Below are 42193 nucleotides of genomic sequence, written 5' to 3' on the forward strand. Positions count from 1 at the left end.
GGGGCTGGATTCGGCTCCGCCCCGCCCCCGCGCCTCAAACGCCGACGGGGCTGGAAGATCCGGCCCCGCCGGTGTTCGAGGCGCGGGGAGGGGCCTGCAGACGGCAGTGGCCCGGCCCCCCCGGAGGGGAAGGGCCGGGCCACCGGTCGGGACGGTTACGCCTTGCGGAGGCGGAACGTCAGGGACAGGGACTCGTCCGTGAAGGGGTCGCCGTACGCCGCGTCGGCCTCGCCGGCCGCGAAGTCCGTCGCCAGGACCTCGTCCGCGATCAGGGCCGCGTGGTCCGTCAGGGCCGTCTCGACCTCCGGTGACGTGGAGGACCAGCGCAGGGCGATGCGGTCCGCGACGTCGAGGCCGGAGTTCTTCCGGGCCTCCTGGATCAGGCGGATCGCGTCACGCGCGAGGCCCGCCAGCCGCAGCTCCGGGGTGATCTCCAGGTCCAGGGCGACCGTCGCACCGGAGTCCGAGGCCACCGACCAGCCCTCGCGCGGGGTCTCCGTGATGATGACCTCCTCCGGGGTGAGGGCGACCGTCTCGCCGTTCACCTCCACGGCGGCCTCGCCCGAGCGCAGCGCCAGCGACAGCGCCGCCGCGTCGGCCGCGGCCACGGCCTTCGCGACGTCCTGCACGCCCTTGCCGAAGCGCTTGCCCAGCGCCCGGAAGTTGGCCTTGGCCGTGGTGTCCACCAGCGACCCGCCGACCTCGGACAGGGAGGCCAGGGAGGAGACGTTCAGCTCCTCCGTGATCTGCGCCTGGAGCTCGGCGGACAGGGCGTCGAAGCCCGCGGCACCGACCAGGGCCCGGGAGAGCGGCTGGCGGGTCTTCACACCCGACTCGGCACGCGTGGCGCGGCCCAGCTCCACGAGGCGGCGGACCAGCAGCATCTGCTGCGAGAGGGTCGCGTCGATCGCCGAGGTGTCGGCCACCGGCCAGGTGGAGAGGTGCACCGACTCCGGCGCGTCCGGGGTGACCGGGACGATCATGTCCTGCCAGACCCGCTCCGTGATGAAGGGGGTCAGGGGGGCCATGAGACGGGTGACCGTCTCCACCACGTCGTGCAGCGTGCGCAGGGCCGCCTTGTCGCCCTGCCAGAACCGGCGGCGCGAGCGGCGCACGTACCAGTTCGACAGGTCGTCCACGAACGCGGACAGCAGCTTGCCGGCGCGCTGGGTGTCGTACGCCTCCATGGCGTCCGTGACCTCGGCCACCAGGGTGTGCAGCTCGGACAGCAGCCAGCGGTCCAGCACCGTGCGGTCCGCCGGCGCCGGGTCGGCGGCGGACGGGGCCCACTGCGACGTACGGGCGTACAGGGCCTGGAAGGCGACCGTGTTCCAGTACGTGAGGAGCGTCTTGCGGACGACCTCCTGGATCGTGCCGTGGCCGACGCGCCGCGCCGCCCACGGGGAACCGCCCGCCGCCATGAACCAGCGGACGGCGTCGGCGCCGTGCTGGTCCATGAGCGGGATCGGCTGGAGGATGTTGCCCAGGTGCTTGGACATCTTGCGGCCGTCCTCGGCGAGGATGTGGCCGAGGCAGACCACGTTCTCGTACGAGGACTTGTCGAAGACGAGCGTGCCGACCGCCATGAGGGTGTAGAACCACCCGCGCGTCTGGTCGATGGCCTCCGAGATGAACTGCGCCGGGTAGCGCTTCTCGAAGATCTCCTTGTTCTTGTACGGGTAGCCCCACTGCGCGAACGGCATCGAGCCCGAGTCGTACCAGGCGTCGATCACCTCGGGCACGCGGACCGCTTCGAGGGAGCAGCCCTCGGCGGTGCAGGTGAAGGTCACGTCGTCGATGTACGGGCGGTGCGGGTCCAGGGCGGAGTGGTCCTGCCCGGACAGCTCGCTCAGCTCGGCGCGGGAGCCGACGCAGGTGAGGTGGTTCTCCTCGCAGCGCCAGATCGGCAGCGGGGTGCCCCAGTAGCGGTTGCGGGAGAGCGCCCAGTCGATGTTGTTGTTCAGCCAGTCGCCGAAGCGGCCCTGCTTGACCGACTCCGGGAACCAGTTGGTCTTCTCGTTCTCCCGCAGCATCGCGTCCTTGACGGCGGTGGTGCGGACGTACCAGGACGGCTGCGCGTAGTAGAGCAGGGCGGTGTGGCAGCGCCAGCAGTGCGGGTAGCTGTGCTCGTAGGCGATGTGCTTGAAGAGCAGGCCGCGCGCGTCGAGGTCGGCGGTCAGGCGCTCGTCGGCCTTCTTGAAGAACACGCCGCCGACCAGCGGGACGTCCTCCTCGAAGGTGCCGTCGGCCCGGACCGGGTTCACGACCGGCATGCCGTACGAGCGGCAGACCGCGAGGTCGTCGGCGCCGAAGGCGGGGGCCTGGTGGACGAGGCCGGTGCCGTCCTCGGTCGTCACGTACTCGGCGTTGACGACGTAGTGGGCCGGCTCCGGGAACTCCACGAGGGCGAACGGGCGCTCGTACGTCCAGCGCTCCATGTCCTTGCCGGTGAAGGTCAGGCCGGTGGCCTCCCAGCCCTCGCCGAGCGCCTTCTCCAGCAGCGGCTGGGCGACGACCAGCTTCTCCTCGCCGTTGGTGGCGACCACGTACGTGACGTCCGGGTGCGCGGCGACCGCCGTGTTGGAGACCAGGGTCCAGGGGGTGGTGGTCCACACGACCAGCGCCGCCTCGCCGGCGAGCGGGCCGGAGGTCAGCGGGAAGCGGACGTAGACGGAGGGGTCGACGACCGTCTCGTAGCCCTGTGCCAGCTCGTGGTCCGAGAGGCCGGTGCCGCAGCGCGGGCACCAGGGGGCCACCCGGTGGTCCTGGGTGAGCAGGCCCTTGTTGAAGATCTCCTTCAGCGACCACCACACGGACTCGACGTACTCGGGGTCCATGGTCCGGTACGCGTCGTCCAGGTCGACCCAGTAGCCCATGCGGGTCGTGAGCTCGGCGAACGCGTCGGTGTGACGGGTCACGGACTCGCGGCACTTGGCGTTGAACTCGGCGATGCCGTACGCCTCGATGTCCTGCTTGCCGCTGAAGCCGAGCTCCTTCTCGACGGCCAGCTCGACGGGCAGGCCGTGGCAGTCCCAGCCGGCCTTGCGGGCCACGTGGTAGCCGCGCATGGTGCGGAAGCGGGGGAAGACGTCCTTGAAGACGCGGGCCTCGATGTGGTGCGCGCCGGGCATGCCGTTCGCGGTGGGCGGGCCCTCGTAGAAGACCCACTCGGGGCGGCCCTCGGACTGCTCGAGCGTCTTGGCGAAGGTCTTGTTCTCGCGCCAGAAGTCGAGGACGGCGTGCTCGAGGGCGGGCAGGTCGACCTGGGCGGGTACCGGGCGGTACTGCGGCGGTGTGGTCATGAGGCTGAACTCTTCCTCCGGCGGTGTGTCACTTCCGTCCGGAGGGACGAGAGCCGTCTGCTGCTCCCGCGGTACCACCCTCCTTGGCCTCCGGACAGGTCCGGCGGCCCCCTCATTGGGGTGCGAAGCCGGTTCTACTCGCCGTACGGGGGTCCGTGCGGGCTTTCTTCCGGCGGCTCCGGGGTGATCCTTCACGTCGCGCTCGCCCCCGGGCTCTCACCGTCCCCGGGTCGCTCCTGGCTGCGTCCGACGCTACTCGTCCCCATCCATGCCTTTCGCTGCGCCCAGTGTACGGGCCGGGGGGCGGGTCGGCAGACCGGTTTTGCGGGGGCCGGGGGCGCGGCGCGGGGCGGGTGGCGGGATGACCCGGATGGGCTGACGGGCCGGTCCGGGCTCCACCGGGGCCGGTGCGGCGGATTACGGGGCCTCCCGCTGGGCACAACGGATGCAGGTTGACCTTGAGGGACGCGTGCCCCGTTGCCGTGGGGTCGGAGGCGATTTATCGTTCCGGCACGATCTGCGAACAAGATCACAGTATGTGAAAAGGGGCCGCGGGCATGGTGGCGAAGAAGACGGTGACACGGGAGGTGGCTGCTGTGCCAGGCTCCACGCCGTCGCCTCCGGCGGCCGCTCCGGCCCGTCCCGGCCGTACGAAACCGGCCCCGGCCAGAACGGCCTCGGCCGGGACCGCCTCGGCGAAGAAGGCTCCGTCCCGCACGACTGCCGCCGACCGGGCTACGGCCGCCAAGGCCCCGGCCAAGCGGGCGTCTCCGGCCAAGGCCGAGGCCGTGAAGGCCACGACCAAACGGGTTCCGGCCGAGGAGGTCGCGGGGAAGAAGGCTTCTGCCGCGAAAGCGGCGGGCAAGGAGCCCGCGGAGAAGAAGGCCTCCGGCACGAAGGCTGCTGCCAAGGCTCCGGCCAAGGGGGCCGGGGTGAGTGCAGCCGGCGGCAAGGAGGCTCCGGCCAAGCGGGCCTCGGCCAAAAAGGCCGCGGCCGAACGGGCTCCGGCCCCGGAAGCGGCGGCGAAGAAGGCCCCGGCCAAGAAGGTCGTGGCCGAGAAGAAGCAAGCGCCGCCTACCAAGGAGGCTGCGGTCAAGAAGACCGCTGCCCAGAAGGCTTCGACCAAGACGGCTCCGGTCGACAAGGCTTCGGCCGAGTCGGCCTTGGCCGACAAGGCCAGCGCGAAGCCGGCCCGGGCCGACAAGGCCATGACCAAGCCGGCGAAGGCCGACAAGGCCACCGCCGTGCCGGCGAAGGCCAAGCAGGCCATCGCCGAGGCGGCTTCGGACAGGCAGGTCACCGGCAAGGCGGCGTCGGCCGAGACGGCTTCGGCCGGGATCGGTGCGGCCCGTACGGCGGTAGCCGAGCGCACGAGCAAGGCCGCGGCCAAATCGGCCGGGTCCGAGGGGGCGGCCCCGGCCGCGCGGAAGACGGGAGCTCGGAAAGTGGTAGCCAAGAAGACTGCGGGTACGGCCAGGAAGACGGCCGGGACCGCCACCAGCGGGCTCCCCAAGGTGAAGGCCGCCCCGGCCGCGGCCGCTCCCGGCGAGCTCGCCGTACGGGCGGGCGAGGACCCCTGGACCCCCGAGGAGGTCGGTGAGGCGCGCGCTGAGCTGGAGAGCGAGGTGCTGCGGCTGCGCGCCGAGCTGGACGCCTCCGAGGTGGCCATCTCCGGCCTGATGCGCGACTCCGGCGACGGCGCCGGCGACGACCAGGCCGACACCGGGACCAAGAACATCACCCGGGAGTCGGAGCTGGCGCTCGCCGCCAACGCCACCTCGATGCTGGAGCAGACCGAGCGGGCCCTGGAGCGGCTGGAGGCGGGCACCTACGGACTCTGCGAGAACTGCGGCCGGCCCATCGGAAAGGCGCGCATGCAGGCCTTCCCGCGGGCGACGCTGTGCGTGGACTGCAAGCAGAAGCAGGAGCGAAGGCACTAGGCAGGACCTACGCGCACTGACGTACTCTCGTGTCTCGTCGGGATCCAGTTACCCGTACCTGGTTCGAGCTAGTTCGAGGGACTCACGTGGCAGAGGCGGAGCGCACCATCGGTATGCCGGAAGTCGGGGACGACGCCGAGCCGCAGTCGGAGCCCGCCGCGCCCCGGGGGCGCCGGCGGATCGCGGCGCTGCTGGTCGTGGCGGTGCTCGCGTACCTGCTCGACCTCGGCAGCAAGATGCTGGTGGTGGCCAAACTGGAACACCAGCCGCCGATCGAGATCATCGGTGACCTGCTGAAGTTCTCCGCCATCCGCAACCCCGGCGCCGCGTTCGGCTTCGGCGAGGCCTTCACGATCATCTTCACCGGCATCGCGGCGACCGTGATCGTGGTGATCGTCCGGCTGGCGCGCAAGCTGTACAGCCTGCCGTGGGCGATCGCCCTCGGCCTGCTGCTGGGCGGTGCGCTGGGCAACCTCACCGACCGGATCTTCCGCTCGCCGGGCGTGTTCCGCGGTGCGGTCGTCGACTTCATCGCGCCGGCCCACTTCGCGGTCTTCAACCTCGCGGACTCGGCGATCGTGTGCGGCGGGATCCTGATCGTCCTGCTGTCGTTCAAGGGGCTGGACCCGGACGGCACCGTCCACAAGGACTGATCGCGGAGCTCGCGCGGGAAAGCTCCGCTGCCGAGTCCTGCATACTCGACAGGTGAGTACGATTCCCGAGATCCGCACCCTGCCCGTTCCCGATGGCCTCGAAGGCGAGCGTGTCGACGCCGCGATCGCCCGTATGTTCGGTTTTTCCCGGACGAAGGCGGCCGAGCTGGCGGCGGAGGGGAAGGTCTCGGTCGACGGCAGTGTCGTCGGCAAGTCCGAGCGCGTCCACGGCGGCGCCTGGCTCGAGGTGGAGATGCCCGCCCCGCCGCGGCCCGTCGAGCTCGTGGCCGAGCCCGTGCCCGGCATGGAGATCGTCCACGACGACGACGACATCGTGGTCGTCATGAAGCCGGTCGGCGTCGCCGCCCACCCCAGCCCCGGCTGGACCGGCACCACCGTGATCGGCGGCCTCGCCGCCGCCGGCTACCGGATCTCGACCTCCGGCGCCTCCGAGCGCCAGGGCGTCGTGCACCGCCTCGACGTCGGCACCTCCGGCCTGATGGCCGTGGCCAAGTCCGAGCGCGCGTACACCTCCCTGAAGAACCAGTTCCGCGAGCGCGTCGTGGACAAGCGCTACCACGCGCTGGTGCAGGGCCACCCGGATCCGATGAGCGGCACGATCGACGCGCCGATCGGGCGCCACCCGAACGCCGACTACAAGTGGGCGGTGACCCAGGACGGCAAGGCCTCCGTCACCCACTACGACCTCATCGAGGCCTTCCGCGCAGCCTCGCTGCTGGACATCAAGCTGGAGACGGGGCGCACGCACCAGATCCGCGTGCACATGTCCGCGCACCGCCACCCCTGTGTCGGCGACCTGACGTACGGGGCGGACCCGACCGTCGCCAAGCGGCTGGGGCTGACCCGGCAGTGGCTGCACGCGGTGCGGCTCGGCTTCGAGCACCCGGCCGACGGCCAGTGGGTGGAGTTCGAGAGCGGCTACCCGGCGGACCTCCAGCACGCCCTGGACGTGATCCGGGCCGAGAGCCAGTGACCTCGCTCCCGCCCGCTCCGGTCTCGGTGAGGGTCGCGGAGTCCGAGGCCGACCGGGCGGCGTGCAACGCTGTGCGGACCGAGGTCTTCGTGGTCGAGCAGTCGGTACCGGAGTCCATCGAGTACGACGCGTACGACGCGGTCGCGGTGCACGTCCTGGCCGCCGGCCCGGACGGCGAGCCGCTGGGCACCGGCCGGCTGCTGCACGGGCCCGAGGCCCTGGGCAAGACGGGCTCCCCGGAGGTCGGCTCCCTGGGCCGGCTGGCCGTACGCAAGTCCGCGCGCGGGCTGGGCGTCGGAGTGGCGCTGGTGCGCGCGATCGAGGCGGAGGCCGGGCGGCTGGGGCTGGCCGCGGTGCACCTCGGGGCGCAGACCCACGCGCTGGGCTTCTACGAGCGGCTGGGGTACGAGGCGTACGGGCCGGAGTTCGAGGACGCCGGCATCCCGCACCGGTCGATGCGGCGCCGGCTGCCGTAGCCGGCACCTTCCCGACCGGGGGCCGGTTCGCGCGGGTGCCGGTCGGTGCGCGTTGTCCCGCCGCGCGGGAGATCCCGCCTCGGCGGCGCGGTTGAGGCGCGGGGGACGGTTGGGGGCGGAGTTCCGGGGAACGGGCGGAGGCAGGGCGGGGAGTGGCTCCGTCCGGCCGCCGCGCGGCGGCGACCGCGCCTGAGGGCGGAGCACCGGCGGATACGGCAGGGTGGGGGAGTGGATCAGCTCGCTCTGCTCTTCGTACTGCTGCTCGGGGCCGTCGTCACCGTACCGCTCGGGGACCGGCTCGGGCTGCCCGCGCCCGTCCTCATGACCATCGGGGGAGTCGTGCTGGCGCTGGTGCCGGCCGTCCCCAACGTCGACATCCCGCCCGAGTACATCCTCCCGCTGGTGCTGCCGCCGCTGCTGTACGCCTCCGCGCAGCGCACCTCCTGGCGGCAGTTCGCCGCGAACGTCCGGCCGATCCTGCTGCTGGCCGTGGCCCTGGTGTTCGTGACGACCGCCGCCGTGGCCGGCGTCGCCTACGCCGTCGTGCCCGGACTGCCGCTGGCCGCCGCCGTCGCGCTCGGCGCGCTGGTCGCGCCGCCGGACCCGGTCGCCGCCACCGCCGTGGCCGGGGCGCTCGGGCTGCCGCGCCGGATGGTGTCGATCCTGGAGGGCGAGGGCCTGTTCAACGACGTCACCGCCATCGTGCTCTACCACGTGGCGGTGGCCGCCGTCGTGAGCGGCACTTTCTCGTGGCCGGACGCGCTCGGGGAGTTCGTCCTGTCCGCCGTGGTGGCGGTCGCCGTCGGGCTGGCGCTGGGCTGGGCCACGAACCGGCTGATGGGCGGGCTCGGGGACGCCACCCTGAAGATCGGCCTGACGCTGCTCGTGCCGTTCGTCGCGTACGTGGCGGCGGAGGAGTTCCAGGGCTCGGGCGTGCTGGCCGTGCTGACGACGGCCCTGTTCCTCGCCGAGTACGCGGGCGACGCCGACGACGTGCTGGGCCGCCTCGCCGGGCACACGTTCTGGGAGATCGTCGACACGCTCGTCACCGGGGTGGCGTTCGGGCTGATCGGGCTGGAGCTGCACAACGTCTTCGGCGTCGCGAAGGGCCGCGAGGGGGACATGGCCGGCTGGGCGGCCGTGGTGGTCGCGGTGGTGGTCGGCGTACGGCTGCTGTGGCTGCTGCCGGCGGGCTGGCTGGCGAAGAAGCTGCACCGGCGCCGCGACTACCAGGAGGAGATCCCGCTGAGCTGGCGGGAGAGCCTGGTGATGTGGTGGGCCGGGATGCGGGGGGTGGCCTCGGTGGCGCTGGCCCTGGCCCTGCCCCTCCGTACGGACGCGGGCGACGCCTTCCCGGCGCGGGACGAGATCATCTTCATCGCGTTCGCGGTGATCATGGCCACCCTGGTGTGCCAGGGCCTGACCCTGCCGTGGCTGGTGCGGCGGCTGGGGGTGGAGCCGGACACGGACGTGGAACGGGAGATCGAGCGGCACCTCGCGCTGCGCGCGGCGAAGGCGGCGAAGCAGCGGCTCAAGGAGATCGAGGACGTCGAGGACCTCCCGGATGACCTGGTCGAGACCCTGCACCGGCGTGCGTACGACGTCGGGGCCAGGATCAGCCCCGATCTGGTGGACGAGGAACGGCGGGAGGCCTACGCGAAGCGGGTCGAGCGGATCCGCGACATCCAGCGCATCCAGCGGGAGATGATGTCCGCCGCCCGGCACGAGGTCCTGGCGGCGCGCAGCGAACCGGGCGCCGACCCGGAGATCGTGGACCGCGTCCTGCGCCACCTGGACGTCCGGAGCCTGCGCAGTCCCTAGGGTGCCTCCCGCGGGATGACCTCGGTGGTCGTGACGCGGGGGAAGGCGTACGGGTGCCGGTCGGAGAGCCAGGTGATCAGCTGCTCGCGGACCGCGCAGCGCACGGTCCACAGGTCGTCGGCGTCCTTCGCGGTGACCACCGCGCGGACCACGATGGTGTTCGGGGTGGTGTCCGTGACGGCGAGGGTGCCGGTGCGGCCGTCCCATTCGGGGATGTCCGGGAGGATCTCCGCCAGCCGGTCGCGCATCAGGGCGACCGGCGCCGAGTGGTCCAGGTGCCAGAAGACCGTGCCGGTCATCTGGGCGCCGCCCCGCGACCAGTTCTCGTACGGCTTGCTGGTGAAGTAGGAGACCGGCATCGTGATCCGGCGCTCGTCCCACGTGCGGACCACCAGGAACGTCAAGGTGATCTCCTCGACCTTCCCCCACTCCTCGTCCACGACCACCGTGTCCCCGATGCGCACGGTGTCCCCGAAGGCGATCTGGAGTCCGGCGAAGAGATTGCCGAGGGAGGACTGCGCGGCGATGCCCGCGACGATCCCGAGGACCCCGGCGGACGCCAGCACCGAGGTGCCGACCGTGCGCATCGCCGGGAAGGTCAGCAGCATCGCGGCGGCGGCGACCACCACGGCCAGGGCGGTGAGCACCCGCTGGATCAGGGTGACCTGGGTGCGCACCCGGCGCACCCGCGCCTCGTCGGGGGAGACGGCGGCGTAGCGGGCGTACGTCGCCTCGACGACCGCCGTCGCGATGCCGACGAGCAGCCAGGCGGTCGAGGCGATCTGGACCAGGGTCAGCACGTGGCCCACGGCGTCCGCGTGGGCGGGGAGGACGCCCGCCGGCCGGTACGCGGCCTGGAGCACGGCGGTGCCGAGGACGAGCCGGAAGGGCAGGCCGCAGCGGCGCAGCAGACCCCACAGCGGGGTTTCGGCGTGCCGGGCGTCGGCCTGGCGCAGCAGCAGGTCCAGCAGCCAGCCGGCGACCAGGGTGAGGACCACCGCGGCGCAGACGACCGTGAGGGGACGCAGGACGCTCTCCATCTCCATGCCGGAGACGGTATCCACGGGGCGCCCCCGGACTCCTGCTTTCCGTACGAATGGCACGATGGAGGGCATGAACATCATGCTCTTCCATTCGACGTACGGGCTGCGGCCCGCGGTGCACGCCGCGGCCGACCGGCTGCGCGCGGCCGGGCACACGGTCCAGGTGCCGGACCTCTTCGAGGGCCGTACGTTCGCGACGTTCGAGGAGGGCTCCGCCCACCAGGAGGAGGTGGGCCGCGACGAGCTGCTGAAGCGGGCGGTGCTGGCCTCGGCGCCCTTCTCCGACCAGGGCCTGGTGTACGCCGGCTTCTCCTTCGGCGGCTCCGTCGCCCAGCACCTGGCGCTGGCCGACGACAAGGCGCGCGGGCTGCTGCTCCTGCACGGCACGGCGGACCTGGAGGAGGACGCGTCGGCGGACGAGCTGCCGGTGCAGCTGCACATCGCGGACCCGGACCCCTACGAGACGCACGACTGGCTGACCGCCTGGTACTTGCGGATGCGGCGGGCCGGGGCGGACGTGGAGGTCCACAGCTACCCGGGCGCGGGGCACCTGTTCACGGACCCGGAGCTGGAGGACTACGACGCCGAGGCCGCCGAGGAGACCTGGAAGGCCGCCCTCGCGTTCCTCGACACGCTGTAGGGGGAAAAGGGCACTGCCCCCCGGCGCCGGGCGCCGGGGGGCAGTGCCTTTGGTGCGGGGAGGGCCGGTGGATCAGCCGCGGTAGGCCGTCCACATGCTCTTCATGCGCGAGACCTGGCCCGCGGAGAACTGGTACATGCAGGAGTCGTACGTGTAGTCCATGAAGTTGTGGATCGGGTCGACGCCGGCCTTGCTGGCGCAGGAGTCGCGGCCGGTCGGGCACTCGAAGGCGGCGCTCTTCTCGGCCGGGGTGTCGGCGACGGAGTCGCCGCTGCCCGTGCAGCCGCCCTGGAAGGTGTGGTAGAGGCCCATCCAGTGGCCGACCTCGTGGGTGGCGGTGTCGCCCTCGTTGTAGTTGGCGGCGGAGCCGCCGGGCAGCGAGGTGTTGAGGAGGACCACGCCGTCCATCTTGGGCTGGGAGGCGTAGGAGCTCGGGAAGGTCGCCCAGCCGAGCAGGCCGCCGCCGAGGTTGGCCGTGTAGATGTTCAGCGCGTTCTTGTCGCCCTTGCGCAGGGCGTTCTTCATGTCCTTCTCGGCCTGGGTGCCGTCGGAGACGTTGTACCAGGCGGCGTTGTCCGTGTAGTCGGTTCCCGCCAGGGTGAACTGGAAGCCGGAGTCGACGTTGCCGGTGCCCTGGCCGCTGTAGGCGGCGTTGAGGACGGCGATCTGGTTGCTGATGTCCGTGGCGGTCAGCTTGCCGGCGGTGCCGGAGGTGATGACGTGGACGTACACCGGAATGTTCGTGGCGGTGGCCGCGGCGCCGACGCCGTAGACCTGCTGCGGGGACAGCCGCATCTGGCCGAGCTTCTTCTGCAGGTCGGCGTCCATGGCCTTGACCTGGGCCTCGGAGACCTCGTTGGGCTCGGCCGCGTGGTTGTCCTTGGGCTTGGCGACGCGGGCGTTGGCCGGGGCGGAGCCCTCGGCGCAGGCCTCCGCGCCGGTCTGCGGGGCGGCCGAGGCGAGGGTGGCCGGGGCGGTCAGGGGCGCGAACGCCAGGGTGGAGGCCAGGACGGCCGTACCCATGAGGCGGCGGCGGAGAAGGGGGGATATGCGGGCGACAGCGCGCACGTTGACTCCTCGGCAAGCGTGGTGGGGGGTGAGGGATTTCCTCACGCTGGCCGGAAGTTTATGTGTGCATGTCATTCAGATGGCAAGTACCCGGAGGTTAAAGATTTGTTGCCTGTGTGCCGGGCGGGGCTCCTGGTCTGCACCAGGAGCCCCTCTTCGCAGCAAATTTGACGGTGTATCAGCGAACCGGCTGGTCGGCCCGCTCCACCCGCTGGGTGCCGTTCAGCGTGCGGTACGAGCGGGCCCAGGAGGCGCTCGCGTCCTGCCGCCGCTTGTCCGAGACCACGTAGTAGTCCATCTGCGAGCGCTCGGCCGTCACGTCCAGCACCCCGTAGCCGTGGGAGTCCATGTCCAGCCACTTCACGTGCCAGTTCGCCGCCTTGACGGCCCCCTCGGCCACGACCGAGAGGGTGTGCGGCGCCACGTGCAGCATGTCGTCGATGTTGTCGGAGGTCACCGAGGTCACGACGAACTCGGTCGCCGCCGTCCCCGAGCCCGGGTACGTCGCCATGTTCACCGGGACGTCGTTCGCCCAGGCCATGTGGATGTCACCGGTCAGGAACACCGTGTTCTTGATGTTCCGGTCCTTCAAGTGCTCCAGGAGCTCCTTGCGATCGTCCGTGTAGCCGTCCCACTGGTCGACGTTGACCGCGATGCCGCCCTCCGGCAGGCCCAGCAGGTGCGCCAGCGGCTTCAGCAGGTGCGCGGGCAGCGAGCCGAAGGCCACCGGCGAGATCATCACCGACGTGCCGACCAGCTTCCAGGTCGCGTTCGAGGCCGCCAGCCCGGACTTGAGCCAGTCCAACTGGGCCCGCCCGGTGATGGTGCGCTCCGGGTCGTCCACCGAGCCGCTGCCGACCTTGGCCTGCTGCGAGCGGAAGGAGCGCAGGTCCAGCAGGTGCAGGTCGGCGAGGGTGCCGAACTGCAGCCGGCGGTAGACGGTACCCGCTATGGAGGGGCGTACGGGCATCCACTCGAAGTACGCCTGCTTGGCGGCGGCCGCGCGGGCCGCCCAGTCGCCCTCGGTGCCCGGGGTGTGGTTCCCGGCCCCGTCGGACCAGGAGTTGTCGGCGAACTCGTGGTCGTCCCAGATGGCGACGACCGGGTGGGCCGCGTGCAGGGCCTGGAGGTCGGCGTCCGTCTTGTACGTGCCGTGCCGGGTGCGGTAGTCGGAGAGCGAGACGATCTCGTTCTTCGGCTCGTGCTGGCGTACGACGTACTTCGCCTCGGGGTAACCGCCGGTCTGGTACTCGTAGATGTAGTCGCCCAGGTGCAGGACCGCGTGCAGGTCCGTGCGGGCGGCCAGGTGCCGGTACGCGGAGAAGTAGCCGGACTCCCAGTTGGCGCAGGAGACCACGCCGAAGCGGATGCCGGGCGTGGTCGTGCCGGCCGCCGGTGCGGTCAGGGTGCGCCCGGCGGGGGAGACGGTGGAGCCGGCGGTGAACCGGTACCAGTACGGGGTCTGCGGCCGCAGGCCGCGCACGTCCGCCTTGACGGTGTGGTCGGAGGCGGCGGTCGCGGTGACGGAGCCGCTCGCGACGACGCGGGAGAAGGCCTTGTCCTCGGCCACCTCCCACCCCACGGCGGTGGCCGGGCCCAGGCCGGAGCCGGGGACCGCGTCCGGGGTCGGGGTGACGCGGGTCCAGAGCAGGATCCCGTCGGGCAGCGGGTCGCCCGAGGCGACGCCGTGGAGGAAGGCGGGCGCGGCCCCCGCCGCGTGGGCCGCCGGGGCACCGAGGGTGGCGATCGGCGCGAGTGCGGCCGTGGCCGCGGCGGCCAGGACGACCGTACGGCGGCGCGGGTGCGAAGGGGTGAGATGACTGGTCACGACCGATCATATTACTGATCGGTATGCCGCAGGGAACAGATACGGAACGACAACGGGCGGGCGAACTCCGGGAGTTCGCCCGCCCGTTTGGCGCGGTGGTCCGCCGGTATGCCCGGATCATCCGGCCCCGGCCCGGACCTGTCGGCCCGTCAGCCGGCGAGGGCCTTGTCGATGGCCGCCGTGAACGCCTCCGGCGTCGCGGGGGTCTCGATCTTCTTGCCGTCCATCTTCAGCGTCGGGGTGCCCGTCACCCCGGAGCTGTTGAACGCCTTCGACATGTCCATCGCCCACCGGTCGTACGTACCGTCCTCGACGGCCTTCTTGAACTCGGCGTTCCCCTTCAGCGCCGGGACGGTGTCCGCGACCTTCAGCAGGTAGTCGTCCTTGGCGAAGCTGTCGACGCTCTCGTCGGGGTGCAGCGCCTTCGAGTAGAGCGCGCCCTTGTAGTCGAGGAAGGCCTGCGGGCTCACGTTCAGCGCCGCGCCCAGCGCGCTCAGGGCGTTCTTCGAACCCTCGCCCTTGGCGCCGTTGTCGATGAAGGTCGCGCCGAAGTACCGGAGCTTGAACTTGCCCGCCTCCACGTCCTTCTTGACCTGCTCGCCGACCGACTGCTCGAAGGCGGCGCAGGCCGGGCAGCGCGAGTCCTCGTACAGCTCCAGGGTCTTCTTCGCCTCGGGCTTGCCGATGACCACGGTGAGGCCGTCCTCGCCCTCGGTGTTCTTCGGCTTGACGAGCGCGGCCTTGGCGGCCTTGTCCCAGTAGCCGGGCTCGTTGAACTGGACGACCGCGTAGCCGACCCCGCCGGCCAGCGCCAGGGCGGCGACGACCCCGCCGGCCACGATCAGCTGGCGGCGGGCCTTGTCCTTCTTCGCCTGCCGTTCGCGCTCGACGCGCAGCCGCTCGCGGGCGGCTGCCTTGTTCTGCTGGCTGTTGCGTGCACTCATGATGATCTCCGTGGGACGGTGAAGGGCTGGGGGGACTGCCGTACGTGCTCAGGCGCTCGCGAGCACCACACGTACGGGAGGCCCCCGCCGGCCCACGGAGTGCGCGGGGAAGCGGGTACGGGCCACCGCCCCGGGGAACACCGGCCGCGGCGTCCGCCCGGCCCGTGCGGGTACGGCCCCGGCCGGGGCCGCCGCCAGCCGCAGCGGCCGGAACGCGAAGGCGGCCACCGCCCGCAGCAGCCGGACCAGGGCCCGCTCGCCGTGCCGCAGCCACGCGGCGGCCGTCAGCCCGACGGCGACGTGCGCGCCCAGCAGCAGCCAGGGCGTCCACGGCCCGGGCGCGGCCAGCAGCGCCGCCGGATCCCCGGAGGGCCCGGCCACCTCGGTCAGCCGGCCGCCCAGCGGGGCCCCGCCGCACAGCTCGTCCAGGCCCATCGCGTGCAGCGGCCCGGAGACCGGCCCGCCCGCCGGGCCGTAGCAGACGCGCTGCCCGGCGGTGAAGACGGTGTCGGCCGCCAGCTCCAGCGGCACCAGCAGCCCGGCGATCGGGCCGAAGCCGCGCTCGCGGCGGCCGGCCAGCGCGAAGGCGATCAGGAAGACCCCCGCGAAGGCCCCGGCGACCAGGGCGGGCGGCAGCGGGACCCGGGACATGAGCACGTGGGAGCCGGCCGAGAGCACCACCACGAGCGCGCTGAACAGCGCGGCCCGCAGCCCCCGGATCCTCACCCCTGATATGTCCATCGTCGCGAGTTTGCCATGACTTCCTGTGGGAGAGGGGCCCGGGTGCCGGGCCCGGCACCCGCCGCCCCTCCCGCCCCGGGGCCTACGCCGTGATCCGGCCGTTGCGGAAGAGGTCCACGAAGATCTGGTGGTCGGCGCGGGCCCGGGCCCCGTAGGCGTGGGCGAAGTCGACCAGCAGCTCGGGGAAGCCCGCCTCGTCCGCGGCGATCACCGCGTCGATGGCCCGCTCCGTGGAGAAGGGCACCAGGGACTGCCCGCTCTCCGCCTCGTCGGCCGAGGCGTGCATCGTGGCCGTGGCGCGGCCCAGGTCCGCGACCACCGCCGCGATCTCCTGCGGGTCGTCCAGGTCCGACCAGTCCAGGTCCACCGCGTACGGGGAGACCTCCGCGACCAGCTGCCCGGTGCCGTCCAGCTCCGTCCAGCCCAGCCACGGGTCGGCGTGCGCCTGGAGGGCGCGCTGGGAGATCACCGTCCGGTGGCCCTCGTGCTGGAAGTACTCCCGTACCGCCCGGTCGGTGATGTGCCGGGACACGGCCGGGGTCTGCGCCTGCTTGAGGTAGATCACGACGTCGTTCTCCAGGGCGTCGCTGTGCCCCTCCAGCAGGATGTTGTACGAGGGCAGGCCCGCCGAGCCGATGCCCACGCCCCGGCGGCCCACCACGTCCTTGACGCGGTAGGAGTCAGGGCGGACCAGGGACTCCTCCGGCAGGGTCTCCAGGTACCCGTCGAAGGCGGCCAGCACCTTGTACCGGGTGGCCGCGTCCAGCTCGATCGCCCCGCCGTCCGAGGTGAAGCGGCGCTCGTGGTCGCGGATCTCCGTCATCGAGTCCAGCAGGGAGAAGCGGGTGCGCGAGCGGGCCGCGCGCAGGGCGCCCAGGAGGGCGCCGTCGGCGGTGTCCAGGGTGAAGGAGGGCACCTCCTCGTCCTTGGCGCCCGCCGCGAGCCGGTGGATGCGCTCCCGGTAGGCAGCCGCGTAGGTCCGTACGAGCGTGCTGATCTGCTCGTCGCTGAGCGCCTTGGTGTAGCCGATCAGGGCGACGGAGGCAGCGAAGCGCTTGAGGTCCCAGGTGAAGGGGCCGACGTAGGCCTCGTCGAAGTCGTTCACGTTGAACACGAGCCGGCCGTTGGCGTCCATGTAGGTGCCGAAGTTCTCGGCGTGCAGGTCGCCGTGGATCCACACCCGGCCGGTGCGCTCGTCCAGGTAGGGGCCGCCGTGGCGGTCGTGCTCCAGGTCGGCGTAGAAGAGGCAGGCCGTACCCCGGTAGAAGGCGAAGGCCGAAGCCGCCATCTTCCGGAACTTGACCTGGAAGGCAGCGGGGTCGGCTGCGAGCAGCCGGCCGAATGCGGTGTCGAACACATCGAGTATCTGCTCGGCGCGCTGCTCGTCGGTGGTCTCGGTGACCGCCATGGCGGATGCCTCCTGGTGCAAGGGGTGGTACGGCTACTGACCGACTGGACGCCGGACCGGTCTTCCTGGTTCTGCAACGGTCGACCGTACCGGTCGGTGCCCCCGGAGTGTCACTCGCGGGACGTAGGATTCGTAGCTGCCGCCCCTCTCTCCTCAGGAGGCCCCCACCGTGTCCAAGACGCCGTTCACGCACCTGCACGTCCACACCCAGTACTCGCTGCTGGACGGTGCCGCGCGGCTGAAGGACATGTTCGCTGCCTGCAATGAGATGGGCATGACGCACATCGCCATGTCCGACCACGGCAACCTGCACGGGGCGTACGACTTCTTCCACAGCGCTCAGAAGGCCGGGATCACCCCGATCATCGGCATCGAGGCCTACGTCGCCCCCGAGTCCCGGCGCAACAAGCGACGCATCCAGTGGGGCCAGCCCCACCAGAAGCGGGACGACGTCTCCGGCTCCGGCGGCTACACCCACAAGACGATCTGGGCGGCGAACGCAACCGGCCTGCACAACCTCTTCCGGCTGTCCTCCGACGCGTACAAGGAGGGCTGGCTCACGAAGTGGCCGCGCATGGACAAGGAGACCATCTCCAAGTGGTCGGAGGGCCTGATCGCCTCCACCGGCTGCCCCTCCGGCGAGCTCCAGACCCGGCTGCGCCTCGGCCAGTTCGACGAGGCCCTCAAGGCCGCCTCCGAGTACCAGGACATCTTCGGCAGGGACCGCTACTTCCTGGAGCTGATGGACCACGGCATCGAGATCGAGCGCCGGGTCCGTGACGGGCTGCTGGAGATCGGCAAGAAGCTCGGCATCCCGCCGCTGGTCACGAACGACTCGCACTACACCTACGCGCACGAGGCCGGGGCCCACGACGCCCTGCTGTGCATCCAGACCGGCAAGAACCTCTCGGACCCGGACCGCTTCCGCTTCGACGGCACCGGCTACTACCTGAAGTCCACGGAGGAGATGTACGCCATCGACTCCTCGGACGCCTGGCAGGAGGGCTGCGCCAACACCCGGCTGGTCGCGGACCAGATCGACACCGAGGGCATGTTCAAGTTCCGGAACCTGATGCCGAAGTTCGACATCCCGGACGGCCACACCGAGGTCAGCTGGTTCCGCGAGGAGACCATGCGCGGCATGCACCGCCGCTACCCGGGGGGCATTCCGGAAGACCGGATGAAGCAGGCCGAGTACGAGATGGACACGATCATCTCGATGGGCTTCCCCGGCTACTTCCTCGTGGTCGCCGACTTCATCATGTGGGCCAAGAACCAGGGCATCGCGGTGGGCCCGGGCCGAGGCTCCGCGGCCGGCTCGATCGTCGCCTACGCCATGGGCATCACCGACCTCGACCCGCTCACCCACGGCCTGATCTTCGAGCGGTTCCTGAACCCCGAGCGCGTCTCCATGCCCGATGTCGACATCGACTTCGACGAGCGCAGGCGCGTCGAGGTGATCCGGTACGTGACCGAGAAGTACGGCGAGGACAAAGTCGCCATGATCGGCACCTACGGCACCATCAAGGCCAAGAACGCGATCAAGGACTCCGCGCGCGTCCTCGGCTACCCGTACGCCATGGGCGACCGGCTCACCAAGGCCATGCCCGCCGACGTCCTCGGCAAGGGCATCCCGCTCTCCGGCATCCTCGACCCCTCGCACCCCCGCTACAGCGAGGCCGGCGAGATCCGCTCGATGTACGAGAACGAGCCGGACGTGAAGAAGGTCATCGACACCGCCCGCGGTGTCGAGGGCCTGGTCCGCCAGATGGGCGTGCACGCCGCCGGCGTGATCATGTCCAGCGAGACGATCACCGACCACGTGCCCGTCTGGGTGCGGCACACCGACGGCGTCACCATCACCCAGTGGGACTACCCGAGCTGCGAGTCGCTCGGCCTGCTGAAGATGGACTTCCTCGGCCTGCGCAACCTCACGATCATGGACGACGCCGTCAAGATGGTGAAGGCCAACAAGGGGATCGACATCGATCTCCTGGCCCTGCCGCTCGACGACCCCAAGACCTTCGAGCTGCTCGGCCGCGGCGACACCCTCGGCGTCTTCCAGTTCGACGGCGGGCCCATGCGCTCCCTGCTGCGCCTGATGAAGCCCGACAACTTCGAAGACATCTCCGCCGTGTCGGCCCTGTACCGCCCGGGCCCAATGGGCATGAACTCCCACACGAACTACGCGCTGCGCAAGAACAAGCAGCAGGAGATCACCCCGATCCACCCGGAGCTGGAAGAGCCGCTCCGGGAGGTCCTGGACGTCACCTACGGCCTGATCGTCTACCAGGAGCAGGTGCAGAAGGCCGCGCAGATCATCGCCGGCTACTCGCTCGGCGAGGCCGACATCCTGCGCCGCGTCATGGGCAAGAAGAAGCCCGAGGAGCTGGCCAAGAACTTCACGATCTTCCAGGAGGGCGCCCGGAAGAACGGCTACTCCGACGAGGCCATCCAGAAGCTCTGGGACGTCCTGGTCCCCTTCGCCGGCTACGCCTTCAACAAGGCCCACTCGGCCGCGTACGGACTCGTCTCCTACTGGACCGCCTACCTCAAGGCGAACTACCCGGCCGAGTACATGGCCGGCCTGCTCACCTCGGTCAAGGACGACAAGGACAAGTCCGCGATCTACCTCAACGAGTGCCGGCGCATGGGCATCAAGGTGCTCCCGCCGAACGTGAACGAGTCGGAGTCCAACTTCGCCGCCCAGGGCGACGACGTGATCCTCTTCGGCCTGACCGCCGTCCGCAACGTCGGCCAGAACGTCGTCGACTCGATCATCAAGACCAGGAAGGCCAAGGGGAAGTACTCCTCCTTCCCCGACTTCCTGGACAAGGTCGAGGCCGTGGTCTGCAACAAGCGCACCATCGAGTCGCTGATCAAGGCCGGCGCCTACGACGAGATGGGCCACACCCGCAAGGGCCTGGTCGCCCACCACGAGTCGATGATCGACAACGTGGTCGCGGTCAAGCGCAAGGAGGCCGAAGGACAGTTCGACCTCTTCGGCGGAATGGGTGACGAGGACGGCGGCGACGAGCCCGGCTTCGGCCTCGACGTGGAGTTCTCCGACGTCGAGTGGGAGAAGTCCTACCTGCTCGCCCAGGAGCGCGAGATGCTCGGCCTCTACGTCTCCGACCACCCCCTCTTCGGCCTGGAGCACGTCCTGTCCGACAAGACGGACGCCGGCATCTCCCAGCTGACGGGCGGCGAGCACTCCGACGGCGCCGTCGTCACCATCGGCGGCATCATCTCCGGCCTCCAGCGCAAGATGACCAAGCAGGGCAACGCCTGGGCGATCGCCACCGTCGAGGACCTCGCCGGCTCCATCGAGTGCATGTTCTTCCCCGCGACCTACCAGCTCGTCTCCACCCAGCTGGTCGAGGACACCGTCGTCTTCGTCAAGGGCCGCCTCGACAAGCGCGAGGACGTGCCCCGGCTGGTCGCGATGGAGATGATGGTCCCCGACCTCTCCTCGGCCGGCACCAACGCCCCCGTGGTCCTCACCATCCCCACCGTCAAGGTCACCCCGCCGATGGTGACCCGTCTGGGCGAGATCCTGCGCCACCACAAGGGCAACACCGAGGTGCGGATCAAGCTCCAGGGGCCGCGCACCACCACCGTGCTGCGCCTCGACCGGCACCGGGTCCAGCCCGACCCCGCCCTCTTCGGTGACCTCAAGGTGCTGCTCGGCCCCTCCTGCCTGGCCGGCTAGCGGTACGGGGCGCGCACGCGCGTACGGGAGGGCCCGTCCGGCGACGCTGCCGGACGGGCCCTCCCGTCGCCCCGCGGGGGTCAGTTGTGGCCGAAGCGCTTCTGCTTGCTCTTGTGGGCCATGTCCAGCGGGCTCGGCGACTGCGAGGAGCGCTCTTCGGGCGAGGCCTGCGTCGAACTCCGCTCCTGGGCGGAGGAACGTTCCTGCTGCTTCGACGGCTGCTTCTGGTTCTTGTTCTTGGCCATGGGATGCCTCCGTGGGGGTAGTAGGGGCCAGGGCCGCCTTCACACTCACACACCCCCTCAAACCACGCATTTTGGATCATTACTTCGGGTGGCGGCCGCTCCTTCCACCGCCCCCCGGGAGATACGCCACGCCGATGATCGAGTTCCGGCCGTCAACACCCTTGCGGTCGGGCAGACTCGGGGAAAACCTGTCGAGGACCCCCACGGAAGAGGGTGGAACGCGTGGACCGCTGCGTCGTCCTGGTGGACGCCGGATACCTGCTGGGCGCCGCCGCGAGCCTCCTCGCCGGGGAACCCTCCCGCTCCCGCATCACCGTCGACCACTCCGCCCTGATCCAGGGCCTGCGCGAGCGCGCCGAGGCCGACACGCAGCAGCCCCTGCTGCGGATCTACTGGTTCGACGGCGCCCCCGACCGGGTGCCCCAGCCCGAGCACCGGCGGCTGCGCGTCATGTCCCGCGTGACCGTCCGGCTCGGCGCCCTGACCCGCAGCGACGGACGCTGGGCGCAGAAGGGCGTGGACGCCGCCATGCACGCCGAGCTCACCGAACTCGCCCGCAACCGGGCCTGCTCCGACGTGGTCCTCGTCACCGGCGACGGCGACCTCCTGCCCGGCCTCATGTCCGCGAAGGAACACGGGGTCGCCGTCCACCTGTGGGCCGTACAGGCCGCCGACGGCGACTACAACCAGTCCGAGGACCTCGTCGCCGAGGCCGACGAACGCCGCGTGCTCGACCGCGCCTGGATCACCCGGGCCGTCCGCGCCCGCGACCTCGCCGGCCTCTGCGCCCCGCCGCCCGCCCCGCGCCCCGAGATCGCCGCGATCCTCTCCGCCCCCCTGCCCGAGGCGGCCCTCGCCGAGGCCGCCCGCAACGGCACCCCGGCCACCCCCGGGAGCCGCCCGAACGGAGCACCCGTACCGGCGCCCGCCAACGAAGGGGCCAAGCCCGTCCCGACCCCGAAGGACCTCGCCGCGCTGCGCGCACCCGCCCAGGCCCCCGCCGCCGCACCGGCCGGCCAGGGCGCCGCGAGCCCGGCCGGCAGCGCCCTGCGCTGGTCCTCCGACAAGGGCTGGATCGACCGCGCCGGACCGCTCGGCGAACCGGCCGAGACCGCCTCCCTGCCCACCCTCGCCCAGCTCACCAGCGCCGAGCAGCGCTGGGCCGACCGCGAGGAGGACATCACCACCGTCGGCGGCGACCCCTTCGAGGTCGGCCAGGTCTTCGCCCGGCGCTGGATGGAACGCCTCCCCGAAGCCGCCCACCTGCAGAAGCTGGCCACCATGTACCCGCGCGTCCCGCACCGGATCGACGGGGAGCTGCTGCGCTACGCCGCCCGGTTCGGGCTCCTCGCCCACAAGGACGACCAGATCGACGAGCACGACCGCTACGCCATCCGCGCCGGTTTCTGGCGGGAGATCGACGTCCGTGCCGCCGCCGAGCACGTGGGCGGGCCGCCGGCCGCCCTCCCCGGGGCGCCGGTGACCCCGGCGGCCGAGTAGGGCCGGAAGCCGCGTAGGCTGCTCCCTCGTGAGTACGGGCACAGCGCAGGCAGGACCAACCCCGGCGGCGGCCGCCGGAGCCGCTTCGGACGTGGTCTGCGCGGTGCGTGACCTGGTCAAGACCTACCCGGCCGTACGCGGCCGGCGCGGGGCCCCGGCCATGCCCGAGACCCGGGCCAACGACGGGATCTCCCTGGAGGTCCGGCGCGGCGAGGTGTTCGGCCTGCTCGGCCCCAACGGCGCCGGCAAGTCCACCCTGGTCCGCCAGCTCACCGGGCTGCTGCGGCCCGACTCCGGCTCGGTGGCCCTGCTCGGCCACGACCTCGTACGCCACCCCGAGCGGGCCTCGCGGCTGCTCGCCTACCTCGGGCAGGAGTCCACCGCCCTCGACGAACTCACCGTCGCCCTGGCCGCCGAGACCACCGGCCGGCTGCGCGGGCTCGGTGTGCGCGAGGCGCGGGCCGCCCGGGACGACGTACTGGAGGAGCTCGGGCTGACGGCCATCGCGGGGCGCCCCCTGAAGAAGCTCTCCGGCGGACAGCGGCGGCTCGCCTGCTTCGCCACGGCGCTCGTGGGGGAGCGGCCGGTGCTGGTCCTGGACGAGCCGACGACCGGCATGGACCCGGTGGCGCGCCGGGCCGTCTGGGCGGCCGTGGACCGCCGGCGGCTGCGGCACGGGGCCACGGTCGTGCTCGTCACCCACAACGTCATCGAGGCCGAGACCGTCCTCGACCGGGTCGCCGTCGTCGACCAGGGCAGGATCATCGCCTGCGACACCCCGGCCGGGCTCAAGGCCGCCGTCTCCGACGAGGTCCGCCTCGAGCTGGTCTGGCGCACCGCCGCGCCGCTGGAGGTGCCCGAGGTCGCCGCGCTCGCCCCGCTGGCCGCCGAGTCCGGCCGTCGCTGGACGCTGCGGCTGGGACAGGACCAGGCCCGCGCCGCCGTCGCCGCGGTGACCGGCGGGCCGGCCTTCGCCGCCCTCGACGATTTCACGTTGGCCACGCCGAGCCTGGAGGACGTGTACCTCGCGCTCGGCGGCCGTATGAAGGGTCTGGTCAAGTCGTGACCACCGCTGTAGGCGTCCTGGCTCCCAGGGCGCGGCTGTTCCCGGCGCTCGCCGCCGTCTACCGGGCCCAGCTGTCCCGGGCGCGCGTCGCCCGGATACCGCTGCTGTTCGTGGCCACCTTCCAGTCCGTCGGGATCATGGTCCTGATGCGCGGCGTGGTGGACGGCGGCTCCGAGGCCCGGGCCGTCGTCGCCGGCTCGTCCGTCCTGGTCGTCGCCTTCGTCGCGCTGAACCTGCTCGCGCAGTACTTCGGCCAGCTGCGGGCCGGCGGCGGCCTCGACCACTACGCCACCCTGCCGGTGCCGCCGGCCTCGGTGGTGCTGGGCGCGGCCGCCGCGTACGCCTCCTTCACGCTGCCGGGGACGCTGGTGACGGCCGTCTTCGGCTGCGTGCTGTTCGGGCTGCCGATGGGCGGGCTGTGGATTCTCGCCGCCGTCGTGCCGCTGGCCGGGGCGGCGCTCGCCGGGCTGGGCGCCGCGCTGGGGCTGCTCGCGCCGCGCCAGGAGCTGGCCACGCTGGCCGGGCAGCTGGGCATGTCGGCGGCACTGCTGCTGGGCGTGCTGCCGGCGGAGCGGATGCCGGACGTCATCGTGTGGGCGCGGGACCTGCTGCCGTCCACGTACGGGGTCGAGGCCTTCGCGGAGACCTTCGCCCCGCACCCCGACTGGGCGGCGGTCGTCCTCGACCTGGGTGTGTGCGGGGCCGTCGGGGTGCTGTCGCTGGCCGTCGCCACCTGGGCGTACCGGCGGGCGGCGGTCCGCTGACACCGCCGCCGGTCGTACCTGGCACGATGTGGGGGTGACCGAAGCCGTGACCCCGCAGCCGCCGACCGTGTCCCCGCTCCCCGAGGCGGAGGCCGCCGTCACCCCGGCGGACGTCCGCGACGCGGCCGCCGTCGCCCTGGTGGTGGGCGTGTCCGGGGTGCTGCTCGGACTGCTGTGGGCGTGGCTCGCGCCGCGCGTCCAGTACGTCTCCAACGGTGAGGCCGTCTTCCTGCGCAACACCGAGAGCGAGGGCCGGATCGGCGCCGACGGCACGTTCTTCCTGCTGGCGCTGGGGCTCGGCGCGCTCAGCGCGGCCGGGGTCTTCCTGTGGCGCCGGCGCGGGGGCGTCCCGCTGGTGATCGGGCTGGCCCTCGGGTCGTGCTTCGCCGCGCTGGTGGGCTGGCGGCTGGGGCTGTGGCTCGGGCCGGGCACCGATGTGGTGGCCGCCGCCGCGCACGCGGGCAAGGGGGTCCCCTTCGACGCGCCGCTGCAGCTGCTCGCGCACGGGGCGCTGCTGGTGTGGCCGATGGCGGCCGTCGCGGTCCACCTGGGCCTGACGGCCCTGTGGGGGCCGCGCGACCCGGAGCCGCCGCTGCCGTGGGAGGGCGCGTACCCCCCGCCCCACGTGCACTCCTCCTGACGCCCCGCACGGTTCGGCCGTGGCCGGCCTCCCCGGTGCGGCGCCGGGTGGGCGGCCTACGGGCGGGCGATCGGCGCGAGGGTGGCGTGCGTGAGCGCGGTCAGGGCGGCCGGGGCCAGTTCGACCTCCAGCCCCCGGCGGCCCGCCGAGACGCAGATCGTGGTGTGCGCCGAGGCCGACGCGTCCAGGACCGTACGCAGCCGCTTGCGCTGCCCCAGCGGGGAGATCCCGCCCCGCACGTAGCCCGTGGTCCGCTCCGCCAGCGCCGGGTCGGCCATCGCCGCCCGCTTCCCGCCCACCGCGGCCGCCAGGGCCTTGAGGTCCAGTGAGCCCGAAACCGGCACGACCGCCACCGTCAGGGCCCCGTCCACGTCCGCGACCAGCGTCTTGAACACCTGGTCCGGCGACACGCCGAGGGCCTCGGCCGCCTCCTCGCCGTACGAGGGGTGCGCGGGGTCGTGTGCGTAGGAGTGGGTGGTGAAGTCGACGCCCGAGGCGGTGAGGGCGGTGATGGCGGGAGTGCCGGCCGACTGCTGTTGCTGCTTCTTCTTCGCCATGGCCTCAGTTCGGGCTGGTCGGGGCGCGGGTCAGGTCCACCGCCGGCAGGGACGGCAGGTGGCGGATCACGGCCGTCTCGGCGCGCAGCAGCTTCAGCTCCTCCGCGAGCCGGGTGGCGGTGTCCGGGGCCTGTAGCAGGCGCTGCTTGGATGGGGTGTCCAGCACCGCGGCGGCCGCCACCAGGTACGAGACCACCGACGGCTCGTCCGGCAGGTCCGGCGCCGAGGTCAGGGACCGCTCCCGGGCCCCGGCCAGCCGCTTCTGGTAGCTGCGGAAGGCCCGCAGGACCCCCTCGGACAGCGCGCCCGCGCCCTCGCCCGCGTCCTCTGCGAGCTCCTCCAGCTCGGCGACGAGGAACGGCCCGGACGCGTCGACCGAGAGCAGCCGCACCCGGGTCGTGCCGGTGGCCAGCACCTCGAAGCTGCCGTCCTCGCGCTCCCGGATCGTCGCCGCGTCCGCGATGCAGCCCACCCGGTGGAACGCCTGGATCGGGTCGGCACCGAAGCCCGCCGCCGGGCCCCGCTCGGGCAGGGCCGTCTGGTCGGGCAGTCCGGGCGCGGTCGGCGCGACCTCCCGGCCGTCGCGGATCGCGACGACCGCGAACCGGCGCGGCTCGTCCTCCCCGGTCTTCAGCAGCTCGCGCATCATGGCGCGATACCGCTCCTCGAAGACGTTCAGCGGCAGCACGAGGCCCGGGAACAGCACCGAGTTCAGCGGGAAGAGGGGAAGGCGAACGGTGGTCACGAGGCACAGGGTAGTAGCCGGACGGCCCGGCCCGTCACCCCCGCCTCAGCAGCCGTGACGCGCCCGCCGCCACCGTCGTGGCCAGGATCCAGCCCAGCAGCACCAGCGCCGTCGCCCCCCACTGCCAGCCGCCCTCGGGCTTCCACTGGCCCTGCTGCCCGAGATCGATCACCGGGAGCAGGAGGTCTAGCGCGTACAGGGCGGCGTCCCAGTGCGGGTGCTCGTCCGCCTTGATCGGCGCCGGCTCGTGCCGCAGGAACAGCAGGGTCCCCGCCGCCCACAGCACCGCCATCCACAGCGCCGCCCGGCCCGGCCGGTAGCCGTAGACCACCGTCCAGTCCTGGAGGTACCCCCAGGCCTTCGCCGCCGGTGACAGCGTGTCCCGGCGGCGGCGCTGCTTGGCCACGAGCACCTCGCGCGCGCCCACGTCCTCCCCGCCGTCGCGGAGCACGGCGGCGAGCCGCTCGTACGGCTCCGGCGAGTACTCGGGCGTGGCCGACTCCAGCCACTCCAGGCGGCGGGAGAGCGGGAAGTGGCCGCGGGGTGCGAGCTCCTGGTAGACGAAGCCCTCCATGGACACCTGGCCGCGGCCCGGCCAGCTCGTGGACCGGTCGACGAGCTTGACGACCTTCGCGCCGGAGACCACCACCCGGCCCCGCTCCGGGGCGTCGCCGACGAAGCGCAGCTCGGGCGTCTGCACCCGCCGCAGCGACACCTCCTGGTCCGGGTCCAGGTCGAAGCGGGCGCCGTAGAAGTCGACCGAGTCGCCGAAGCGGCCGTCGTCCAGCCGCAGGCCGCCCCGGCACTCGAAGTGCTGCGCCGGCCCGCCGCCGGTCGGGGTCTGGCTCCAGTCGTACGGGCGGTCCGGGTCGCCGGCCGGGGAGGGGAGGCCGGCGGAGGTCAGGTACAGGGTCCGCTCGACGGTCAGGGTCGGGGCGTTCAGGGCGCGCCGGCCGTGGCGGTTGCCCAGCCGCGCACCGCGCAGGCTCATCGAGGCGCCCACCTTCACCCCGCGCAGGCTCACCTCGCCGTGCGTCTCCAGCAGGTCGGCCTGGAGGTCCTGGGCGACGGCCATCCCGTCGGCGGCGATGGCCCGGCCCCCGCCGTCGCGCTGCACCACGGCCTGGCTGATCAGCAGATCGGTGCCGATCTGCGCGTCGGTCAGCCGGATCCCGCGCGCCACCCGGCAGCGCGCCAGGTGCAGGTCCCCCTCGGTGTGCAGCCGGGCCCCCTCCAGCCGGGGTATCGCGCAGTTGTCCAGCCGCAGCGTGCCGAAGCGGGTCTCGGACACCTGGATCTCGCCGTCGAAGCGGCACGAGCGGATCTCCACGTACGGGGCGACCGTGCCGCCGGACAGATCCAGCCGCCCGGTGATCTGCGCGCCGCGCAGCTTCAGGCAGCCGACCCGGCCGGGGACCGGTGCGGGGCCGGCCAGCAGGAGGCGGGCCACGACCTCCGCGCGGACCCGCCGCTCCGGGCCCCAGACCGGGCCGTTGTGCGGATCGTCCAGGCCGGCGGTGCGGGCGCCCAGGTCGCAGACGGTGCCCGCCCGGAAGGTCTCCCACATCTGCTGCTCGGCATCGGTGAGGCCGTCCGGCCGTCCGTCGTCGCCCGCTTCGGTCATGGCAGCCCCCCGCTGTCATCCACGTGTACGAGAACGCTAAGGGGCGGCGGTGACAGCCGGGGCGTGTATCAGCCAGTGATACGGGCGGACGGCGGTGGGAGGCGGTCTGAGAGAATTGGGGCGTGATCTCTCGTATCGACCTGCGCGGTGACGCCCTCCCCGAGGGCGGCGCCCTGCGCGACCTGCTGCCCCGTGCCGAGTTCGACGTGGAAGCCGCCCTGGAGAAGGTGCGGCCCATCTGCGAGGACGTCCATCATCGTGGCACGGCGGCGCTGATCGAGTACGCGCAGAAGTTCGACGGCGTCGAGCTCACGCAGGTCCGGGTGCCCGCGGAGGCCCTGAAGGCCGCCCTCGACCAGCTGGACCCGGCCGTCCGCGCCGCCCTGGAGGAGTCCATCCGGCGCGCCCGGATCGTGCACCGCAACCAGCGCCGCAGCGAGCACACCACCCAGGTGGTCCCCGGCGGCACCGTGACCGAGAAGTGGGTTCCGGTCGGGCGCGTGGGGCTGTACGCCCCGGGCGGCCGCTCGGTGTACCCGTCCTCCGTCGTCATGAACGTCGTCCCGGCGCAGGAGGCGGGCGTCGAGTCGATCGCGCTGGCGTCCCCGCCGCAGAAGGAGTTCGGCGGGCTGCCGCACCCGACCATCCTGGCGGCGTGCGCGCTGCTCGGCGTGGACGAGGTGTACGCGGCCGGCGGCGCCGTGGCCGTCGCGATGTTCGCGTACGGGACCTCGGGACCCGACGGGTGCCCGCCGGTCAACATGGTGACCGGCCCCGGCAACATCTGGGTCGCCGCCGCCAAGCGCTACTTCACCGGCAGGATCGGCATCGACACCGAGGCCGGCCCCACCGAGATCGCGGTCCTCGCGGACGCCACGGCCGACCCGGTGCACGTCGCCGCCGACCTGATCAGCCAGGCCGAGCACGACCCGCTGGCCGCGGCCGTCCTCGTCACGGACTCCGCGGAGCTCGCGGCCGCCGTCGAGAAGGAGCTGGAGCCGCAGGTCGCCGCGACCAAGCACGTCGAGGACCGGATCAAGCCCGCCCTCGCCGGCAAGCAGTCCGCGATCGTCCTGGTCGACAGCCTGGAGGACGGCCTCAAGGTCGTCGACGCGTACGGCGCCGAGCACCTGGAGATCCAGACCGCCGACGCCGCCGCCTGGGCCGCCCGGGTCCGCAACGCCGGCGCGATCTTCGTCGGCCCCTGGGCGCCGGTCTCCCTCGGCGACTACTGCGCCGGGTCGAACCACGTCCTGCCCACCGGCGGCTGCGCCTGCCACTCCTCGGGCCTGTCCGTGCAGTCCTTCCTGCGCGGCATCCACATCGTCGACTACACGCGCGACGCCCTCGCCGAGGTCACCCACCACGTGGTGACGCTGGCCGAGGCCGAGGACCTGCCCGCGCACGGCGCCGCCCTCAAGGCCCGCTTCGGATGGAAGGTCCCCGGACAGTGAGCGCCCTCGGGATCGACGACCTGCCCATCCGCGACGAGCTGCGCGGCAAGACCCCGTACGGCGCACCGCAGCTCGACGTGCCCGTCCAGCTGAACACCAACGAGAACCCGTACGAGCTGCCCGAGCCGCTCGTCCGGCGCATCGCCGAGCGCGTCGCCGAGGCCGCCCGCACCCTCAACCGCTACCCCGACCGGGACGCGGTCGAGCTGCGCACCCAGCTGGCCGCCTACCTCACGCGGACGGGCAAGCACCCGGTCGCCATGGAGAACGTCTGGGCCGCCAACGGCTCCAACGAGGTCCTCCAGCAGCTGCTCCAGACCTTCGGCGGCCCGGGGCGCACGGCGATCGGCTTCGAGCCCTCGTACTCGATGCACGCGCTCATCGCGCGCGGCACCGGCACCGGCTGGATCTCCGGCCCCCGCCGCGAGGACTTCACCATCGACGTGGAGGCCGCCGAGCAGGCGATCGCCGAGAACGCCCCCGACGTCGTCTTCATCACCTCGCCCAACAACCCCACGGGTACGGCGGTCGGGGCGGAGACGGTCCTCGCCCTCTACGACGCCGCGCAGGCCGCCAAGCCGTCGCTGGTCGTCGTGGACGAGGCGTACGTGGAGTTCTCGCACCGCGACTCCCTCCTCCCGCTGATCGAGGGCCGCCCCCACCTGGTGGTCTCCCGGACCATGTCCAAGGCCTTCGGCGCCGCGGGCCTGCGCCTGGGCTACCTCGCCGCGCACCCGGCCGTGGTCGACGCCGTGCAGCTCGTACGCCTGCCGTACCACCTGTCCGCCGTCACCCAGGCGACCGCGCTGGCCGCCCTGGAACACACCGACACCCTGCTCGGCTACGTCGAGCAGCTCAAGGCCGAGCGGGACCGCCTCGTCAGCGAGCTGCGGGCCCTCGGCTACGAGGTCACCGAGTCCGACGCGAACTTCATCCAGTTCGGGAAGTTCGAGGACTCCCACACCGCCTGGCAGAAGATCCTCGACCAGGGCGTCCTGGTCCGGGACAACGGCGTACCGGGCCGGCTGCGGGTCACCGCGGGCACCCCGGCCGAGAACGACGCGTTCCTGGAAGCGGTTCGCGCACTGAAGAAGGAGCAGCAGGCATGAGCCGCATCGGACGGGTCGAGCGCACCACGAAGGAGACCTCGGTCCTGGTCGAGATAAACCTCGACGGCACCGGCAAGGTCGACGTGTCGACGGGCGTGGGCTTCTACGACCACATGCTCGACCAGCTCGGCCGCCACGGCCTCTTCGACCTCACGGTCAAGACGGACGGCGACCTGCACATCGACAGCCACCACACCATCGAGGACACCGCCCTCGCGCTCGGCGCCGCCTTCAGGCAGGCCCTCGGCGACAAGGTGGGCATCTACCGCTTCGGCAACTGCACCGTCCCGCTGGACGAGTCCCTCGCCCAGGTGACCGTCGACCTCTCCGGCCGCCCCTACCTCGTGCACACCGAGCCCGAGACCATGGCGCCGATGATCGGCGAGTACGACACGACGATGACCCGGCACATCTTCGAGTCCTTCGTCGCGCAGGCCCAGATCGCCCTGCACATCCACGTCCCGTACGGCCGCAACGCCCACCACATCGTGGAGTGCCAGTTCAAGGCCCTCGCCCGGGCCCTGCGCTACGCCGCCGAGTTCGACCCGCGCGCCGCAGGGATCCTGCCCTCCACGAAGGGCGCCCTCTAGCAGTGAACGGTCTGAACACCATCCTGATCGTCGTCGGCCTGTTCCTGGCCGGCGGCGTCTACTCCTTCCAGAAGCAGAAGATGCCCCTGTCGGTGATCGTTCTGCTCGCTCTCGCCTCCGCGATGTGTCTGGCCGCGGGAGTCCTGCGAATCCAAGGGATCTGGGCATGACCGCCAAGAAGAACGTCGTGGTCTTCGACTACGGCTTCGGCAACATCCGCTCCGCCGAGCGCGCCCTCGCGCGCGTCGGCGCGGACGTCGAGATCACCCGCGACTACGACCGGGCCATGGACGCCGATGGGCTGCTCGTGCCCGGTGTGGGCGCCTTCTCCGCCTGCATGCAGGGCCTCAAGGATGCCCGCGGCGACTGGATCATCGGCCGCCGCCTCTCCGGCGGCCGCCCCGTCATGGGCATCTGCGTCGGCATGCAGATCCTCTTCGAGCGCGGCATCGAGCACGGCGTGGAGACCGAGGGCCTCGACGAGTGGCCCGGCACCGTCGGCCCGCTGAAGGCCCCCGTCGTCCCCCACATGGGCTGGAACACCGTCGAGGCCCCGGCCGGCAGCCAGGCCTTCGCCGGGCTGGACGCCGACGCCCGGTTCTACTTCGTGCACTCCTACGCGGCCCACGACTGGTCCCTGGAGGTCACCAACCCGAGGATCAGGGGCCCCAAGGTCACCTGGGCCACGCACGGCGAGCGGTTCGTCGCGGCGGTGGAGAACGGCGCCCTGTGGGCCACCCAGTTCCACCCCGAGAAGTCCGGCGACGCCGGCGCCCAGCTCCTCACCAACTGGATCGAGACCCTGTGATGACCGCACCCACGCTCGAACTCCTTCCCGCGGTCGACGTCCGCGACGGCCAGGCCGTACGCCTCGTGCACGGCGTGTCGGGCAGTGAGACCTCCTACGGCTCCCCGCTGGAGGCGGCCCTCGCCTGGCAGGCCTCCGGCGCCGAGTGGCTGCACCTGGTCGACCTGGACGCCGCCTTCGGCACCGGCGACAACCGTGCCCTGGTCGCCGAGATCACCCGTGCGATGGACATCAAGGTCGAGCTGTCCGGCGGCATCCGCGACGACGCCACGCTCGCCGCGGCCCTCGCCACCGGCTGCACCCGCGTCAACCTCGGCACCGCCGCCCTGGAGACCCCCGAGTGGGCCGCCAAGGCCATCGCCGAACACGGCGACAGGATCGCCATCGGCCTCGACGTCCGCGGCACCACCCTCAAGGGCCGCGGCTGGACCAGCGAGGGCGGTGACCTGTACGAGACCCTCGCCCGCCTGGACTCCGAGGGCTGCGCCCGCTACGTCGTCACCGACATCGGCAAGGACGGCACGCTGACCGGCCCCAACCTGGAGCTGCTGCGGAACGTCTGCGCCGCCACCGACCGGCCGGTCGTCGCCTCCGGCGGCGTCTCCTCCCTGGACGACCTGCGGGCCCTGTCCGAGCTCGTCCCCCTCGGCGTCGAGGGCGCCATCGTCGGCAAGGCCCTGTACGCCAAGGCCTTCACCCTGGAAGAAGCCCTGAAGGCGGTCCGCGCATGAGCTCCACCCCCTCCTCTCCCTCCTCCTCGGCCTCCGGCATCCGCAGGATCTCCTCCGGCGGCCCCTACGAGGACGTCATCGGCTACTCCCGTGCCGTGCAGCTGCCCAACGGGCTCGTCCTGGTCTCCGGCTGCACCGCCGCCGACGCGGGCGGCCCCTACGACCAGACCGTCAAGGCCTTCGAGGTCGCGTTCAAGGCGCTCGCCGAGGCCGGGCTGGGACCGGAGAACGTGGTCCGCACCCGGATGTACCTGACGCACGCGCGCGACGTGGACGAGGTCGGCCGCGCCCACCAGACGCTGTTCGACACCGTCCGCCCCGCCGCCACCATGCTCATCGTCTCCGGCTTCGTCGACCCGAGCATGGTCGTCGAGGTCGAGGTGGAGGCCTACGGGGAGGTGGCGCGGTGACCCTCGCCGTACGCGTGATCCCCTGCCTGGACGTGGACAACGGCCGCGTCGTCAAGGGCGTCAACTTCCAGAACCTGCGCGACGCCGGTGACCCGGTGGAGATGGCCAAGCTGTACGACGCCGAGGGCGCCGACGAGCTGACCTTCCTCGACATCACCGCCTCCTCCGGTAACCGCGAGACCACCTACGACGTGGTCCGGCGCACCGCCGAGCAGGTCTTCATCCCGCTCACGGTCGGCGGCGGCGTCCGCACGGCCGACGACGTGGACAAGCTGCTGCGGGCGGGCGCCGACAAGGTGGGCGTCAACACGGCCGCCATCGCCCGGCCCGAGCTGATCCAGGAGATCGCCGAGCGCTTCGGCCGCCAGGTGCTCGTCCTGTCGGTCGACGCCCGCCGCACCGCTGCCGGCTCCTTCGAGGTCACCACCCACGGCGGCCGCCGGGGCACCGGGATCGACGCCGTCGAGTGGGCGCACCGCGCGGCCGAACTCGGCGCCGGGGAGATCCTGCTGAACTCCATGGACGCCGACGGCACCAAGGACGGCTACGACACCGAGATGATCGCCGCCGTACGCCGGCACGTCACCGTCCCGGTGATCGCCTCGGGCGGCGCCGGCAAGCTGGAGCACTTCCCGCCCGCGATCGACGCCGGCGCCGACGCGGTCCTCGCCGCCTCGGTGTTCCACTTCGGCGACCTGCGCATCGGCCAGGTCAAGGAAGCCCTGCGCGAGGCGGGCCACCCGGTCCGCTGACCCCGCTTCGTGGCACCTCCGGCGATATACTGACACCCACCCGTATATCACCGCCGGAGGTGCCGGATGGCCAGGACCGTGATCGACGTCGACGACCGGATGCTCGCCTTCGCCCAGCAGCAGCTCGGCACGACCACCAAGCGCGACACCATCAACCGGGCGCTGACGATAGCGGCCGGGATCAGCGCCGATGACCGTGCCCGGGCACTGCGCTGGCTCCAGGAGAACGCAGAGGACTTCCTCGACTTCGAGGTGCTGGAGCAGCGGGAGCGCGACGGCCTGTGAGCTACCTCGCCGACACCTCCGCCGTCTGGCGGCTGTTGCGGGGGCAGATCGGGGACCCCTGGCCCGGGTACGTGGCCCAAGGGCTGGTGGCGATCTGCCCGCCGGTGGAGTCCGAGCTCATGCCGAGCCTGCGGGCCGACCGGGACTTCGAGCCGTTCTTCGGCATGCTCGGGCAGACCTTCGGCTGGGTTCCGGCCTTGGACGACCCATGGCCGCAGATCATCGCCGTACAGCGGGAGCTCGCCGCGATCGGGCATCACCGGGGTCCCTCCCCGGTCGACATCCTCATCGCCCTGACCGCACGGCGGCACCGCCTCACGGTCCTGCACGTGGACGACGACTTCACCTCGATCGGCAAGGTGCGTCCGGGTATCCCGATGATCCGGCTCCAGCCGCGGACGTCGTAGCCGCGGCCCGGAGCCGGGACGGACGGCGGGGGTCGTCGGCCCCCGCGCCGTCAGATTCCCAGCCGGGCCACCGTCAGCCGGGACACGGCCTCCTTCTCGCCGTCCAGCTCCACCGCCGCGGAGTTCTGGCGGCCGAAGCAGAACAGCGTCAGCTCACCCGGCTCCCCGGTCACCGTCACCACCGGTACGCCCTTGTGGGCGACCGCCGTGCGGCCGTCCGGGCGGCGCAGCACCAGGCCCACCGGCGAGCGGCGGCCCGTCAGCCGGGCCAGCTTCTCCAGCCGGGACCACAGCGCGTCCGAGAACACCGGGTCCAGCGTCCGCGGGGTCCAGTCCGGCTGCGCGCGCCGTACGTCCTCCGCGTGGACGTAGAACTCCACCGCGTTGGCGGCCTCGTCGATCTGCTTCAGCGCGTACACGGACAGCTTCGGCGGCCCGGTGCGGATCAGCTGGATCAACTCCTCGTACGGCTTGGCCGTGTACTCGGCCATCGCCCGGTCGAGGCGGTCCTTCAGCACGTTCAGCAGCAGACCGCCCGCCGCGTCCGGGCGGCGCTCGCGGACCACGACGTGCGCCGCCAGGTCCCGGCAGGTCCAGCCCTCGCACAGGGTCGGCGCCTCCGGCCCGGCCGCCTCCAACAGGTCCGCCAGCAGCAGGCGTTCACGCTTCGCATGGGTCGACATACGGGCCAGCTTAGGGGTGTCCGGCCCTGATCCGCCGGACACCCGCCAGGCCGGGACCCGCCCGGAGGCTGCTCATCAGGCGGACGGTGATCCATGACCGGTCCCGCCGCGCGGCACAATGGGGCCCATGAGTACGTCCTCCCTCGACCCCGCCGTCGCCGCCCGCCTCAAGCGCTCCGCGGACGGCCTGGTTCCGGCCATCGCCCAGCAGTACGACACCGGCGAGGTGCTCATGCTCGGCTGGATGGACGACGAGGCCCTGCACCGCACCCTCACCACGGGCCGCTGCACCTACTGGTCCCGCAGCCGGCAGGAGTACTGGGTCAAGGGGGACACCTCGGGCCACTTCCAGTACGTGAAGTCCGTCGCCCTCGACTGCGACGCCGACACCGTGCTCGTGAAGGTCGACCAGGTCGGGGCCGCCTGCCACACCGGCGCCCGCACGTGCTTCGACGCGGATGTCCTTTTCACCGACGCCAGCTAGCCAGTTAGGGTCCCGCCCATGGATCTCGAGACGTTCCGCAAGCTCGCGGCCGACCGCCGCGTCATCCCCGTGAGCCGTCGGCTGCTGGCCGACGGGGACACCCCGGTCGGGCTCTACCGGAAGCTGGCCGCCGAACGCCCCGGCACCTTCCTGCTGGAATCCGCCGAGAACGGGCGCTCCTGGTCCCGCTACTCCTTCGTCGGCGTGCGCAGCGACTCCACCCTCACCGTCAAGGACGGCCAGGCGCACTGGATCGGCACCCCGCCCGTCGGCGTCCCCACGGACGGCGACCCCCTCGAAGCCCTGCGCGCCACCGTCGAGGCCCTGCACACTCCCCGCGACCTGGCGGGCGGCATGCCGCCCTTCACCGGCGGCATGGTCGGCTACCTCGGCTACGACATCGTGCGCAGGCTGGAGCGCATCGGCGACCACGCCGAGGACGACCTCGAGCTCCCCGAGCTGACCATGCTCCTCACCTCCGACCTGGCGGTCCTCGACCACTGGGACGGCACGGTCCTGCTCATCGCCAACGCCATCAACCACAACGCCCTCGACACCGGGGCGGACGAGGCCCACGCCGACGCCGTCGCCCGCCTCGACGCGATGGAGGCCGACCTCGCCCGGCCCGCGCCCTACGCGCCCGCCGCGCTCCCGGAGTCCGCGCTGCCGCCCTTCGACGCGCTCTGGGGCGGCGAGAAGTACCAGGCCGCCGTCGAGGACGTCAAGGAGCGCATCCGGGCCGGCGAGGCCTTCCAGGTGGTGCCCTCGCAGCGGTTCGAGACCCCCTGCCACGCCTCCGCGCTGGACGTCTACCGGGTGCTGCGGGCCACCAACCCGTCCCCGTACATGTACCTCTTCCGCTTCGAGAACGGCTTCGACGTGGTCGGCTCCAGCCCCGAGGCGCTGGTCAAGGTCGAGGACGGCCGGGCGATGGTTCACCCCATCGCCGGCACCCGCCACCGCGGCGCGACCCCGCAGGAGGACAACGACCTCGCCGAGGAGCTGCTGGCCGACCCCAAGGAGCGCGCCGAGCACCTCATGCTCGTCGACCTCGGCCGCAACGACCTGGGCCGGGTCTGCGAGCCCGGCTCCGTCGAGGTCGTCGACTTCATGAGCATCGAGCGCTACTCGCACGTCATGCACATCGTCTCCACCGTCACCGGCCGCGTCGCCGAGGGCAGGACCGCCTTCGACGTGCTCACCGCCTGCTTCCCCGCCGGCACCCTCTCCGGTGCGCCCAAGCCGCGCGCCATGCAGATCATCGAGGAACTGGAGCCCTCCCGCCGCGGCCTGTACGGCGGCTGCGTCGGCTACCTCGACTTCGCGGGGGACTCCGACACCGCCATCGCCATCCGCACCGCGCTGCTGCGCGACGGCACGGCGTACGTGCAGGCCGGAGCGGGCGTCGTCGCCGACTCGGTGCCCGAGCTGGAGGACCAGGAGTGCCGCAACAAGGCCGCCGCCGTCCTGCGTGCCGTGGGAGCGGCGAACCGGCTGCACCGCGCCTGAGCCCGTAGGGGATAGTGGGGTACGTGAGTGCCGTACCCCACCCCGTCAACGAGGCCGAGGCCCCCGACAGCAGCACCGGCCGCCGCACCGTGGCCGCCGCCCTGCTGCTCGGCGCGCTCGGCGCCACCGTCGTCCTGCTCGCCTCCGGCCGCACCTGGGCCCGGGGCAGCGCCTCCGTCGGGGGCGGCACGCTGCCCCTGACCGCGGACGGGCGGGCCGTCACCGGCCTTCCGGCGGCCCTCGCCATCGTCGGCCTCGCGGCCCTGGTCGCGGTGTTCGCCGTACGGGGTCCGGGCCGGCTGCTGGTGTCCGGGCTGCTCGCCCTGAGCGGGCTGGGCGCGGCCCTGGCCGCGGTGGCCGCCGCCGGCGACCGGCGCGCCCTGGACGAACGGGCCGCCACCGCGACGGCGGACACCGCCGCCCGGGTGGTGGAGCTCAGCCACACCGTGTGGCCGTACGTCACGGCCTCCGGCGCGGCCCTGATCCTGATCGCGGGCCTGCTGGCCCTGCGCTTCGGCCGGAGCTGGCCCGCGATGGGAGGCCGCTACGAGCGCGACGGCAGCCCCCGCGGGCGTACCCCCGCCCCCGTGGACCCGGACCGGCCGGAGGACCTGTGGAAGGCCCTGGACCGCGGCGAGGACCCCACCCGCTGACGCGGCGCCCCCGGCGGGCCCCACCCGCTGGAGAAACCCGCGTCCCCGTGCGGGACAATGACAGCGAGCGTGCGACACAGGCCGCGCTCTCTACACAGCTTGAGACAGAGCAACGAGGAGCAACTCATGGCGGGCACGAGCCACGGACACACCCCGGCCGCCTGGACCGGTGTCATCATCGCCTTCATCGGTTTCTGCGTCTCCGGCGCCTTCATGGTGCTGGCGAACCCGCTCGGCTTCTGGGCGGGCCTGGTCGTCGTCGCGCTCGGCGGTGTCGTCGGCATGGCGATGCGGGCTGCGGGCATGGGCGCCCCCAAGGACGGCCACCGCGACCTCGCCGAGGTCATCGCGGCCAACCGGGTCCCCGCCAAGGTCTGAGCGCGATCCCGCGGGTCCGCCGGTCCGCTGTGCGAAAGGCGCGGCCCCGCCGGGCTGCGCCTTTTGTCATGAGCGGAGAGAATCAGCGGGTGGACGCCCCTCGCACCGCCTCCCCGGCCGCCGTGCCCCGGCCGCCGCTGCCGCACGCCCCGGCGCCCGTACGGGCCTCCCGGGCCGGCCGGCTGGCCGCCCCGGCGCTGACCCTGGCGGGGGCGGTCGCGGCGTTCGCGTACGTGGGCGCCGTCGACCCCAACGAGCCCGGGCACTACCCGGTCTGCCCGCTCTTCCGGCTGACCGGGGTGCTGTGCCCCGGCTGCGGCGGGCTGCGCAGCGCGCACGCCTTCGCCACCGGCGACCTGCCGGCCGCCCTGGGGGCCAACGCCGTGGCGGTGGCCGGCTACCTCGTCTTCGCCGTGTTCACGGCCCTGTGGCTGCTGCGGGCCTTCCGCGGTGCCCCGGCGCCCCGGATCGCCCTGCGACCGGTCCACTGGTGGGGGATCGGGGCCTTGGTACTGGCCTTCTCGATTGTCCGGAATCTCCCGTTCGGTTCCGCGCTGGCCCCCTGACCCCGGACGAGGCCCCGCCGGGGCCTACGGGAAGGCAATATTCCGAGTGTCCAGTCCCTGGGAAACCGAGAACTCCGTGCGGAGGCCCCGGCTGCCTGCGGATACCATTTGAGTGCTGACCATGCAGTGATACGTGTCTGCAAGGCGGCCGACCGTCATCAACCCGGAAGGGGGCCGCTCGCGTGAGTGTGCTCGACGAGATCATCGAAGGGGTCCGCGAAGACCTTGCCGAACGGCAGGCCCGCGTCAGCCTCGACGAGCTCAAGGAGCGTGCCGCCAAGGCGCCCCAGGCCAAGGACGGTGTCGCCGCCCTGCGCGGTGACGGCGTCAAGGTGATCTGCGAGGTCAAGCGCTCCAGCCCCTCCAAGGGCGCGCTGGCCGCGATCGCGGATCCGGCCGGGCTCGCCGCCGATTACGAGGCCGGCGGGGCGGCGGTCATCTCCGTCCTCACCGAGCAGCGCCGGTTCGGCGGCTCGCTGGCCGACCTGGAGGCCGTCCGCGCCCGCGTGGACGTCCCGATCCTGCGCAAGGACTTCATCGTCACGGCGTACCAGCTGTGGGAGGCCCGCGCCTACGGCGCCGACCTCGTGCTGCTGATCGTCGCGGCCCTGGACCAGGAGGCCCTCGTCTCCCTCATCGAGCGGGCCGAGTCCATCGGCCTCACCCCGCTCGTGGAGGTGCACGACGAGGAGGAGATCGAGCGGGCCGTCAGCGCCGGCGCCAAGATCATCGGCGTCAACGCGCGCAACCTGAAGGACCTCAAGGTCGACCGCTCCACCTTCGAGCGGATCGTCGGAGAGATCCCGCCGCACATCGTGAAGGTCGCCGAGTCCGGCATCCGCGGACCGCACGACCTGATCGCCTACGCCAACGAGGGCGCCGACGCCGTCCTCGTCGGCGAGTCCCTGGTCACCGGCCGCGACCCGAAGGCGGCCGTCGCCGACCTCGTCGCCGCCGGCGCCCACCCCGCCCTGCGCCACGGGCGGAGCTGACCACTCCCATGCCTCCCGCCTCCCCCTCCGTCCGCACCCGGCCGGGCCACGGCCCGGCCGGCGTGCCGACGGCGCACGCGCCGCTGGCGCGCGGCTGCCGCCCCCGCGGCTGCCGCGCCCCGGCACGCCGCGTGCACGGCAGGCGGGTGCGCTACGTGATCGGGTCCGAGCCCGGACAGGTCAACGGCATGCGATGGCGCGGGGCGACCGCGCCCTGACCACGGCCCTCCCGGCCCGGTACCCCTGAGGCACCGGCCGCGGGCGGCCGCGTACGGTCCCTAGCCCCGCGCGGGCGCGGACCGTCCCGTCCGCCCACCCTCCGCGGGGTGCGCGGGCGGCGGAGCGGCGGCGCAATACGGTGCATCCAGCCGCGTCGAGCCGAGCCTCGCATCCCGTACCCGTAGGAGCAGTGGCATGTCCACCACCTCGTTCTTCATCCCGGACCCGGAGGGTCACGTCCCCAACGCCGAGGGCTATTTCGGCGACTTCGGCGGCAAGTTCATCCCGGAGGCCCTCGTCGCCGCCGTGGACGAGGTCGCCGTCGAGTACGAGAAGGCCAAGAGCGACCCGGCCTTCGCCGCCGAGCTCAACGACCTCATGGTCAACTACACGGGCCGGCCCAGCGCCCTGACCGAGGTGCCCCGGTTCGCCGAGCACGCCGGCGGCGCCCGGATCTTCCTCAAGCGCGAGGACCTCAACCACACCGGCTCGCACAAGATCAACAACGTGCTGGGCCAGGCACTGCTCACCAAGCGCATGGGCAAGACCCGCGTGATCGCCGAGACCGGCGCCGGCCAGCACGGCGTGGCCACCGCCACCGCCTGTGCCCTCTTCGGCCTCGACTGCACCATCTACATGGGCGAGATCGACACCCAGCGCCAGGCCCTCAACGTGGCCCGCATGCGCATGCTCGGCGCCGAGGTCATCGCCGTGAAGTCCGGCTCCCGCACCCTCAAGGACGCCATCAACGAGGCGTTCCGCGACTGGGTCGCCAACGTGGACCAGACCCACTACCTCTTCGGCACCGTCGCCGGCCCGCACCCCTTCCCGGCCATGGTCCGCGACTTCCACCGCGTCATCGGCGTCGAGGCCCGCCGCCAGATCGTCGAGCGCGCCGGCCGGCTGCCCGACGCCGTCGCCGCCTGCGTCGGCGGCGGCTCCAACGCCATCGGCCTCTTCCACGCCTTCATCCCCGACGCCGAGGTGCGCCTCGTCGGCTTCGAGCCCGCCGGACACGGCGTGGAGACCGGCGAGCACGCCGCCACCCTGACCGCGGGCGAGCCCGGCATCCTGCACGGCTCCCGCAGCTACGTCCTCCAGGACGAGGAGGGCCAGATCACCGAGCCCTACTCCATCTCCGCCGGCTTGGACTACCCGGGCATCGGCCCCGAGCACTCCTACCTCAAGGACAGCGGCCGCGGCGAGTACCGCGCGGTCACCGACGACGCCGCCATGCAGGCCCTGCGCCTGCTCTCCCGCACCGAGGGCATCATCCCGGCCATCGAGTCGGCCCACGCCCTCGCCGGCGCCCTCGACCTCGGCAAGGAGCTGGGCCCGGACGGCCTCATCGTGGTCAACCTGTCCGGCCGCGGGGACAAGGACATGGACACCGCTGCCCGCTACTTCGGGCTGTACGACACCGACGGCGAAGTCGCCGCCGACGAGTTCGCCGAGGGGGACGACAAGTGAGCGCCAACGGAAACATCGAGCTGCTGAGCGCGACCCTCGCCAAGGCCAGGTCCGAGGACCGCGCCGCCCTCGTCGCCTACCTCCCGGCCGGCTTCCCGACCGTCGACGGCGGCATCGAGGCCGTCAAGGCCGTCATCGCGGGCGGCGCCGACATCGTCGAGATCGGCCTGCCGCACAGCGACCCCGTCCTCGACGGCGCCGTCATCCAGACCGCCGACGACATCGCCCTGCGCGGCGGCGTGAAGATCGCCGACGTGCTGCGCACCGTGCGCGAGGCCTTCGAGGCCACCGGCGTCCCGATCCTGGTCATGACGTACTGGAACCCCATCGACCGCTACGGCGTCGAGCGGTTCACCGCCGAGCTCGCGGCCGCCGGCGGCGCCGGCTGCATCCTGCCCGACCTGCCGGTCCAGGAGTCCGCGCTGTGGCGCGAGCACGCCGCCGAGCACGGTCTGGCCACCGTCTTCGTCGTCGCCCCCAGCAGCCGCGACGAGCGCCTGGCCACCATCACCGCCGCCGGCTCCGGCTTCGTCTACGCCGCCTCCCTCATGGGCGTCACCGGCACCCGCGAGTCCGTCGGCGACGAGGCGCAGGAGCTGGTGCGCCGCACCCGCGCCACCACCGAGCTGCCGGTCTGCGTCGGCCTCGGCGTCTCCAACGCCCGGCAGGCCAAGCAGGTGGCCGGCTTCGCCGACGGTGTGATCGTCGGCTCCGCCTTCGTCAAGCTGCTCCTGGACGCCCCGGACCTGCCCGCGGGCCTGTCCGCCGTGCGGGCGCTGGCGGGCGAGCTTGCGGAAGGCGTACGCAGGTCCTGACCCCGAGCGGGCGCGGAACGAGGTTCTGTAGCCCGATCGGGTGGAATCGGCAGCGGGGAGGCACGCGAGTGCCTCCCCCCCTACTTTGGGCGCACGTGTGCGAGAAGAAAGACCGTGCGCACCCCGCAGCGACCAAACCAAAGGCCCCCCAAACACACCCGCACGAG

At 72.4% G+C, this 42193-nt stretch carries 42 protein-coding genes; 30 read left to right on the plus strand and 12 right to left on the minus strand.

What is annotated here, in order from left to right; all coding sequences use genetic code 11:
- Positions 1-155: 155 nt before the first annotated feature.
- Entirely contained in the window at positions 156-3302 is a 3147-nt protein-coding gene (gene ileS, locus AB0D45_RS26665) for an isoleucine--tRNA ligase (RefSeq protein ID WP_362463518.1), read from the minus strand.
- Positions 3303-3898: 596 nt separating this feature from the next.
- Between ileS and AB0D45_RS26670 the strand changes: the two genes are divergently transcribed.
- From AB0D45_RS26670 to AB0D45_RS26690, 5 genes are all read left to right on the plus strand, one after another.
- Positions 3899-5242: a TraR/DksA C4-type zinc finger protein gene (locus tag AB0D45_RS26670; protein ID WP_362463521.1), complete on the plus strand. Its 1344-nt coding sequence runs from the start codon at positions 3899-3901 to the stop codon at positions 5240-5242.
- An 86-nt stretch (positions 5243-5328) separates the two neighbouring features.
- Entirely contained in the window at positions 5329-5895 is a 567-nt protein-coding gene (gene lspA, locus AB0D45_RS26675; protein ID WP_362463524.1) for a signal peptidase II, read from the plus strand.
- A gap of 52 nt (positions 5896-5947) precedes the next feature.
- Complete coding sequence (locus tag AB0D45_RS26680) at positions 5948-6889, plus strand: RluA family pseudouridine synthase (RefSeq protein WP_362463527.1); 942 nt, start codon at positions 5948-5950, stop codon at positions 6887-6889.
- Positions 6886-7365 (plus strand): GNAT family N-acetyltransferase, encoded by a 480-nt coding sequence (locus tag AB0D45_RS26685; RefSeq protein ID WP_362463530.1) that lies wholly within the window; start codon positions 6886-6888, stop codon positions 7363-7365. Before AB0D45_RS26680 ends, AB0D45_RS26685 begins: the two co-directional genes overlap by 4 nt.
- 228 nt (positions 7366-7593) lie before the next feature.
- Entirely contained in the window at positions 7594-9186 is a 1593-nt protein-coding gene (locus tag AB0D45_RS26690) for a Na+/H+ antiporter (protein ID WP_362463533.1), read from the plus strand.
- Here the strand turns inward: AB0D45_RS26690 and AB0D45_RS26695 are convergent.
- Positions 9183-10226, minus strand: coding sequence for a mechanosensitive ion channel domain-containing protein (locus AB0D45_RS26695; protein WP_362463589.1), 1044 nt, complete (start codon positions 10224-10226; stop codon positions 9183-9185). The two genes, AB0D45_RS26690 and AB0D45_RS26695, sit on opposite strands and share 4 nt — an antisense overlap.
- Before the next feature lie 64 nt (positions 10227-10290).
- On the opposite strand from AB0D45_RS26695, the gene AB0D45_RS26700 reads away from it, so the two are divergent.
- Positions 10291-10869, plus strand: coding sequence for a dienelactone hydrolase family protein (locus tag AB0D45_RS26700; RefSeq protein WP_361600159.1), 579 nt, complete (start codon positions 10291-10293; stop codon positions 10867-10869).
- A 72-nt stretch (positions 10870-10941) separates the two neighbouring features.
- On the opposite strand, the gene AB0D45_RS26705 is transcribed toward AB0D45_RS26700, so the two are convergent.
- The 5 genes from AB0D45_RS26705 to AB0D45_RS26725 all read right to left on the minus strand — a co-directional run bounded on the left by AB0D45_RS26705 (position 10942) and on the right by AB0D45_RS26725 (position 16858).
- Positions 10942-11892, minus strand: a complete 951-nt coding sequence (locus AB0D45_RS26705; RefSeq protein WP_361600186.1) for a zinc metalloprotease — start codon at positions 11890-11892, stop codon at positions 10942-10944.
- Between the two features lie 223 nt (positions 11893-12115).
- The gene (locus AB0D45_RS26710) at positions 12116-13765 is read right to left on the minus strand and encodes an alkaline phosphatase D family protein (protein ID WP_362463536.1); all 1650 of its coding nucleotides are present in this window, start codon (positions 13763-13765) and stop codon (positions 12116-12118) included.
- A gap of 149 nt (positions 13766-13914) precedes the next feature.
- The gene (locus AB0D45_RS26715) at positions 13915-14709 is read right to left on the minus strand and encodes a DsbA family protein (RefSeq protein ID WP_361600153.1); all 795 of its coding nucleotides are present in this window, start codon (positions 14707-14709) and stop codon (positions 13915-13917) included.
- Between the two features lie 48 nt (positions 14710-14757).
- Positions 14758-15450 (minus strand): hypothetical protein, encoded by a 693-nt coding sequence (locus AB0D45_RS26720; protein ID WP_362463539.1) that lies wholly within the window; start codon positions 15448-15450, stop codon positions 14758-14760.
- An 82-nt stretch (positions 15451-15532) separates the two neighbouring features.
- Positions 15533-16858 carry a DUF2252 domain-containing protein gene (locus AB0D45_RS26725; RefSeq protein WP_362463542.1) on the minus strand — a complete coding sequence of 442 codons (1326 nt, stop codon included), beginning with the start codon at positions 16856-16858 and terminating at the stop codon, positions 15533-15535.
- Between the two features lie 169 nt (positions 16859-17027).
- Here AB0D45_RS26725 and dnaE point away from each other — a divergent pair, with 169 nt between their 5' ends.
- Positions 17028-20570: a DNA polymerase III subunit alpha gene (gene dnaE / locus AB0D45_RS26730; protein WP_362463545.1), complete on the plus strand. Its 3543-nt coding sequence runs from the start codon at positions 17028-17030 to the stop codon at positions 20568-20570.
- An 80-nt stretch (positions 20571-20650) separates the two neighbouring features.
- Here the strand turns inward: dnaE and AB0D45_RS26735 are convergent, their stop codons facing one another.
- A complete protein-coding gene (locus AB0D45_RS26735) occupies positions 20651-20815 on the minus strand; it encodes a hypothetical protein (protein ID WP_361600141.1) in 165 nt (54 codons plus the stop codon).
- 213 nt (positions 20816-21028) lie between these two features.
- Here AB0D45_RS26735 and AB0D45_RS26740 point away from each other — a divergent pair, with 213 nt between their 5' ends.
- The 4 genes from AB0D45_RS26740 (at position 21029) to AB0D45_RS26755 (ending at position 24785) form a co-directional block, all read left to right on the plus strand.
- Positions 21029-22315, plus strand: coding sequence for an NYN domain-containing protein (locus tag AB0D45_RS26740; RefSeq protein WP_362463548.1), 1287 nt, complete (start codon positions 21029-21031; stop codon positions 22313-22315).
- Positions 22316-22343: 28 nt separating this feature from the next.
- Entirely contained in the window at positions 22344-23381 is a 1038-nt protein-coding gene (locus AB0D45_RS26745) for an ABC transporter ATP-binding protein (RefSeq protein WP_362463551.1), read from the plus strand.
- Positions 23378-24145 (plus strand): ABC transporter permease, encoded by a 768-nt coding sequence (locus tag AB0D45_RS26750; RefSeq protein ID WP_361600134.1) that lies wholly within the window; start codon positions 23378-23380, stop codon positions 24143-24145. Before AB0D45_RS26745 ends, AB0D45_RS26750 begins: the two co-directional genes overlap by 4 nt.
- A gap of 67 nt (positions 24146-24212) precedes the next feature.
- Positions 24213-24785, plus strand: a complete 573-nt coding sequence (locus AB0D45_RS26755; protein WP_361600180.1) for a hypothetical protein — start codon at positions 24213-24215, stop codon at positions 24783-24785.
- Between the two features lie 56 nt (positions 24786-24841).
- On the opposite strand, the gene ybaK is transcribed toward AB0D45_RS26755, so the two are convergent.
- The 3 genes from ybaK to AB0D45_RS26770 are packed head-to-tail and all read right to left on the minus strand — an operon-like array spanning position 24842 to position 27711.
- Positions 24842-25342, minus strand: a complete 501-nt coding sequence (gene ybaK / locus AB0D45_RS26760; protein ID WP_362463553.1) for a Cys-tRNA(Pro) deacylase — start codon at positions 25340-25342, stop codon at positions 24842-24844.
- A 4-nt stretch (positions 25343-25346) separates the two neighbouring features.
- Entirely contained in the window at positions 25347-26087 is a 741-nt protein-coding gene (locus AB0D45_RS26765; protein WP_362463556.1) for an LON peptidase substrate-binding domain-containing protein, read from the minus strand.
- Positions 26088-26121: 34 nt separating this feature from the next.
- A complete protein-coding gene (locus AB0D45_RS26770) occupies positions 26122-27711 on the minus strand; it encodes an oxidoreductase (RefSeq protein WP_362463559.1) in 1590 nt (529 codons plus the stop codon).
- Between the two features lie 122 nt (positions 27712-27833).
- Between AB0D45_RS26770 and hisD the strand changes: the two genes are divergently transcribed.
- The 10 genes from hisD (at position 27834) to AB0D45_RS26820 (ending at position 34257) form a co-directional block, all read left to right on the plus strand.
- Positions 27834-29165 carry a histidinol dehydrogenase gene (gene hisD / locus AB0D45_RS26775; RefSeq protein ID WP_361600122.1) on the plus strand — a complete coding sequence of 444 codons (1332 nt, stop codon included), beginning with the start codon at positions 27834-27836 and terminating at the stop codon, positions 29163-29165.
- Entirely contained in the window at positions 29162-30274 is a 1113-nt protein-coding gene (locus AB0D45_RS26780; RefSeq protein ID WP_362463562.1) for a histidinol-phosphate transaminase, read from the plus strand. The genes hisD and AB0D45_RS26780 overlap by 4 nt, the downstream gene beginning before the upstream one ends.
- On the plus strand, positions 30271-30864 hold the full coding sequence (hisB, locus tag AB0D45_RS26785; RefSeq protein ID WP_362463565.1) for an imidazoleglycerol-phosphate dehydratase HisB: 594 nt from the start codon (positions 30271-30273) through the stop codon (positions 30862-30864). Before AB0D45_RS26780 ends, hisB begins: the two co-directional genes overlap by 4 nt.
- Positions 30865-30866: 2 nt before the next feature.
- On the plus strand, positions 30867-31034 hold the full coding sequence (locus AB0D45_RS26790; protein ID WP_361600116.1) for a hypothetical protein: 168 nt from the start codon (positions 30867-30869) through the stop codon (positions 31032-31034).
- On the plus strand, positions 31031-31672 hold the full coding sequence (gene hisH, locus AB0D45_RS26795) for an imidazole glycerol phosphate synthase subunit HisH (RefSeq protein WP_361600113.1): 642 nt from the start codon (positions 31031-31033) through the stop codon (positions 31670-31672). The genes AB0D45_RS26790 and hisH overlap by 4 nt, the downstream gene beginning before the upstream one ends.
- Positions 31672-32403 carry a bifunctional 1-(5-phosphoribosyl)-5-((5-phosphoribosylamino)methylideneamino)imidazole-4-carboxamide isomerase/phosphoribosylanthranilate isomerase PriA gene (gene priA, locus AB0D45_RS26800; protein WP_361600110.1) on the plus strand — a complete coding sequence of 244 codons (732 nt, stop codon included), beginning with the start codon at positions 31672-31674 and terminating at the stop codon, positions 32401-32403. Before hisH ends, priA begins: the two co-directional genes overlap by 1 nt.
- Positions 32400-32813 (plus strand): RidA family protein, encoded by a 414-nt coding sequence (locus AB0D45_RS26805; protein WP_361600107.1) that lies wholly within the window; start codon positions 32400-32402, stop codon positions 32811-32813. Before priA ends, AB0D45_RS26805 begins: the two co-directional genes overlap by 4 nt.
- A complete protein-coding gene (gene hisF / locus AB0D45_RS26810; RefSeq protein ID WP_362463570.1) occupies positions 32810-33565 on the plus strand; it encodes an imidazole glycerol phosphate synthase subunit HisF in 756 nt (251 codons plus the stop codon). The genes AB0D45_RS26805 and hisF overlap by 4 nt, the downstream gene beginning before the upstream one ends.
- Positions 33566-33631: 66 nt before the next feature.
- Entirely contained in the window at positions 33632-33850 is a 219-nt protein-coding gene (locus AB0D45_RS26815; RefSeq protein WP_243631841.1) for a type II toxin-antitoxin system VapB family antitoxin, read from the plus strand.
- The gene (locus AB0D45_RS26820) at positions 33847-34257 is read left to right on the plus strand and encodes a PIN domain-containing protein (protein ID WP_362463573.1); all 411 of its coding nucleotides are present in this window, start codon (positions 33847-33849) and stop codon (positions 34255-34257) included. The genes AB0D45_RS26815 and AB0D45_RS26820 overlap by 4 nt, the downstream gene beginning before the upstream one ends.
- A gap of 50 nt (positions 34258-34307) precedes the next feature.
- Here AB0D45_RS26820 and AB0D45_RS26825 read toward each other — a convergent pair whose 3' ends face one another.
- Positions 34308-34940 carry a TIGR03085 family metal-binding protein gene (locus tag AB0D45_RS26825; protein WP_361600101.1) on the minus strand — a complete coding sequence of 211 codons (633 nt, stop codon included), beginning with the start codon at positions 34938-34940 and terminating at the stop codon, positions 34308-34310.
- 118 nt (positions 34941-35058) lie between these two features.
- On the opposite strand from AB0D45_RS26825, the gene hisI reads away from it, so the two are divergent.
- The 9 genes from hisI (at position 35059) to trpA (ending at position 42026) form a co-directional block, all read left to right on the plus strand.
- A complete protein-coding gene (gene hisI / locus AB0D45_RS26830) occupies positions 35059-35424 on the plus strand; it encodes a phosphoribosyl-AMP cyclohydrolase (RefSeq protein WP_361600098.1) in 366 nt (121 codons plus the stop codon).
- An 18-nt stretch (positions 35425-35442) separates the two neighbouring features.
- A complete protein-coding gene (locus AB0D45_RS26835) occupies positions 35443-36933 on the plus strand; it encodes an anthranilate synthase component I (protein WP_361600095.1) in 1491 nt (496 codons plus the stop codon).
- Positions 36934-36947: 14 nt separating this feature from the next.
- Positions 36948-37586 (plus strand): TIGR02234 family membrane protein, encoded by a 639-nt coding sequence (locus AB0D45_RS26840; RefSeq protein WP_362463577.1) that lies wholly within the window; start codon positions 36948-36950, stop codon positions 37584-37586.
- Between the two features lie 126 nt (positions 37587-37712).
- Entirely contained in the window at positions 37713-37964 is a 252-nt protein-coding gene (locus AB0D45_RS26845) for an HGxxPAAW family protein (protein ID WP_361600090.1), read from the plus strand.
- A 68-nt stretch (positions 37965-38032) separates the two neighbouring features.
- Positions 38033-38530, plus strand: coding sequence for a DUF2752 domain-containing protein (locus AB0D45_RS26850; protein ID WP_362463580.1), 498 nt, complete (start codon positions 38033-38035; stop codon positions 38528-38530).
- Between the two features lie 182 nt (positions 38531-38712).
- The gene (trpC, locus tag AB0D45_RS26855) at positions 38713-39522 is read left to right on the plus strand and encodes an indole-3-glycerol phosphate synthase TrpC (protein ID WP_361600084.1); all 810 of its coding nucleotides are present in this window, start codon (positions 38713-38715) and stop codon (positions 39520-39522) included.
- 8 nt (positions 39523-39530) lie between these two features.
- Entirely contained in the window at positions 39531-39740 is a 210-nt protein-coding gene (locus AB0D45_RS26860; protein WP_361600081.1) for a tryptophan synthase subunit(beta), read from the plus strand.
- 196 nt (positions 39741-39936) lie between these two features.
- A complete protein-coding gene (trpB, locus tag AB0D45_RS26865; protein ID WP_362463583.1) occupies positions 39937-41211 on the plus strand; it encodes a tryptophan synthase subunit beta in 1275 nt (424 codons plus the stop codon).
- Positions 41208-42026, plus strand: coding sequence for a tryptophan synthase subunit alpha (gene trpA / locus AB0D45_RS26870; RefSeq protein WP_362463586.1), 819 nt, complete (start codon positions 41208-41210; stop codon positions 42024-42026). The genes trpB and trpA overlap by 4 nt, the downstream gene beginning before the upstream one ends.
- The last annotated feature ends 167 nt before the right edge of the window (positions 42027-42193 follow it).

Origin of the sequence: Streptomyces sp. NPDC048352 (genome assembly GCF_040651895.1) — a bacterium.
GTDB lineage: Bacteria > Actinomycetota > Actinomycetes > Streptomycetales > Streptomycetaceae > Streptomyces.

Coding starts and splice junctions, on each gene's coding strand:
- AB0D45_RS26735 (WP_361600141.1), bottom strand. CDS start 20,815: ATGGCCAAGAACAAGAACCAGAAGCAGCCGTCGAAGCAGCAGGAACGT.
- AB0D45_RS26850 (WP_362463580.1), top strand. CDS start 38,033: ATGAGCGGAGAGAATCAGCGGGTGGACGCCCCTCGCACCGCCTCCCCG.
- hisH (WP_361600113.1), top strand. CDS start 31,031: ATGACCGCCAAGAAGAACGTCGTGGTCTTCGACTACGGCTTCGGCAAC.
- AB0D45_RS26705 (WP_361600186.1), bottom strand. CDS start 11,892: ATGGGTACGGCCGTCCTGGCCTCCACCCTGGCGTTCGCGCCCCTGACC.
- AB0D45_RS26695 (WP_362463589.1), bottom strand. CDS start 10,226: ATGGAGAGCGTCCTGCGTCCCCTCACGGTCGTCTGCGCCGCGGTGGTC.
- AB0D45_RS26715 (WP_361600153.1), bottom strand. CDS start 14,709: ATGAGTGCACGCAACAGCCAGCAGAACAAGGCAGCCGCCCGCGAGCGG.
- ybaK (WP_362463553.1), bottom strand. CDS start 25,342: ATGGCGAAGAAGAAGCAGCAACAGCAGTCGGCCGGCACTCCCGCCATC.
- AB0D45_RS26720 (WP_362463539.1), bottom strand. CDS start 15,450: ATGGACATATCAGGGGTGAGGATCCGGGGGCTGCGGGCCGCGCTGTTC.
- AB0D45_RS26700 (WP_361600159.1), top strand. CDS start 10,291: ATGGAGGGCATGAACATCATGCTCTTCCATTCGACGTACGGGCTGCGG.
- trpB (WP_362463583.1), top strand. CDS start 39,937: ATGTCCACCACCTCGTTCTTCATCCCGGACCCGGAGGGTCACGTCCCC.
- AB0D45_RS26825 (WP_361600101.1), bottom strand. CDS start 34,940: ATGTCGACCCATGCGAAGCGTGAACGCCTGCTGCTGGCGGACCTGTTG.
- ileS (WP_362463518.1), bottom strand. CDS start 3,302: ATGACCACACCGCCGCAGTACCGCCCGGTACCCGCCCAGGTCGACCTG.
- AB0D45_RS26815 (WP_243631841.1), top strand. CDS start 33,632: ATGGCCAGGACCGTGATCGACGTCGACGACCGGATGCTCGCCTTCGCC.
- priA (WP_361600110.1), top strand. CDS start 31,672: ATGACCGCACCCACGCTCGAACTCCTTCCCGCGGTCGACGTCCGCGAC.
- AB0D45_RS26805 (WP_361600107.1), top strand. CDS start 32,400: ATGAGCTCCACCCCCTCCTCTCCCTCCTCCTCGGCCTCCGGCATCCGC.
- AB0D45_RS26860 (WP_361600081.1), top strand. CDS start 39,531: ATGCCTCCCGCCTCCCCCTCCGTCCGCACCCGGCCGGGCCACGGCCCG.
- AB0D45_RS26845 (WP_361600090.1), top strand. CDS start 37,713: ATGGCGGGCACGAGCCACGGACACACCCCGGCCGCCTGGACCGGTGTC.
- AB0D45_RS26725 (WP_362463542.1), bottom strand. CDS start 16,858: ATGGCGGTCACCGAGACCACCGACGAGCAGCGCGCCGAGCAGATACTC.
- hisI (WP_361600098.1), top strand. CDS start 35,059: ATGGGGCCCATGAGTACGTCCTCCCTCGACCCCGCCGTCGCCGCCCGC.
- AB0D45_RS26835 (WP_361600095.1), top strand. CDS start 35,443: ATGGATCTCGAGACGTTCCGCAAGCTCGCGGCCGACCGCCGCGTCATC.
- AB0D45_RS26770 (WP_362463559.1), bottom strand. CDS start 27,711: ATGACCGAAGCGGGCGACGACGGACGGCCGGACGGCCTCACCGATGCC.
- hisB (WP_362463565.1), top strand. CDS start 30,271: ATGAGCCGCATCGGACGGGTCGAGCGCACCACGAAGGAGACCTCGGTC.